Source organism: Rhodosalinus halophilus (assembly GCF_003298775.1).
In the GTDB taxonomy this organism is placed as follows: domain Bacteria; phylum Pseudomonadota; class Alphaproteobacteria; order Rhodobacterales; family Rhodobacteraceae; genus Rhodosalinus; species Rhodosalinus halophilus.
Genome location: NZ_QNTQ01000011.1, coordinates 55,334 through 109,127, shown reverse-complemented (window position 1 = coordinate 109,127; position 53,794 = coordinate 55,334). Strand labels below are relative to the sequence as shown.

Sequence of the window (53,794 nt, the reverse complement as noted above, 5' to 3'; positions counted from 1 at the left end):
CCGACTGGGCCGAGGGCTGGAACCAGCGCGCCTTCGTGCACTACCTGAACCAGAACTTCACCGCCGCGCTCGACGACCTGAACGCGGCGCTGGAGCGGTCCCCGCGCCACCTCGGCGCGCTCTCGGGCAAGGCGCTGACGCTGACGGCGCTGGGCCGCGAGGCGGAGGCGCAGGCAGTGCTGCGCGCGGCGCTGGCGCTCAACCCGTGGCTGCCCGAGCGGAGCCTTCTGAAGGGCGAGGAGCTCTGACTTCCCCGCCGCCGGCGGCCCCGTTATGGTCACCCCCGGCCCGCGTGGTGGAACGGTAGACACAGGGGACTTAAAATCCCCAGGCCGATAGGCCGTGCGAGTTCGAATCTCGCCGCGGGCACCAGCGCCAAACCCTGCCAGGGTGCGTGGAGTTGAGGGCCCATGAAGCTCACCTTTCTCGGCACCCGCGGCGAGATCGAGGCGCGGACGGCGGCGCACTGGATGCACAGCGCGCTTCTGGTCGAGTATTACCACAGGCGTGTGATGATCGATTGCGGCGCGGACTGGCGCGGCCGGATCGAAGACGTCGATCCTCATGCGATCCTGCTCACTCACGCGCACCCCGACCACGCCTGGGGTCTGAAGGACGGCGCGCCGTGCCCCGTGCACGCCACCGATGCGACATGGGAGGACATTGGCGGCTATCCGATCGATCGCCGCGCCGTCGTGACGCCGCACAGGCCGACCGGGATCGAGGGCATCTGCTTCGAGGCCTTCGAGGTGGAGCATTCCACCCGCTGCCCCGCCGTGGGCTATCGCGTCTCGGCCGGGCGGGTCACGATCTTCTACGGTCCCGACCTGGTCTACATCCACGCGCGGGAGGCGGCGCTCGCGGGCTGCCACCTCTATATCGGGGATGGTGCGACGCTCGACCGGTCGATGGTGCGCAAGCGCGGCGCGCACCTGATCGGGCATACGCCGGTGCGCACCCAGCTCACCTGGTGCGAGCAGGAGGGCGTGCCGGAGGCGATCGTCACCCATTGCGGCACGCAGATCGTCGAGGGCGACGCCGCCGCGATCGACGCGCGGCTGCGGGACTGGGGGCGCGCGCGCGGCGTCGCGGTCAGCGTGGCGGTGGACGGGATGACGCGGGTGCTGCGCTGACGCGCGCGGCGCCTGCCTCTCCGACTTGTCCCGCGCGGCGTCGCGGTCTAGCCTCCGCCCGCCGCGATCAGGGAGGGGCGCGTGGCCCGCAACATCCTCTTTGTCATGTACGACCAGCTCCGGTTCGACTACCTGGGCTGCTACGGCCATCCGCATCTGAAGACGCCGAATTTCGACCGCGTGGCGGCGAAGGGGGTGCGCTTCACCGAGGCCTACGCGCAGTCGCCGGTCTGCGGCTCGTCGCGCATGTCCACCTATACCGGCCGCTACGTGCATTCGCACGGCGCGGCCAACAACAACTATCCGCTGCGCGTGGGCGAGATCACCATGGGCGATCACCTGCGCGCGCTCGGCATGGGCTGCTGGCTGATCGGCAAGACGCACATGACCGTGGACGCGGAAGGGATGGCGCGCCTCGGTCTCGCGCCCGACAGCGTGATCGGCGCGCGGCAGGCCGAATGCGGCTTCGACGTCTGGATCCGCGACGACGGGCTGTGGACCAACGGCGCCGAAGGCGCCTACGACACGCGCCGGTCGCCCTACAACGAGTATCTCAAGGCCAGGGGTTATCCGGGCGAGAACCCCTGGGCCGATTTCGCCAACGCCGGGCTCGAGGGCAATCAGGTGGCATCGGGCTGGTTCATGAGGAACGCCGCGAAGCCCGCCAACATCCGCGACGAGGACAGCGAGACGCCGTGGCTCACCGACCGGGCCATCGACTTCATGGAGCAGGCGAGCGGTCCTTGGTGCGCTCATCTGAGCTACATCAAACCGCACTGGCCCTACATCGTTCCCGCGCCGTGGCACGACCTCTACGGGCCGGAGCACGTGTTGCCTGCGGTGCGCTCGGAGGCGGAGCGCGAGCATCCGCACCCCGTCTATGCCGCCTTCATGGAGAACCGTGTGGCCCAGAGCTTTTCCCGCGACGAGGTGCGCGAAACGGTGATCCCCGCCTACATGGGCCTGATCGCGCAGGCCGACGCGCAACTCGGCCGCCTGCTCGACTGGCTGGAGGAGACGGGGAGGGACCGCGACACCGTCATCGTGCTGACCTCGGACCACGGCGACTATCTGGGCGATCACTGGATGGGGGAGAAGGATCTCTTTCACGACTGTTCGGTGAAGGTGCCGCTCATCATTCACGATCCCTCGCCCGAGGCCGACGCCACCCGCGGCACGACCTGCGATGCGCTGGTCGAGGCGATCGACCTGCCGGCCACCTTCATCGAGATGGCCGGCGGAGAGGTGCCGCGCCACATCGTCGAGGGCCGCTCGCTGATGCCCTTCCTGCGCGGCGAGGCGCCCGAGGACTGGCGCGAGGTCGCGGTCAGCGAATACAACTACGCCCACACGCCCGTGCGCGAGAAGCTCGGCGTCTCCGCTCGGGACGCGCGGCTCTTCATGCTGGCCGACCATCGATGGAAGTTCGTGCACGCCGAGGGCGGGTTCCGGCCCATGCTCTTCGACCGGGCGGCCGACCCCCAGGAGCTGACCGACCTCGGCGGCGATCCGGCCCACGCCGGGGTGATTGCGCGGATGTACGAGCATCTTGCGCGCTGGGCGCGACGCGATTCACAGCGCATTACCCAGTCGGACGCGCAACTCGACCGGCGCATGCGCTCGGGCGCGATGCCGAAGGGTATTCTGATCGGCGTCTACGACGAGAGGGAAATCCCCGACGCCTTTGTGGCGCCCTACCGCCACGACATTCCGACCGGCTGACGCCCGGCCCGGAGGCGATCAGCGGCGGCGCAGCCGGATCACGACATCGACCTTCGAGATTTCGGCACCCTCGGGCGCCGACGGAAGGCGGGTGATCTCGAGCTCGTCGTGCGGGGCATCCGAGAGGCGGCCGTCGTCTTCCCAAAAGAAATGCGGGTGATCATGCGTGTTGGTGTCGAAGTAGCTCTTCGACCCGTCCACGGTGATCTCCTTCATCAGTCCCGCGTCGCAGAAGGCGCGCAGCGTGTTGTAGACGGTCGCCAGCGACACCTTTTCGCCGCTGTCCTGAACAGCGGCGAAAAGGCTTTCGGCCGTGACATGCCTGTTGCGGCCGTCACCGACAAGCAGTGCCGCCAGCGTCAACCGCTGCCGCGTCGGGCGCAGCCCGGCGCCGGACAACCATTCCGCCCCGCGGTTCGTCGCCTCGGGTGTCATATGGCCTCGCCTTTCGTCCACACTGACGCAATATAGAGCGCGAAGGCGGCATGTTTCAACGGAAAACGCCGTTCTTTTATGGCCTTCGCGCCATGCCGCACGCACTTGCAGGACCCTTCGGGCCGGTGATAGGGGAAACCAGCCATGCAGACCAGCATCGAGGAGCACGCCCGGATGGCGGACTATCCCACCAGCTTCGACAAGGAGGGTCTGCTGCAATGCGCGCGCGGGGAGCTTTTCGGCCCCGGCAACGCCCAGCTCCCCGAGCCTCCGATGCTGATGATGGACCGGATCACCGATGTCAGCGCCGACGGTGGCGCGCACGGCAAGGGCCATGTCATAGCCGAGCTCGACATCCACCCCGACCTGTGGTTCTTCGCCTGTCATTTCCCCGGCAACCCGGTCATGCCCGGCTGCCTGATGCTCGACGGGCTCTGGCAGCTGACCGGATTCAATCTCGGCTGGCGCGGCTGGCAGGGGCAGGGCTTCGCGCTGGGCGCGGGCGAGGTGAAGCTCACCGGCATGGTGCGCCCGGACCGCCGGCTCGTGCGCTACGTCGTGGACTTCACCCGCGTGATCGAGCGTCGGCTCAAGATGGGCGTCGCCAACGGGCGGGTCGAGGCGGACGGGGAAACCGTCTGCGAGGTCAGGGACATGAAGGTGGGACTCGCCACCGCCGAGGTCTGAACCGCCGCAGAGGAGTGCGCCCATGCGCCGTGTCGTCGTCACCGGGCTCGGCATCGTCTCGTCCATCGGGACCAACGCCGCCGAGGTTCTGCAATCGCTCCGCGAGGGGCGCTCCGGAATCACCGCCAACGCGGAGATGAAGGAGCACGGCTTTCGCAGCCAGATCGCGGGCGCGATCGACCTCGACGTGAGCGCGCATGTCGACAAGCGGACGCTGCGCTTCATGGGGCCGGGGGCGGCCTATGCGCATATCGCGATGCAACAGGCCATCGCCGACGCGGGGCTGGAAGAGGCCGACATCGTGAACGAGCGCACCGGCCTCGTCGCCGGCTCGGGCGGACCGTCCACCTCGGCGATGCTGGCTGCGCATCAGACGGTCCTTGAAAAAGGCAGCCCCAAGCGCATCGGCCCCTTCGCCGTGCCGAAGTGCATGTCGTCGACGATCAGCGCCAACCTCGCCACGGCTTTCCACATCAAGGGGATCAACTACTCGATCACCTCGGCCTGCTCGACCTCGCTGCACTGCATCGGCAACGCCGCCGAACAGATCATGATGGGCAAGCAGGACGTGATGTTCGCCGGCGGCGGCGAGGAGCTCGACTGGACGCTGTCGTGCCTCTTCGACGCGATGGGTGCGATGAGCGCCAAGTTCAACGACAGGCCCGAGCGCGCCAGCCGCGCCTTCGACGCCGATCGCGACGGCTTCGTGATCTCGGGCGGCGGCGGCATCGTCGTGCTGGAGGATCTGGAACGCGCGAAGGCGCGCGGTGCGAAGATCTACGCCGAAGTCACCGGCTACGGCGCCACCTCGGACGGGCACGACATGGTCGCGCCGTCCGGCGAGGGCGGCGAGCGGGCGATGCGCCTCGCGCTTCAGACGCTGCCGGAGGATCGCAAGGTCGGCTACATCAACGCGCATGGCACATCGACGCCGGTGGGCGACGTCGGCGAAGTCGAGTCGGTGCGTCGCATCTGGGGCGAGGGCGCGACGCCACCCATCAGCTCGACCAAGTCGATGACCGGCCACAGCCAGGGTGCGGCCGGGGCGCAGGAGGCGATCTACTGCCTGCTGATGCTCGAGCATGATTTCATCACCCCCTCGATCAACGTCGAGACGCTCGATCCCGGCATCCGGCCGGGTGAGATCGCGACCGTGCGGGTCGACGACGCGGGACTGGACACGGTGATGACCAACAGCTTCGGTTTCGGCGGCACCAACGGGTCGATGCTGCTGAGCAAGTATCACGGGTAGGGGCGGGCGATGGCGGAACAGCTTGCAGGCAAACGCGGTCTGATCATGGGCGTCGCCAACGACCGCTCGATTGCCTGGGGCATCGCACGGGCCATGCACGCCGCCGGGGCCGAGCTCGCCTTCACCTATCAGGGCGAGGCCTTCGGCAAGCGGGTCGAGCCGCTGGCGGCCTCGGTCGGCTCGGACATCCTGCTCGACTGCGACGTGACCGACGACGCGGCGATGGACGCGGCCTTCGAGGCGCTGGCGGCGCGCTGGCCGACGATCGACTTCCTCGTGCACGCCATCGCCTATTCCGACAAGTCGGAACTGACCGGTCGCTTCATCAACACCACCCGCGACAACTTCAAGCATTCGCTCGACATCTCGGCCTATTCCTTCATCGACGTGGCCCGCCGCGCCCAGCCGCTGATGAAGGACAACGGGGGCGCGCTCATCACCCTGACCTATCAGGGCTCGAACAAGGTGGTGCCCAGCTACAACGTGATGGGCGTGGCCAAGGCCGCCCTCGAGGCGGCGACGCGCTATCTCGCCAACGACCTCGGCCCCGAAGGCATCCGCGTCAACGCGATCTCGCCCGGCCCGATGAAGACCCTCGCAGGGGCGGCCATCGGCGGCGCGCGGCGGACCTACAAGCACACCGCGACGAACGCGCCGATGCGGTCGAACGCGACGCTGGAGGCGGTGGGCGGCACGGCCGTCTGGCTCGTTTCCGACGCAGGCGCCTTCACGACCGGAGAGATCGTGCACGTGGACGGCGGCTTTCACGTCCTCGGCATGCCGCAGCTCGAGAACCTCTGACAGGCCGCGCGCCGGCCCCCGAGGCCGGGTTTGGGTATTTGAGAACCATTGAAAGAGGTGCGCGCGTTTCGCGCCTTTCAATGGTCAGCAAATACCCATGCGGCGGTGCCTCCGCGCGCTTCGGTCAGAACCACTGCCCCGGCTCCATCAGCCCGAGGTCCAGCAACTGGCGCGAGTGCCACTCGAAGGGCACGGAGTTGCGCCAGCGGAAGCTCGTGATGTCGTAGCGCGAACCGGGGTTGGCGCGCAGCGCCTTGGCCGTGCGGAACGAGGCGACTGCGGCCGTGAGGTTGTTGTGCCAGGGGCAGGCGTAGGTGTTGTATTCCTCGTCCGAGAATGTGTGATCCGTGCGCAGCCGCAGCCCCGGCTTCGCCCGGAAGATCGAGATGCGGTCGATCTTGCGGCGCTCCGGCGGCACATGCTCCTCGAAGCGCCAGCGCAGCCCGCCGAAGAAGTCGAGCTGCCGTTCCTTCGGGTGGTTGTGGTTGTCCGGGTCGAGCCGGGCGAGCGCGTAGTATCCCGAGCGGTCCAGCATGGCGTGGTCGAGCGAGACGGCGTCGGGCGCGCGCTCCAGATCGGGGGCGTAGAGGTCGATGACGTAGGTGAGCATCGCGTCGCGCCGCTCTTCGGCATGGAAGGCCAGCATCTCGCCGATGGTGCGCGTCTCGCAGAAAGGGTAGAAGAGGTATTCGGCGTTGTAGCAGTAGTAGAACCAGATGCCCGGCGCCGCATCGTTCAGCCGGGCGACGGCCGCCTGCAGCGCGCCCTCGGCGTAGGGGTCGAAGCGGATGCGGTGCACCGCGTCCAGCAGATCGGGCGCCAGCGCGAAGTCGTCGGGCATCAGCGCGAGCAGCGCCCTGAAGCCGAGTTGCTGGTGATGGCGCAGGGTGGTGTCGATCTCGGCCGCGTCCTCGACCACGACGACGGCCACCGGCCCGCGCGTCAGCGCGTCCTGCCCCCGGGCGAGAAAGTCGTCGAGACTGTCGTATCGCATCTTCTGTCCCTGTCCCCGACTCACGCTCCGCAAAGCGGCGCCACATTGCAAGAGCGCGGGGTTTCGCGCTAGAGACGCGCGGGCCGATGAGGAGCCTCCCAGATGACCGAGCCGCGCAAACTCTACGTCCGCACCTATGGCTGTCAGATGAACGTCTACGACAGCGAGCGCATGGCCGAGGCGCTCGCGCCGGCGGGCTACGTCCCGACCGACAGCCCGGACGACGCGGACATGATCCTGCTCAACACCTGCCACATCCGCGAGAAGGCCGCGGAGAAGGTCTATTCCGAGCTCGGCCGCTTCAAGCCGCTCAAGGCCGCCCGGCCCGACCTGAAGATCGGGGTGGCGGGCTGCGTCGCGCAGGCCGAGGGCGAGGAGATGATGCGCCGGCAGCCGATGGTCGATCTGGTGATCGGGCCGCAGAGCTATCACCGCCTGCCCGCGCTCGAGGCGAAGCTGCGCGAGGGCGGCCGCGCCGTCGAGACGGAGTTCCCGGCCGAGGACAAGTTCGACCACCTGCCGCAGCGGCCGAAGGCGACGCGCGGGCCGACGGCTTTTCTCACCGTGCAGGAGGGCTGCGACAAGTTCTGCGCCTTCTGCGTGGTGCCCTACACCCGCGGCGCGGAGGTCAGCCGCCCGGCCGCGCGCGTGCTCGCCGAGGCGCGCGATCTCGTGGCGCGCGGCGTGCGCGAGGTCACGCTTCTGGGCCAGAACGTCAACGCCTACCATGGCGAGGGGCCGGACGGGCGCGAATGGTCGCTCGCTTGGCTCGTGCGCGCGCTGGCGGAGGTCGAGGGGCTCGAGCGGATCCGCTACACCACGTCGCATCCCAACGACATGGACGACGACCTGATCGCGGCGCACGGCGACTGTGACAAGCTGATGCCTTATCTGCACCTGCCCGTGCAGGCGGGCAGCGACCGCATCCTGAAGCGGATGAACCGCAAGCACACCGCCGAGAGCTACATCCGCCTGATCGAACGCATCCGCGCCGCCCGGCCCGACATCCTGATCTCGGGCGATTTCATCGTGGGCTTCCCGGAGGAGACGGAGGCGGATTTCCAGGCGACGCTCGAACTGATCGAGGAGGTGCGCTACGGCTACGCCTTCTCGTTCAAGTATTCGCCGCGGCCGGGCACGCCCGCCGCGGAGCGCGCACAGGTGGACCCGGAGGTGGCGCAGGCGCGGCTCGAGCGGCTTCAGGCGCTGCTCGCGCGCCAGCAGCGCGCGGTGCAGGAGGCGATGGTGGGGCGCGAGGTCTCGGTGCTCTTCGAGAAGCCGGGCAGATTCGCGGGTCAGATGGCCGGCAAATCCGAGTATCTGCATGCCGTGCACGTCACCGATCCTGCGATCTCGGTGGGCGATATCGCGCGGGTCCGCATTACCGAGAGCCATCCGAATTCGCTCTCCGGCGAGCTTGTGGAGGCGTGATCCACATTCACACCGACTGGGAAGCCGCTGAGTCTCTGCCGTTTCCCGGACGATCCACATGACCGTTTCCAAACGGGCGACGATGCGTTTCCCGGGGCCGGGCGGCGTGGCCGGCGCATCTTGTGCGGCGGTTTTCGCTTCACAGGCCGCGCGGCTTTGTTAATCTCTTGATTATAGTGGGTTTGGGGCAGCGCCCTGTCGTGGTCCCGAGCCCGCGCGTGGGGGAAATAGAAACGAAAGGGACAGAAGCCGTGGCGAAAGCATTAGCAGGGGCCCTGCGCGCCGCTGCCGCCGGAGCGGCGCTGACGCTTGCCAGCGTCATCGTCGCAGCCGGGGGGGCGCAGGCGGATCAGCCGGAGCGCGCGCAGGCGCTGGGCGGCACGCCGGTGATCGCGGCGCAGAACCAGCGCGTCGTGCGGGGCGAGCGGTACCGCCCGGGCATCTCGATCACGCCCGATGGCTGCGAGGTCTGGGTGATGGACGACGGCGCCGAGGGGTACGCGGTGGAGCACGTGCGCCGGGACGGCACGCCCGTGTGCCGCGAAATCAACGTCTGTGGCGTGATGAACACCGATCAGTTCTTCGCCACCGACAGCTGGCACATCAGCCACGCCGGCAAGCAGCGGCTGCGCGAGTTCTTCCAGGAGGCGACGGCCTTCGGCTACATCATCGTCGGCCACACGGACGCGCGCGCCTCGGACGAGTACAACATGCGCCTCTCGTATCGCCGGGCGAATTCCGTTGCGGCCGTGGCGCTCGACTCCGGCGCGCGGGTGATCGACGTGCGCGGCTACGGCGAACGCCAGCCGCGGGCGACCAACGCCACCGCCGAGGGCATGGCGCAGAACCGCCGCGTCGAAATCCTGTGCGTGCGTTGAGGGGGGCCGCCATGAAGACGATCAAACTCGCCGTCCTGGCCGCCGCCGCGGCCAGCCTCGCCGCCTGCTCCGTGGGGCCCGACAAGTCGCGCGACCGCGGCATCGACGCCAAGAATCTCTCCGAGCTCGAATGGGGCATCTGGGTCGATCCCACCGGCTGCGACACCTGGATCGCCGACGACGGGGTCGAGGGCTACATGGTCCGTCGGCTCGACCGCTACGGCAAGCCGGTCTGCTCCGGCGTCGCGCCACCCAACGTCGCGACAGGCCCCTACAAGGAAGGCTCGTCGATCCCGGACCTGCTCTGAGCGGCAGGTGCGACGAAATTGCGCGCGGCCGCCCGGGAAGCTTCCGGGCGGCCGCGGCAGTGCGGCCTGTCGAGTTGCAATGTCGCGAAGCGCTTGGCACCCTGTCGCCGAAGCCCCGCCCTAGGAGACATGCGTGAGCACAGGCACCCTGACCGAGGCGCTCGTCGAATTCCCCGACAACCGGCTGCTGATCGACCTTTGCGGCGAACATGACAGGCATCTCGCGGAGATAGAGGCCAAGCTTCACGTCCAGATCATGCGCAGGGGCAACCAGCTCGCCGTGATCGGAGAGGACGCGGCCCGGCAGGAGGCCGTCGAGGTGCTCGAATCGCTCTACCGCCGGCTCGAGCAGGGCCGCAGCGTCGAGCGTGCCGACATCGACCGCGAGTTGCGGCTCGGCCAGGCGCCGGGCGACCAGCTCGAGATGTTCGGCGCGGGTCCGGTCGAGATCAAGACGCGCAAGAAGCTGGTCGAGCCGCGTACCGACGCGCAGCGCGCCTATGTCGCCGCGCTCTTCACGCATGAGCTCGCCTTCGGCATCGGTCCGGCGGGCACCGGCAAGACCTATCTCGCCGTCGCCGTCGGCGTGTCGATGTATCTGGCCGGCAAGGTGGACCGGATCATCCTCTCGCGCCCTGCGGTCGAGGCGGGGGAGCGTCTGGGCTTCCTGCCCGGCGACATGCGCGAGAAGGTCGATCCCTACATGCAGCCGCTCTACGACGCGCTGAACGACTTCCTGCCCGGCAAGCAGGCGGCGCGACTGATGGAGGAGAAGACAATCGAGATCGCGCCGCTCGCCTTCATGCGGGGGCGGACGCTGTCCAACGCCTTCGTGGTGCTGGACGAGGCGCAGAACGCCACCTCGATGCAGATGAAGATGTTCCTCACCCGGCTGGGCGAGGGATCGCGCATGGTCGTCACCGGCGACCGCAGCCAGGTGGACCTGCCGCGCGGCATCACCTCGGGGCTGGCCGACGCGGAGCGTATCCTGCGCGGCATTCCCTCGATTTCCTTCAACTACTTCTCCGCCAGGGACGTGGTCCGCCACCCCCTCGTCGCCGCGATCATCGACGCCTACGACGCCGACTCGCCGGGCTGATGGAGCCTTTGGCCGGGCAGTCGGAGGAGGCGGCGGCGTCGGGGGTGGATGTCCTCGTCGAGGATCCCCGCTGGGAGGCGGCGGGGCTGCCGCGGCTGGCCGGGCGCGCGGTGACGGCGGCGCTCGCGCATCTGGGGCTCGACCCGGCGGCATGGGAGGTCGCGATCCTCGGCTGCGACGATGCGCGCATCGCGGAGCTGAACGCGACGTTCCGGGGCAAGCCCGCGCCCACGAACGTGCTGAGCTGGCCCGCCGAGGATCTCTCGCCCGAGCGGCCCGGCGCGGCGCCTCAGCCGCCGTCCGGGGATGCGCCCGAACTGGGCGACATCGCGATCGCCTACGACACCTGCGCGCGCGAGGCCGCGACCGGCGGAAAGCCGCTGGCGGACCACGCGACGCATCTCGTCGTTCATGGCGTGTTGCACCTTCTCGGCTACGATCACGAAACCGAGGCCGATGCCACACGCATGGAACGCCTCGAGACCGAGATACTTGGCAAAATGGGTATGGCTGACCCATATTCATGACGGGCGGCCCCGAGGCCGCGATCTGGAACGAGAGAAATGGACGGAAGCGACGACTCCTCTAGCGCGGCGCAGGGCGCGCGGGAGGACTCCCCACACCAAGGTGACGGCGGGCTCTGGCGGCGCCTGCTCGATGTCCTGAGCCCTGCTGCGGGCGAGGAGGACGGGGCGGAGGCCCATGCCAACGGCACGCCCGCCGAACGGCCCCAGAAACACGGGCTCATCAATCTCCGCCGCCTGCGGGTTGAGGACGTGGCGATCCCCAAGGCCGAGATCGTGGCGATCCCCGACACGATAAGCCGCGACGAGCTGGTGCAGGTGTTCCGAGAAAGCGGGCTCACGCGCCTGCCGGTCTATCACGGCACGCTGGATACGCCCGTGGGCATGCTCCATCTCAAGGACTTCGCGCTGCGGCATGGCTTCAACGGCGACGGGCAGACGGTGGATCTCGAGGCGCTGCTGCGTCCGCTGCTCTACGTGCCGCCCTCGATGCCGATCGGCGTGCTGCTCACCAAGATGCAGACCGAGCGGCGGCACATGGCGCTGGTCATCGACGAATACGGCGGCGTGGACGGCCTCTTGACCATCGAGGATCTCATCGAACAGGTCGTCGGCGAGATCGAGGACGAGCACGACACCGACGAGGACAGCCTCTGGGTGCGCGAGAAGGCGGGCTGCTACCTCGCGCAGGCGCGCACGCCGGTCGAGGAGTTCGAGCAGGAGCTCGGCATCAGCCTCTCCGAGGCCGAGGAGATCGACCCCGAAGAGGTCGATACCCTGGGCGGGCTGGTCTTCATGCTTTCGGGGCGCGTGCCGGCGCGCGGCGAAGTGGTGCAGCATCCCGCCGGCGTCGAGTTCGAGGTGGTGGACGCCGATCCGCGGCGGATCAAGCGCCTGCGGGTCCGCGTACCCTCGCCCTCGGATGCCTGACGGCGCGGCGCCGGCGCTGACGGCGGGGCTGCCGAGACGGGCCGGTGTGCTCCGGCTCGTGGCGTCGGCAGGCGCGGGCGCCGCGGGCGCGCTCGGCCTCGCGCCCTTCGAAATCTGGCCGCTCACCCTTCTCGGACTGGCCGCGTTCGCGGCGCTCTGGCGCGCGGCGCCAACCGCGCGTGCGGCCGCCATGACGGCCTTCCTCTTCGCAACCGGGTATTTCGGGGTCGCGCTGCACTGGATCGTGGAGCCCTTCTTCGTCGAGCCGGAGCTCTACGGCTGGATGGCGCCCTTCGCGCTGATCTTCCTGGCGATGGGCCTCGCGCTCTTCTGGGCGGCCGCCGGCTGGGCGGCCGCGCGGCTCCGGCTCGGGATGGTCGGCCTCGTCGCCGCGCTCGCGCTGGCGGAACTCGCGCGCGCACATCTCTTCACCGGCTTTCCCTGGGCGATGCCGGCCCATGCCTGGATCGGCACGCCGGTCATGCAATGGGCGGCCTGGGTCGGGCCGCACGGGCTCGGCCTCGTCACCTTCGCGCTGGCGCTTCTGCCCGTCGCGCTCTGGGCGGCGGGGCGGCGGGTCGCCGGGGCGGCGCTTCTGGCAAGCGGTCTGGCCGCGCTCTGGGCCGGGGGGCTCGCGCGCGAGGCGCGCCCGCTGCCCGAGCCGCGGCCCGAAACCGTGCGCCTGATCCAGCCCAACGCCCCGCAGCGCGACAAATGGGATCCCGATCACATCCCCGTCTTCTACGCCCGGCAGGTGAGTTTCACGATGGCCGCGCCGCAGCCGGATCTCGTTCTCTGGCCCGAGACGGCGCTGCCCGGCCTGCTCGAGCGCGCCGATGAGCCGCTCGCCCATATCGCCGAGGCGGCCGGCGGCGCGCCCGTGGTGCTGGGCATCCAGCGCAGCGAGGGCGGTCGCTACTACAACTCTGCCGTCCTGATCGGGCCGGAAGGCGAGGCGCAGGATGTCTACGACAAGCATCACCTGGTGCCCTTCGGAGAGTACATGCCCTTTCCCGCGTTCTGGCGGCGTCTCGGGATAACCGGCCTCGCCGCGCGGGCCGACGCGGGCTACACCCCCGGCCCCGGCCCCCGCACCCTCGATCTCGGCCCGCTGGGCCGGGGGCTGCCGCTCATCTGCTACGAGGCGGTGTTCCCCGAGGACGCAGCCGGCGCACCCGAGCGGCCCGCGATGCTGCTGCATCTGACCAACGACGCCTGGTTCGGCACCTTCTCCGGTCCGTATCAGCATCTGGCGCAGGCGCGCCTGCGCGCCGTCGAGCAGGGACTGCCCGTGCTCCGGGCGGCCAATACCGGCGTCTCCGCCGCGATCGACGCGCATGGGCGGGTGCTCGACTCCATTCCGCTGGGCGAAGCGGGCTATGTCGACACGCCGATCCCGGCGCCGCTGTCGCCCACGCTTTACGCGCGCACCGGTGGCTGGCCCGCCGTGGTCGCCGTGCTGTTGCTTCTGGGCCTGGGCTGGCTGCGGCGCGGGGCGGAAAGCCGTTGACCTTTCCCCGGGGGCCGACTACGCCCCGTCCATCAGTAACAAACGACCGTCACAACGGCTTCCTGGCGTGGCGGGACAACCCCAATGGAGCATCTCCCATGGCGCGCGGCAATTACATCTTCACCTCGGAATCCGTCTCCGAGGGCCACCCCGACAAGGTCTGCGACCGGATTTCGGACGCGATTCTGGACACCCTGCTGGCGGAAGAGCCCAACGCCCGCGTCGCCTGCGAGACCTTCGCGACCACCGGCCTCGTGGTGATCGGCGGCGAGGTTGGGCTGTCAGATCCCGAACTGCTGAAGAACTACATGGGCCGCTTCGGCCAGATCGCCCGCGACTGCATCAAGGAAATCGGCTACGAGCAGGAGAAGTTCCACTGGAACACCTGCCACGTGCTGAACTTCCTGCACGAACAATCCGCCCACATCGCGCAGGGCGTCGACAGGGACGGCGCGGGCGATCAGGGGATCATGTTCGGCTACGCCGTGGACGAGACGCCCGAACTGATGCCGGCGCCCATCCAGTATGCTCACAAGATCCTGCGCCGGCTGGCGGACGCGCGGAAGTCGGGCAAGGAGCCCGAGCTTCGCCCCGACGCCAAGAGCCAGCTGACGATGCGCTACGAGGACGGCAAGCCGGCCGAGGTGCTGCAGGTCGTGCTCTCCACCCAGCATGCCCACGAAGGCCAGACCTCGGACGACATCCGCGCCATCGTCGAGCCTTACATCCGCGAGGTGCTGCCGGCCCAGTGGATCACCGACAAGACCGAGTGGTGGATCAATCCGACCGGAACCTTCGTGATCGGCGGCCCCGACGGGGACGCGGGCCTCACCGGCCGCAAGATCATCGTGGACACCTACGGCGGAGCCGCGCCGCACGGCGGCGGCGCCTTCTCGGGCAAGGATCCGACCAAGGTGGACCGCTCGGCCGCCTATGCAGCGCGCTACATCGCCAAGAACGTGGTCGCCGCCGGGCTGGCCCGGCGCTGCACGCTGCAGCTGTCCTACGCGATCGGCGTGGCCCGGCCGCTGTCCATCTACGTCGACACCCATGGGACAGGAGAGGTGGACGACGCGGCGATCGAGCAGGCCATCCCCAAGGTCATGGACCTGAGCCCCCGCGGCATCCGCGAGCACCTGATGCTCAATCGCCCGATCTATGCGCGCACGGCCGCCTACGGGCATTTCGGGCGCGAGCCCGAGGCGGACGGCGGCTTCTCCTGGGAGCGGACGGATCTTGCAGAGGCGCTGAAGAACGCCGTGTGACGGCCGTCAATGCAGCGGCCTGCGGGTCCGCCCTAGACTGGAGATCTGGAGATCTCGCAGCCAGTCAGGGAGGGTGCCATGCCGCCGCGCGATGCAGATGCCACGGAACTCGCGCGCCTTGCGCACGCTCGGCTGCGGATCGACACGGAGCGTGCGATCGCCGGGATCGGTGACTGGCTGACGGCGCAACGCGCGCGGCAGGGCTCCGGCGGAATCCTTCTCGGCCTCAGCGGCGGGCTCGACTCCTGCGTGCTCGCCGCCCTCGCGGTGCGTGCGCTCGGGCCTGACGCGGTCTTCGCCGTGTATTTGAGCGACCGCGACAGCGACCCGCGCATCGCGCGACATGCGCGGGATGTCGCCGCGGGCCTCGGCATTTCGCTCGAGATCGCCGACATTACCCGCGCGATGCAGGCCCGGCGGGTCTATGCGCCGCTCTTTCTGAAGCTTCTGCGGCTCTCGTCGCTGGTCGCGCCCGCCAGTACCTGGTTCTACCGGACGATCTGCCGCGAGAACCCGTTCAAGTCCGCCCTGCGCGCCGGGGGCGGCGAACGCCTGCGCCCATGGTACAAGCGGCTGATCTTCGATTTCTCGATGCGCCATGTGGACGAGAGCTTCCAGCACAGGCACATCCACCGGCGCGCGCTGCTCGAGCAGATGGCGCGCGAGCGCGGGCTCACGCTGGTGGGCGCGGCGAACCTCTCCGAGTGCCGCGTCGGGTGGTTCGTGAAGGACGGCATCGACGATCTGCCGCTGATGCCGATGGCCGAGCTCTACAAGACGCAGGTTCGCGACCTCGCCGAGGCGCTGGAGCTGCCAGAGTCGGTGCGCGCGCAGCGCCCCTCGCCCGATATGGCGCGCGGCGTCACCGACGAATTCGGGATCGGCCATGACTATGCGGTGATCGACCTGGTGGCGGACGCCCTCGACCGCGGCGACGGCCCCGAGCAGATCGCAGCGCTCGGTGTCGCGCGCGACGAGGCCGAGGATATCCGTGACCTAATGACCCTCTCCGAGTGGAAGCGGCAGTCCCCGCATGAGCCGGCGCCGGTGAGCGGGCGATTCGGTTCGCCGTTGCGGATCGACGACGCCGGGGAGGCCGTTGCGCCGGTGCGCCGCGGCGGATAGATCGCCGCCGATGAGCGACACGAATGCAACCGGCGCGCCCTGGCGCAATTTCTACGGGCGCATCCACGGCAAGCCCCTCAAGCCCAATCAGCGCCGCTGGCTCGAGGAGGATCTGCCGCGTCTCGCGCCCGGCCCGGTCGGCCGGGACGAGAACCCCGGGCGCGAGCCGCTCGATCCGGCGGCGCTTTTCAGCGGGCGACCCGTCTGGCTCGAGGTGGGTTTCGGCGCGGGAGAGCACATGGTGCACCAGGCCATGCGCCACCCCGAAGTGGGCATCATCGGTGCCGAGCCCTTCGTCAACGGCGTGGCGACGGCGCTTGGCAAGATCCGCAAGGCGGCCGTGAGCAACCTGCGCATTCATGCCGGCGACGTGCGCGATCTGCTCGACGTGCTGCCCGCCGGGTCCATCGCGCGGGCCTTCGTGCTCTATCCCGATCCCTGGCCAAAGAAGAAGCACCACCGCCGGCGTTTCGTCACCCCCGAGCATCTCGCGCCGCTCGCGCGGGCGATGGCGCCGGGCGCCGAGCTGCGGATCGCCACGGACATCCCCGACTACGTCCGGCAGACGCTGGAGGAAGTGCCGCGCCACGGCTTCGAATGGCTGGCCCAACGGCCCGCCGACTGGCGCGAGCCCTGGGACGACTGGCTGCCCACCCGCTACGAGCGCAAGGCGCTGCGCGAAGGGCGGCGGCCGCACTATCTCACCTTCCGTCGCCGCTGACGCGAAGAAGTTTTTTCGTACGAAGAATCTTCGGATGCCCCCGCTCCCAAGACTTTTCGCACGAAAAGTCGTGTTCGCTGGACGCCCTTCGCGCCCTCGGCTATCGAAGGCCGCGACCACGACGGAGGCGCCATGTCCGCCACAGGCGAGCCCCAGCCCATGACCGCGCGCGCGGGCGCGCCGCTGCGAGGCGTGGCGCAGGTGCCCGGCGACAAGTCGGTCAGCCACCGTGCGCTGATCCTCGGCGCACTCGCCGTGGGCGAGACCCGGATCGAGGGGCTGCTCGAGGGGCAGGACGTGCTCGACACGGCCGAGGCGATGCGCGCCTTCGGCGCCGAAGCGGTGCGCGAGGGACCGGGCCGCTGGCGCGTGCAGGGCGTGGGGGTCGGCGGCTTCGCCGAGCCCGACCGCGTGATCGACTGCGGCAACTCGGGCACGGGCGTGCGGCTGATCATGGGAGCGATGGCGACGACGCCGATCGCCGCGACCTTCACCGGCGACGCGAGCCTCGTGAAGCGCCCGATGGCGCGGGTCACCGATCCGCTCGCGCTCTTCGGCGCGCGGATGCTGGGCCGCGCGGGCGGGCGGCTCCCGATGACGGTGCTGGGCGCGCGCGATCCCGTCCCGGTGCGCTATGCGCTGCCCGTGGCCTCCGCGCAGGTGAAGTCCGCCGTGCTTCTGGCGGGCCTCAACGCGCCCGGCCAGACCGTCGTGATCGAGCGCGAGGCGACGCGCGATCACACCGAGCGGATGCTGGGCGGCTTCGGCGCGGAGGTCACGGTGACGGACACCGAGGAGGGGCGCGTCGTCACGCTCACGGGCCAGCCGGAACTGCGCCCGCAGACGCTGGTCGTCCCGCGCGACCCGTCGAGCGCGGCCTTTCCCGTCTGCGCCGCGCTGATCGCGGAGGGCTCGGAGGTCCGGGTGCCGGGCATCGGCCTCAACCCAACCCGCGCCGGGCTCTACGAGACGCTGCGCGAGATGGGCGCGGAGCTCGCCTTCGAGGAGGCTCGGGAGGAAGGGGGAGAGCCTGTGGCCGATCTGGTCGCGCGCTTTTCGCCCGCGCTTCGCGGGGTCGAGGTGCCGGCCGGGCGCGCCGCGTCGATGATCGACGAATACCCGGTGCTCGCCGCGGTCGCCGCCTGCGCCGAGGGACCGACGGTGATGCGCGGCGTGGGCGAGCTGCGCGTGAAGGAGAGCGACCGGATCGCCGCCATGGCCGCGGGTCTGCGCGCCTGCGGCGTCGAGGTCGAGGAGGGCGACGACTGGTGGATCGTGCACGGCCGCGGCGCGCGCGGCGTGCCCGGCGGCGCCACGGTGGCCAGCCATCTCGACCACCGCATCGCCATGTCCTTTCTCGTGCTGGGTCTGGCCGCGCGCGCGCCGGTGACGGTGGACGATGCGGGGCCGATCGCGACCTCCTTCCCCGGTTTTCCGGAACTGATGCGCGGGCTCGGTGCGGAGATCGGGGCCGAGGCCTCGGCCGCATGATCCCGCGCGCCGCGCTCTGGGGGCTCGGGCTCGCCGCGGCCGCGGTCTATGCAGCGCTGCTCTGGGTCGGCGTGTTCCGGCTGTTGCCCGAGGCCGGTGGGCTGTGGCCTTTCGATATTCGCATCATGGGGTACGACGGGACGGCCGCGCGCACGTATCTCGCGGCGCTGACCGAGGAGGGCAGGCGCATCTGGTCGGGTCCGGTCGCCAGGCTCGACACCGTCTTTCCGCTTCTTCTGGGCGCGTTCCTGGGCGCGCTGCTCTGGCGGCTCGGCCGCCCCTGGCTGGCGCCGCTGCCCCTGGTCTACAGTCTCGCCGACCTGTGGGAGAACGCGCGCGTGCGGGAGATGATCGCCGCGGGGCCGGAGGGCCTGACGCCGGACATGGTGCAGGGCGCGAGCGCGGTCACGCAGGGCAAGTTCGCGCTGCTGGCGATGTCGGTCGCGCTCGTCTGGATGGTCTGGCGGCGGCGCTGAGGGAGAGCGGTCATGGGGCTGACAATCGCGATCGACGGTCCGGCGGCGAGCGGAAAGGGCACGATCGGCCGGGCGCTGGCGGCGCATTTCGGGCTGGGGTATCTCGATACCGGGCTGCTCTACCGCGCGGTCGGCCGGCGGATGCTCGACGGCGAAGATCCGATCGAGGCGGCGCAGTCCTTGCGCGCCGAGGATCTCGAGGCGGACGGGCTCCGGGGGCCGGAGGCCGCGCAGGCGGCCTCCAAGGTCGCGGCGATCCCGGAGGTGCGGGCGGCGCTCGTCGACTTCCAGCGCGCCTTCGCCGCGCGCGAGGGTGGCGCCGTGCTCGATGGCCGCGACATCGGCACCGTGATCTGTCCCGAGGCGCCGGTGAAGATCTTCGTGACAGCGGACGCCGAGGTCCGTGCCGAGCGGCGCCTGCGCGATCTGGTGGCCGGTGGGCACGCGGTCACGCTCGACGAGGTGCTGGAGGATATCCGCGCCCGCGACGCGCGCGACGCTGGCCGGTCCGACGCGCCGATGCGGGCGGCCGAGGACGCGGTGCGGCTGGACACGACGAGGATCGGCATCGACGAGGCCGTGGCGGCTGCCGTCGCGCTCGTCGAACGCGCCGGCGCCTGACCCGGGCTGGCGCCCGCTACCGGAGCCGCCAGAGCCGCACGGCGAGGGTGACGGCGCTCAGCACGGCGATCAGGCCCAGAAAGTCGCCGATGGCGAAGGAGAGAAATGCGTCCAGGCGTCCAAAAAGGGCGGAGGCGCGCGAGAGGATCAGGTTGAGCAGCAGCGCGCCCAGGATGGACGAAGCCAGCCCGCACAGGATGATCAGCCGCCAGCTCAGATGCGCGTTCGTCTCGCGCCGGTCCTGTCGCAGGATCACGTCCGCGACGGAGAAGCAGGCTGGTGCGATGCTGTAGCTCGCGACGATGGCGAGCCAGGTCGTCGCCTGGTCGAAGGGAAGCTGCCAGAACATGGCGTTGGCGGCGATTGCACCCGGCATCAGAAAGAGCACGCTGCGCCAGCCCTCGAAAAAGGCGGAAATCACCTTGACCCCGAAAGGCAGGAAGAGGAGCGTGCCAGCAAGGGACGCGCCGAGCGCGTAGTGTTGCAGCGGCTGGATGACGTGCCACGTGATCAGCGCAGCCAGCAGCAACGCCATGCTGTGGATGGCCGTCTTGACGAGCAGGTCCATGCGCACTCCGCTGCGCGGCCCTGAACTGGCCGCGACGCAATTGTAACGTCCGTGTGATGGCCGTGGCCACCCTCAGAGCTTGATGCGATAGTGCCCTGGGCCGCGGTCCGACTTGCAGACCAGGTCGCGCTGGATCAGGCGACGGAGGGCGCGGTGGAAGGTCGGTTGCGACATCTTCCGCGCGATCGGATGCTCGCGCGCGGCCTCGGTCCGGCCGATCAGCCCCTCGTCGGTGTCCGTCGCGGTCGCGCAGACGGCCAGCAGAACCGTGCGCTCAGTGGTCGAGAGATCAGACAATCCGAGATCGGACTGCATGGCATCGACCACTTCGATCAGTTGCGCCAGTTGCGCGAGCAGAGCGTGTCGCATGACGGAGCCCTCGGCAAGGTCGCTGGAATCTTCTGATCAGGGCAGTCGCGCCTGTCAATAATGAACGGCCGTCGATAACCGCCGGGCCCGCAGGCTGTCTATCGGCGCGGCCGAGGGGCTTGCCTGCAGCGGCGAGACGGGGTAAGGACGCGCAGTCGAAACGGCGGTCACAGCCGGAGACGAAGGAGACGGGCAGGGTCGGGTGCACCGGCCCTCTTTCGTTTTTGAGCACGCCAGAACCAGCCGAAAGACCGGCGGAGACAACCGCCAGGCCAGAGAAACCGAAGCGAAGGAAACCGACAGCCACATGGCTCAGAACGCAAGCATGGAGGAGTTCGAGGCCCTCCTGAACGAAAGCCTCGAAATGGACACGCCCACCGAGGGCAGTGTCGTCAAGGGCAAGGTCATCGCCATCGAGGCGGGCCAGGCCATCATCGACGTCGGCTACAAGATGGAAGGCCGCGTCGATCTCAAGGAATTCGCAAGCCCCGGCGAGGCGCCCGACATCAGCGTCGGCGACGAGGTCGAGGTCTATCTGCGCTCGCCCGAGAACGCACGGGGCGAGGCGGTGCTGAGCCGTGAAATGGCGCGCCGCGAGGCGGCGTGGGACCGGCTGGAAAAGGCCTATGCGAACGACGAGCGCGTCGAGGGCGCGATCTTCGGCCGCGTCAAGGGCGGCTTCACCGTCGATCTCGGCGGTGCCGTGGCCTTCCTGCCGGGCTCCCAGGTGGACGTGCGTCCGGTGCGCGACGCCGGGCCGCTGATGGGCCTCAAGCAGCCCTTCCAGATCCTCAAGATGGACCGCCGCCGCGGCAACATCGTGGTCTCGCGCCGCGCGATCCTGGAAGAGAGCCGCGCCGAGCAGCGTGCCGAGGTGATCGCCAAGCTGAAGGAAGGCGACGTCGTGGACGGCGTGGTGAAGAACATCACCGAATACGGCGCCTTCGTCGATCTCGGCGGCGTGGACGGCCTGCTGCACGTCACCGACATGGCCTGGCGCCGCGTCAACCACCCCTCCGAGATCGTGTCGATCGGCGAGACGGTGAAGGTCCAGGTCATCAAGATCAACAAGGAGACCCACCGCATCAGCCTCGGCATGAAGCAGCTGCAGGAGGATCCCTGGGATCTGGTGGCCGCGAAGTATCCGCTGGGCTCGGTGCACACCGGCCGCGTCACCAACATCACCGACTACGGCGCCTTCGTGGAGCTGGAGCCGGGGGTCGAGGGCCTCGTCCACGTCTCCGAGATGAGCTGGACCAAGAAGAACGTCCATCCGGGCAAGATCGTCTCCACCTCCCAGGAGGTCGAGGTCATGGTGCTCGAGATCGACCAGGCCAAGCGCCGCGTCTCGCTGGGTCTCAAGCAGACCATGCGCAACCCCTGGGAGGTCTTCGCCGAGACGCACCCGCCGGGCACCGAGGTCGAGGGCGAGGTCAAGAACATCACCGAGTTCGGCCTCTTCGTCGGCCTGCCGGGCGACATCGACGGGATGGTGCACCTCTCCGACCTCAGCTGGGACCAGCGCGGCGAGGAGGCGATCCAGGAGTACAAGAAGGGCGACGTGGTCAAGGCCGTCGTTCAGGAAGTGGACGTCGAGAAGGAGCGCATCTCGCTCTCGATCAAGGCCGTGGGCGGCGACAAGTTCGCCGAGGCCGTGGGCGGTGTAAAGCGCGGCTCGGTCATCACGGTGGTGGTCACCGCGATCGAGGACGGCGGCATCGAGGTGGAATACGAGGGGATGAAGAGCTTCATCCGCCGCTCCGACCTCTCGCGCGACCGCTCCGAGCAGCGCCCCGAGCGGTTCTCGGTGGGCGACAAGGTCGATGTCCGCGTGACCAACGTCGATCCCAAGACGCGCCGCCTGGGCCTGTCGATCAAGGCGCGCGAGATCGCCGAGGAGAAGGAGGCCGTCGAACAGTACGGCAGCTCGGACTCGGGCGCTTCGCTGGGCGACATCCTGGGCGCCGCGCTGAAGGGCGACAACTGAGCCACGCGCGGCGAATCGAACCGAACGAGGCCCCCCGCTTCCCCGCGGGGGGCCTTGTCTTGTGCGGTCCGAACCTCCGACGCCTCGGTCCGTTGCCTTCCCCATCGCCGAATCCCGGCCATTTTCAGCCCTTTCGGGGCGCTTCGTGTTTCCGCAAGCCGTGGTTTGTGCCTATAGTCGGCCCGCGATAATGATAATGGCGAGATCGATCCGCGGGGGACCGGGCCGATGATCCGATCGGAACTGATACAGAAGATCGCCGACGAAAATCCGCATCTCTACCAGCGTGACGTCGAGCGCATCGTGAACACGATCTTCGAGGAGATCACCGAGGCGCTCGCCCATGGGGACCGGGTCGAGCTGCGTGGCTTCGGCGCCTTTTCGGTGAAGCGGCGTGATGCGCGCATCGGTCGCAACCCGCGCACCGGCGAGGCGGTGCAGGTCGAGGAGAAGCACGTGCCGTTCTTTAAGTGCGGCAAGCTCCTTCGGGAACGTCTGAACGGGAAAGAGACCTGAATGCGCTACATCCGTTACGCCATCCTCGCGATCATCGCGGTGGTTCTCGTCTCTGTGGCCCTGGCCAATCGCGGCTTCGTCACGCTGACGCTTCTGCCCGAGGCACTGGAGACGCTCTTCGGCTGGAACGTCTCGATCGGGATGCCGCTCTTTCTCGTGATGCTGGGCGGCGTCGCGATCGGTCTGTTCATCGGATTCGTCTGGGAATGGATCCGCGAACACAAGCATCGCGCCGAGATGGCCCGCAAGGCCGAGGAGGTGAAGCGCCTCCACCGCGAGCTGCGCCGCGCGAAGGTCAAGAGCGAAGAGGCCGACGAGGTGCTCGCGCTCGTCGACAAGAAGGCGAGCTGATCCGCAGGTGGCCCCCTCCGCTGTCAGGGTGAAGATCTGCGGGCTGACGCGGCCGGCAGACGTCGAGGCGGCGGTCGCCGCGGGGGCGGCCTATGTGGGCTTCGTCTTCTTCCCGCCGAGTCCCCGCAGCGTGTTCCCCGAGGCGGCGCGCGCTCTGGCCGTGGAGGTGCCGGCCGGGGTGGCCAAGGTCGCGCTCACCGTCGACGCCGACGATGCGGAGCTGGGCGCGGTCCTGGACCGGGTGCCCGTCGACATGCTTCAGCTGCATGGGGGGGAAAGTCCCGCGCGGGTCACCGAGATTCGCGCGCGTTTCGGCCTGCCGGTAATGAAGGCCGTGGGGCTGCGCGAGGCCGCCGATCTGCCCGCGCTCGACGCCTACGCGGCCGTGGCCGATCAGCTTCTCGTGGACGCCAAGCCGCCCGCGGGGGCCGAGCTGCCCGGGGGAAACGGGCTGGCCTTCGACTGGCGGTTGCTCGCGGGGCGCCGCTGGACGCGGCCCTGGATGCTGGCAGGCGGCCTGTCCGCGGAGAACGTGGCCGAGGCCGTCCGGCTGACCGGCGCGCGGCAGGTGGACGTGTCCTCGGGCGTCGAGCGCGCGCCGGGCGAGAAGGATCCCGTGCGCATCCGCGCCTTCCTCGACGCGGTGGCGGAGGTTGCCGCTTAATCCTTTCTCAACCGCGATGCGCGACACCCCGGGCATGCCGCAGCTGCCCGCGCATCTCACCCCCGATCGCTGGCTCGCGCAATTGCTCGATTCGGGCGAAGCGCGGCGCGGCGGCGTGGTCAAGCGTCAGATCCGCGACGTGGAGCGCATCGCCGGCCGCGCCGCCTTCCTCGCCGAGGTCGAGCGCCGCGGCTTTCAGGCGGTGGAGAACGGCCGCCACTTCGTGGTCTTCTGCAACGCCCGCCCAATCCGGCGCCTGCGGTGAGCGCCGCCGAAGCCGCTTGCAAGCGGCTTCGGCCAAGCGGTTTCGAAACCGCTTGGCGCAAGGCGTTTCGAAACGCCTTGCGCTTGTTGCCACCCGGTCGCGGCGCTAGAACGTCACGGGTAATCGGGAGAGCGCGCCATGCCAGAGGATCGGATCAACAGCTTCAGGAGCGGACCGGACGCGCAGGGTCGCTTCGGCGACTTCGGCGGGCGCTTCGTCTCCGAGACGCTGATGCCGCTCATCCTCGAACTCGAGGCGGAATACGAGCGCGCCAAGACCGACGCGGATTTCTGGGCGGAGATGGACGATCTCTGGACCCATTATGTCGGTCGTCCCAGCCCGCTCTACTTCGCCGAACGGCTGACCAAGCATCTGGGCGGCGCCAAGGTCTACATGAAGCGCGACGAGCTCAACCACACCGGCGCGCACAAGATCAACAACGTCCTGGGTCAGATCCTGCTCGCCCGTCGCATGGGCAAGACGCGCATCATCGCCGAGACAGGCGCCGGGCAGCATGGCGTGGCGACCGCGACGGTCTGCGCCAAGTTCGGCCTGAAATGCATCGTCTACATGGGCGCGCACGACGTCGAGCGGCAGGCGCCGAACGTCTTCCGCATGAAGCTGCTGGGGGCCGAGGTCGTGCCGGTCACCTCGGGGCGCGGCACGCTCAAGGACGCGATGAACGACGCGCTGCGCGACTGGGTCACCAACGTGCGAGACACTTTCTATTGCATCGGAACGGTGGCCGGCCCGCACCCCTATCCGGCGATGGTGCGCGACTTCCAGTCCATCATCGGGCAGGAGGTGCGGCGCCAGATGACCGAGGCCGAGGGCCGGCTGCCCGACACCCTGGTGGCCGCGATCGGCGGCGGCTCGAACGCGATGGGGCTCTTCCATCCCTTCCTCGACGACCCCGAGGTGGCCATCGTCGGCGTCGAGGCGGGGGGCCGCGGCGTGAACGAGAAGATGGAGCATTGCGCCTCGCTCACCGGCGGGCGGCCCGGCGTGCTGCACGGCAACCGGACCTACCTGTTGCAGGACGACGACGGGCAGATCCTCGAGGGCTACTCGATCTCGGCGGGCCTCGACTATCCGGGTATCGGGCCGGAACACGCCTGGCTGCACGAGAGCGGGCGCGCGCAGTATGTCTCCGTCACCGACGACGAGGCGCTCGACGCCTTCAAGCTCTGCTGCGAGATGGAGGGGATCATTCCCGCGCTCGAACCGAGCCATGCGCTCGCGCATGTGACGAAGGTCGCGCCGGATCTGCCCTCGGACCACATCATCTGCATGAACATGTGCGGCCGTGGCGACAAGGACATCTTCACCGTCGCGCGCGCGCTGGGCGTCGATATTTCGGGCTGACGCGTAAACTCCGGTTTATGCCGCGTGGCTTCGCCGGCGCGCGGCATAAACCCGCGAGTGCATGCGGCCGGCGCTGAACCTCAGGCCGATGGTCCCGCCCGCATCGTGCGGGCCCCACTCCGGATCATGTCCGGCATTCCGCCGGGCACGACACGGAGGACCGTCACCATGAAGAACTCCCGCATCCTGACCATATCGCTGCTCCTGGGCGGCACGATCCTGTCCACAGGCGCGGCCCTGGCCCAGGGCGTGCCCTTCTCGCAGATCGATCGCAACGACGACGGCCAGCTCGACCGCGGCGAGCTGGCGCGATCCTTCGGCGCCCCATCGGCGGCGGCGCTGCTCGACCAGGCCGACCGCGACGGCAGCGGCGGCATCGGCCTGTCCGAGGCGCGCGGCTATGCAGAGGCCCGTGGCGGCGGCGGCGATGACGACGACTATGACGACGGCGACGATGATGACGATGATGACGATGACGACGGATGGTCGTCACGTGGTGACGACGGCAGCCGGGACGACGACGATGACGGCCGGGGCGACGACGACGGAGACGACGACAGCGGCCGGGACGACGACGGCGGAGACGACGACAGCGGCCGGGACGACGACGGCGGAGACGACGGTGGGGACGACGGCGGCGATGATGGCGAGGGCGGCGACGACGGGGAGGGCGGCGATGACTGATCGCCGTGCAGAGCCCCGTTGACCGGCCGTGCCGCCATCCTCGGCATCCTCGTGCGGCAGGGCGTCTCGGCCTTGGTCTTCGTCGCCACGCTCCTGATCCCGGTGCTCGGCGTGCCGGTCACCTATGACTGGCGCGTGCAAGAAGCGATCGAGATCGGCGCTGCGGTCGGGCTCGTGGCAGGCGTCGCGATTGGCGGCGTCGCCCTTCGGCGCACGCAGGTGGCGCATGCGCAGGCGCAGGACCGGTTACGCATGGTCTCGGGCGCCTTCGCCGATCTCATGGAAGAGCGGTTCGAGAGCTGGGGTCTGACGCCGGCGGAGCGCGATGTCGCCCTGTTCTCGATCAAGGGCCTGACCACCGCAGAAATCGCCAGCGTCCGCAACACCAGCGAGGGTACCGTCAAGGCGCAGACCAACGCGATCTACCGCAAGGCCGGAGTCAACGGGCGCGCGCAGCTTCTGAGCCTCTTCATCGAGGATCTGCTCGACGACCGGCTGAGCGGATCGGCCGCGCAGACGGCGGGCTGACGGTTCCGCGCGCGGGCGCTACTCGGGCGCTTCGAGCGCGTGCGCCTCCAGCACGTCGAGCGGCACGATCTCGAGCGCGCGGGCATGCGTCGCAGCGAGGTTGACCTTCGGCGCGCAGCCCTCGTCATGCGCCTGCAGAAAGCGTCCGGCGCAGAGACACCATTGATCGCCCGGCTTGAGGCCGGGAAAGCGGAACTCGGGCCGCGGCGTGGACAGGTCGTTGCCCACGTATTTCGAATAGGCGAGGAACTCCGCCGTCATCACCGCGCAGACGGTGTGGCTGCCGTGATCCGAGGCGCAGGTGTTGCAGTGGCCGTCGCGGAAGAAACCGGTCAGCGGGCGCGCCGAGCAGGGCTCGAGCTGTGCGCCCAGCACGTTCTCGGAGGGGTCCATCTCCATCGGGTCGCTCCTTTTGCGTCACGCCCCAGTCTAGCGGTCAGGGATTGCACGGCAACCCGGCCTCAGAGCGCCGCGGCGATCTTGCGGAACATCTCGATGTTGCCGGCATGCACCCCCGGCGCGCGGAAATCCCGATCGGCGGCATTGACCGCGATCACCACGCCGCTCGGCCGATGCACCCAGACATACTGGCCATAGACGCCGCGGGCCATGAATTCGCCCGCCTCCGCACCTGCGGGGATCCACCACTGAAAGCCGTAGCCGGGCCGGCCCGGCGCGGTCGGCGCCGTGGGCGCCGTCGCCGCGCGCACCCAGTCCTTCGGAACGATCCGGCGTCCGTCCAGACGACCGTCCTGCGCGAACATGAGCCCCAGCCGGGCATAGTCGCGCGTGGTCATCGCCAGCCCGCCAAGCACGAAGGCCGTGCCCTCGCCGTCGGTAAGGTAATACGGCCGCGCCTCGAGCCCCATCGGCCGCACGATGTGGTCCGACAGAAGCTCGGGGATGCTGCGCCCCGTCGCGCCGCGGATGACCATGCCGATCACATGGGTGTCGATCGAGACGTAGCGCCATGTCTCGCCGGGCGGGGCGAAGGTCTCCTCCAGGTTGGCCGCGAAGCCGTCCATGGAGCCGCCCAGCGCCAGGATCCGCCCCATCCGGTTGATATCGGAATTCGGGTCCAGATAGTCCTCGTCGAAGACCACGCCCGAGGTCATGCGCAGCACGTCGATCAGACGGGCGCCGTCATAGGCGCTGCCGACGAGCAGGGGCGCGTGGCGCGTCACCGGATCCTCGAGCGCGAGCCGGCCCTGCTCGACCAGCACGCCCAGAAGCGCGGAGAGGAAGCTCTTGGCGATGGACCAGCTCACGCGGCGGTCGTCACGATCCGTGCCGAGATGATAGCTCTCGTGCACGATCGCGCCGTCCTTCAGCACCACGATCCCGGTGACGGCGCGCGACGCCAGCCAGTCCTCGAAACCCTCGGGCATTTCTGCCTGCGTGCCCCGGGGCAGGGGGGCCGGCGGTCCGTCGCCGCGCGGCACCGGCGTCGTGAGAAACGCGCGATCCATCGCCGAGAAGTTCTCGACGATCCGCCCTTCGTCGAAGAGGGTGTTGACCGTCCACAGACGCGCGATCTCTTCGCGGTTCCACAGACCGACGACAAGGGCCGCGAGCGCGAGGGCCACCAGCAGCCGCAGGCTCCAGCGCAACAGGCTCCGCATTCCTTCCAGTCCTCCTTTGGCTCAGGCAAGCCTCCGTTCCGCATCCAGGCAAGCCGGCGGTCAGGGCAGATGCCGCGGCCCCTCCCAGGCGATCCACCGACCGTGGAAATCGGCGCGGCCCAGCGGGACGCAGCGACCGCCCGGCCAGAGCCGCAGCGCGAGCGCGGCGCTCTCGGGCTGGCCGTCCGCCTCCATGGACAGCCAGGCGAGCGGCGCGTCCCCGGTCGCCCGTTCCCCGGCCCGCTCGAGTGCGGTGCGCGCACGGGCCTGCGTCGCTTCGGGAAAATACTGCCAGGCGATCGTGTGATAGACGAGGTGCAACCGGCCGGGGCGCGGCGTGTCCAGCCGTGTCTCGAGCCATGCCGCCGCGTCGGCGGCATCGACCGCAGCATCATGGGCAGCGAGCGCCGCGCGGGTGCGCGCCAGCCGGTCGGGCTGATCCGCCCAGAGATAGGCGAGCAGGCGCAGCCGGCCCTCCTCGCTGCCCGCGTCGATGGGCGCGATGTCCGCGCCGCGACGCTCTGAAACCGTGATGGCGCCGCCCGGCGGGTGCGGACCCGTCCACTCGGGCGCAAGGGTGAGCACCGCCTCCGGGGGGCCGTAGCGGCGGTCCCCGATCTGCAGCGCGAAGCGGTCGAAGCCGAGATTGAGCCCCCCGCTCGCGCCCAGCTCGGACAGGACGATCGGCCGCGGATGGCGTTCGGCCAGCCAATGCGCGGCCGAAACGAGCACGGCGGCGCGGCGAACCTCGTTGGTCTGCGGGGCCTGCTCCGTGAAGCGGAGCAGAAACCCGGCGTGGCGCGTCAGCGCCGCGGCGACGGCCTCGCGCAGGTCCGAATCCGAACTCTCCGCCGGGGGATAAACCGCCGAGAGCCCCGCATCGCACCCGCGCAGATGCAGTGCATGCAGCCCGCCCGCCACGCGCAGCGGCAGCGAGGCGCCCCCCGGCCCCAGATCGCCCGGATAACCCGCCCAGCGCCGGCCCAGCGCGCTGTCGTCGTCCCAGAGGCCGGCCAGCACCTCCATCAGCCGCGCCATGAAGGGCGAGCCGAGGCGCGCGCAGGCCCGTCCCTGCGCGCGGAAGGCGCCGGGGACGCTCACCGGAAGCGGTCCACCAGCTTCTGCAGCGGCGTGCGCGTGTCGGGCGCCTGCTGCGCGCGCTCGGGCGTCGCGTCCCCGGGCGCCGGTTCTGCGGGCGCGGCCTGCTGACGCGCGGGCGCCATGCGTTGCGCCACGGCGTTCTGGAAACGGCTCTGGTCGCCTTCGGCCAGATGCGGCGCCCCGTCCGAGACCCCGCGCATCAGATCGTCGAGCCAGTCCTCGTCGGCCTTGGCGAAGTCGTGCAGCACATAGGCCGAGACCAGATCCTTGTGCCCCGGATGGCCGATGCCGAGGCGCACGCGCCTGTAGGCCTCGCCGATATGCGCGTGGATCGAGCGCAGACCGTTGTGCCCGGCATGCCCACCGCCCTGCTTGACGCGGACCTTGCCGGGCGCGAGGTCGAGCTCGTCGTGAAAGACGGTCACGTCCTCCGCGGCGAGCTTGTAGAAGCGCATGGCCTCGCCCACCGACTGGCCCGAGAGGTTCATGTAGGTCTGCGGCTTGAGCAGGATCACCTTCTCGCCGCCGAGCCGCCCCTCGGCCACCTCGGCCCGGAACTTCGACCGCCAAGGCCCGAAACCATGATCCTCCGCGATCCGGTCCACCGCCATGAAGCCGATGTTGTGCCGGTTCCTCGCATATTTCGCCCCCGGGTTGCCGAGGCCCACGAAGAGCTGCATCGCGCCCCTCCTTGCTGGCCGCTGTTGCAAAGTCTAGATGCCGGGAAACTGCGGAAAAGGCCAGATCGGGGAGACGCGCGATGTATCTGACGATGAACCGCTTCAAGGTGAAGCTGGGCGAGGAGGCCGCCTTCGAGGAGGTCTGGACGAAGCGCGACAGCCACCTGCGGAGCGTGCCGGGCTTCAAGGCCTTTCACCTGCTCAAGGGGCCGGAAAAGGACGGCTATCGCCTCTACGCCTCGCACACGGCCTGGGAGAGCGAGGCGCATTTCCTCGACTGGACGCGGTCCGAGGCCTTCCGCGAGGCGCACAAGGGTGCGGGCGGGCACAAGGAGCTCTATCTCGAGCCGCCCGAGCTCGAGGTCTTCGAAACCGTGCAGAAGCTCGATTGAGACGAGAAAGGGCGGGGCCCGGCGGCCCCGCCCGGATACGTCCGGCCGAGATCGGGGATCAGGCCTCTTCGCCCTCGCCCTCTTCCTCGCCGCCTTCGGCTTCGGCGGCCTCGGCTTCCTCGGCGCGCAGACCGGAGGGCGCCGAGATGTTGGCGATCACGAAGTCGCGGTCGATCGTGGGCTTCGCGCCCGCCGGAAGCTCGACCGACGAGATCGTGGCCGTATCGCCGATGTCGAGGCCCGAGAGATCCACGGTGATGTGATCGGGGATGTCGCCGGCCGTCACCAGAAGCTCGACCTCGGGGCGCACCACGGTCAGCACGCCGCCGCGCTTCAGCCCCGGCGCGGTCTCGCGCCCGACGAATTCGACCGGGATGAAGAGGTTGATCTTCGTGGTGCGCCGCAGCCGCAGGAAGTCCACATGCGTGGGCAGATCCTTGACCACGTCGCGCTGCACCGCACGGCAGATCACGCGCACGTCCTCATGCCCCTCGACCTTCAGGTTGAAGAGCGTGGACAGGAAACGGCCCTTCTTGAGCCGCTTCATCAGCTCGTTGAAGGGCATCTGGATCGGCAGGGGATCGGCCCCGCCGCCGTAGACGATTCCAGGAACGTGGCCCTCGCGGCGCGCCTGGCGAGCGGCGCCCTTGCCCGACCTCGCCCGTTCCTGGACAACAAGATCCGGAATTTCTCCAGCCATGATGTCACTCCGACAGGATTGGCGCGGGGTGCCTCCAAGGCTGTCACCCCGCATGAAGCCGCGCCGATAGACCGGATCGCCCGGCTTGGCAAGCGGAAATGCGGGCTCTTGCCGGCCGCAGGGCCCCGTGCAAAGTGCCGGTCATGCAGATGCTGGCCGATCTTCGCCTCACCCGCGCGCCCTCCGCGGCCTTCGCCGCGATGGCGCTGTTCTGGGGCACGCTGGCAGCGACGGTGCCCGCGCTCAAGACGCGCGCGGGCATGTCGGACGTCGAACTGGGCCTCGCCATCCTGATGGCCACGATGGGGGCGGCGGTCGCGCTCTTCGCGGCCGGCTGGGCCGACCGCGTGGCGGGGCTGCGCGCGACGCGGGGCGCGGCGCTCGTGCTGGTGGCCGCCATCGCCGGGCTGGCCCTCGCCCGCGACCCGCTGGCGCTCGCCGCGGCGCTCTTCCTCGCCGGGATCGGCTCCGGGCTGATGGACGTCTCCGTCAACCTGCGGATCGCGCGCATCGAGGCGGCCGAGGGGCGGGGGCTGATGAGCCTCGCGCATGCGGTCTACGCGCTGGTCTACGCCGGCGCCGCGCTCTGCGCGGGGCTCGCGCGGCAGGCGGGCGTGCCGCTCGAGATCACGCTTGGCGCCGCCGCGCTCGCGGCCCTCGCCATGTCGCAGCTCGTCACCGGCACCACCGGCGACGCCGAGGCGCGCGATGCGCCCGCCGGCGGCGATGGGCCGCGCCCGGTCGCGCTGATCGCGGCAGGCGGTGCGGTCCTCTTCGTGGGGTTCTTGGCCGAAGGCGCGGCGGACGGCTGGTCGGCGCTCCACCTGGAACGCTCCGCAGGCGCGAGCGCGCTCGCCGGGGCGATGGGGCCCGTCGTGCTGGGCCTCACGCTGGGGCTGGGGCGCATCGCGGCGCAGGCGGCCCTGCGCTACGCGGACGAGGCGCGGCTGCTCGCGCTCGCCGGCACGCTCGCCGCCGCGGGCACGGCGCTCGCCGCCTGGGCGCCGGGGCTCGCGGCCACCTACCTGGGCTTCGCCTGCATGGGCCTCGGGGCCTCGGTCATCCTGCCCCTGGGTCTCGCGCTCATCGGCCGCGGCGCCGCGCCCGCGGCGCGCGCGAGCGCCATCGCCACGGCCTCCTTCATCGGCTACGGCGCCTTCATGCTGGGCCCGCCCGTGATGGGCGCGCTCGCCGACTGGCAGGGCCTGTGGCTCTCCTTCGCCTGGATCGCGGCCTCGATCGCGCTGGTCCCGCTGGTGCTCGCGCCCTGGCTCGCCCGTGCCGCCGCGCGTGGCTGAACGCGCGGTCCCCCGGTCCTTCCTCTTGCCCGAAATACCCCGCGGGAGTCGGCCGAAGGCCGACGGCGGCGGAGCGCCCGGGCGGGCGCGGGATGCGCGCCGCCTCAGCCGGTCTGCCAGGTGCCCTCGAAGTCGCGCGGGATCAGCAGCACGTCGCGGTCGAGCTCCCCGATCCGGCGCCGTCCGCAAAGCGCCATCGAGACGTCGAGTTCCTTGTGGAGAAGCTCGAGCGCGCGGGTCACCCCCTGCTGGCCCATGGCGCCCAGGCCATAGATGTAGGCGCGGCCGATCCAGGTGCCCTTCGCGCCCATCGCCACGGCCTTGAGGATGTCCTGACCCGAGCGGATTCCGCTGTCGAGATGCACCTCGATCCGGTCGCCCACCGCGTCGAGGATCGAGGGCAGCGCGCGGATCGAGCTCAGCGCGCCGTCGAGTTGCCGGCCGCCGTGGTTCGACACGACGATCGCATCGGCGCCAACCTTCAGCGCCGCCTTCGCGTCCTCGGCGTCGAGGATGCCCTTCAGGATTACCGGGCCGTCCCACTGGTCGCGGATCTTCTTCACCTTTTCCCAGTCGAGCGAGGGGTCGAACTGCTCGTTCGTCCAGGCCATCAGCGAGGAAGGGTCCGAGATACCGTCGACATGGCCCACGATGTTTCCGAACTGGCGCCGCCGGGTCGAGAGCATCTCGAGCCCCCAGCCCCACTTGGTGGCGAGGTTCAGGATCGTCTTCGGCGTGAGCTTCGGCGGCGCCGACAGACCGTTCTTTATGTCCTTGTGCCGCTGGCCGAGGATCTGCAGGTCGAGCGTGATGACGAGCGCCGAGCATTTCGCGTCCCTTGCCCGCGCGATCAGGCGGCGGACGTAGTCCTCGTCCTTCATCGTGTAGAGCTGGAACCAGAAGGGCCGCTCGGTATGCGCGGCCACGTCCTCGATCGAACAGATGGACATGGTGGAGAGCGTGAAGGGCACGCCGAAGCGCTCGGCCGCGCGGGCGGCCTTGATCTCGCCGTCGGCGTGCTGCATGCCCGTCAGCCCCACCGGCGCCAGCGCCACGGGCATCGCCACCTCCTGGCCCACCATGCTGGTCGCGGTGGAGCGGCCCTGCATGTCGACCGCCACGCGCTGGCGCAGGCGGATCTGCTCGAAGTCGGTGGTGTTCTCGCGGAAGGTCTGCTCGGTCCAGCTGCCGGATTCCGTGTAGTCGTAGAACATGCGCGGCACGCGGCGCGCGTAGAGCCGGCGAAGATCGTCGATGTTGGTGATCACGGGCATGGGGGCAGCTTCCTCCTCCGGGCTCGATCGCGCTTAGCAAGCAGCCCCGCGCGAGGCAAGCGCGGCGCCCGTGGCGCCCGGCCGTTGCGGGTGCTAGCCTGCGCCGGTCGTGCCGCGAGGGGGAGCCCGATGACGCTCTGGTTCGAAGATCTGACGCCGGGATATCGCTTCGAGACCGCCACCCGTGCGCTCGGCGAGGACGAGATCCTCGCCTTCGCCGGTCAGTGGGATCCGCAGCTCTTCCACCTCGATCCCGAGGCGGCGGCGCAGACGCTCTACGGCGGCCTGATCGCCAGCGGGTTCCACACGCTTCTTACGGCCTTCAACCTGACGCTGGAGACCGGGCTGTGGCGCGAGGCGTCGCTGGGCGCGGCGGGGTTCGATTACCTGAACTGGCGCGCGCCGGTCCGGCCGGGCGACCGGCTTAGCGTGCGCGCGGAGGTCGTCGACTCCACGCCGTCGCGCCGCCATCCCGACCGGGGGCGCACGGTGATCCGCTACGAGGTCTTCAACCAGGAGGACGTGCTGGTGATGGACTACCAGGCCACGCATCTTCTGCGGCGTCGACCACGGGCCTGAGCGGGCGCTGCGCCGCCGCGCCGGGGGCGCTGCCCCCGGACCCCCGGGATATTTCTCCCAAGAAGAAGGAGCGGACGAAGCCCGTGCGGTGGAGCCGGTTCGCGTCGCGCGTCAGGCCGCGGGCTCTGCCGCTGCGCGCTCAGGCGCGGTGCGCGCCCTCGGCCAGGCCGCGGACGTAGTCGAGCACCTCGGCGACCGGCTTCCCGGCGGCGATTTCCGAGACGATGGCGCTGCCCACGACGCAACCGTCCGCCACGCCGGCGATCGCCTCCGCCGATTGCGGCGAGCGGATGCCGAAGCCGACGAGCACGGGCAGGTCCGTGCGGGCCTTGATGCGGGCGACTTCGGGCCCGACCACCTCGGCCTGCGCCTCGGCAGCGCCGGTGATCCCGGTGATCGAGACATAGTAGACGAAGCCGCTGGTGTTCTCGAGCACCTTGGGCAGGCGCCTGTCGTCGGTCGTCGGCGTGGCCAGACGGATGAAATCGATCCCCGCCGCCAGCGCGGGCAGGCAGAGCTCGTCGTCCTCCTCCGGCGGCAGATCGACGACGATCAGCCCGTCGACGCCCGCGGTCGCCGCATCCTCGAGAAAACGGGCGACACCCCGGCTGTAGATGGGGTTGTAGTAGCCCATCAGCACCAGGGGCGTCTCGGCATCGCCCTCGCGGAAGGCGCGGACCATGGCCAGCGTCCGCTCCAGCGTCTGCCCGCCGGCGAGGGCACGCTGCCCGGCGGCCTGGATCGTCGGCCCGTCGGCCATCGGGTCGGTGAAGGGGACGCCGAGCTCGACGATATCGACACCCGCACGGGGCAGGCCCTTCAGGATCTCCAGCGAGGTGGCGTGATCCGGATCGCCCGCCATGACGTAGGAGACGAAGGCCTTGCGGCCCTCGGCGCGCAGCTTCTCGAATCGGGCGGCGATACGGCTCATCCGGGCGCTCCATTTTCCTGGCCCGGCTCCTGTGCCGCAGGCCTGCCCGGAAATCAATAACCGGCGGCTTCCGGGCGCGCCCGGAGGCCGCCGGGTGCGCCCGCCCGTGCCGCAAGCGTCAGCGGTAGCGCGCCAGCGCCTGATCGAAGGCGGACTGGATCTCGCTCCAGGCCTTGTCGAAGCCGCTCTTCATGTCGTCCCAGGCCCGGTCGCTGGCCTGCCGCATCTCGTCGAGCTGCGACTGCGCCTCGTCACGCTGCTGGCGCATCTCCTCGAGCTGCTTCTCGTACTCGATCTTCGCATCGGCCTGGGCCTCTTCGGCCCTGGCCTTGATGCGGTCGATCTCGGCGTTCCACTGGTCCAGTTTCGCCTTGGTCTTCTCGATGTAGGTGTCACGATCGGTCATCCGGCCCTCCATTCGCGGTGCGTGAATCTCCACCCACCAATGCAGGGCGCCGCCCACGGTTCCCGCGATGCCGCTACTCGAGCGCCTCCTGTCCGATGTCCCCGCAATCCGAGAGGTCGGAGCCGCCCTTGTCCGGCAGTTCCCTGGAAACGGCCCGCAAGGCGCCGCGCAGACCCTCCTCGATCACCGGGTGGTAGAACGGCATCGCGAGCACGTCCGCGACCGTCATTTCCTGCTCCACCGCAAGTGCGAGAAGATGCGCCAGATGCTCGGCGGCCGGCACGCACATCTCGGCGCCGAGCAGGCGGCCGGTCTTCCGGTCGGCGAAGACGCGCAGGAGCCCCGCCGCTTCGCCGGCCATGCGGGCGCGGGCCTGGCGCGAGAAGTCGGCCTCGGCGCAGACGAGGCGGTCTTCGGGCAGCTCCGACCGCGGCGGCCCCACGCGCGCGACCTGCGGCGCGGCGAAGACGATGGAGAGCGGCGTGCGGCGGCAATGCCCCGCGCGGGCGGCGTCGGGCGCCGCGCCACGCCCGGCGATGTGTCCGTCGTCGGCCGCCTCGTGCAGCAGCGGGCGGTCGCCGTTGCCGTCGCCGGCCAGGAACACGGGCAGCTCGCCGATCCGCTGCGTCTCGGGGTCGATCTCGGGCAGTCCGTCCGGCCCGAGCGGCACGCCCAGCGTCTCCAGCCCGAGATCCTCGACATTGGGTTGCCTGCCCATCGCGGCGAGCACCGCGTCCGCGACGAAACGGCCCTCGCCGCCGCGGACCTCGATCCCGTCCTCGGTCTCGCGCAACGCGGCCTCGGCGCCCAGGTGCACGGCCAGTTCGCGTTCCAGCAGCGGGCGGAAGGCGGCCAGAACCTCCGCGTCGTCGATGCCAGCCAGCGTCTCTGCGGCATCGAAGCCCGCAACCTCGAGGCCCAGCCGCGCCAGCGCCTGCGCGAGTTCCACGCCGATCGCGCCGAGGCCCACGACGGCGATGCGCGGCGGCAGGTCGGCGCGCTCGAAGAGCGTGTCCGAGGTCAGGATGCGCGCGCCGAAGGCGCGCCACGGCCGGGGCACGATGGGGCGGCTGCCCGGCGCCAGGATGATCGCGCGGGCCTCGACGGACTCGCCCTCGATCTCGACGCGCCCCGGGCCGGCGAGGCGCGCGCGCCCCGACACCGCCCGCGCGCCCAGATCCTCGGGCACGGAGCGCGGCCCCGCGGCGAAGCCGTCGCGCAGATCGCGCACATGCGCGAGCACCGCCGGGATCTCGGCGCGCAGGGCGGAAGCGCCGCGGATGCCCATCTCCTCGAAGGCATGCCGGCGGTGAAAGGCGTTCGCCGCCTCGATCAGCGCCTTGGAAGGCATGCAGCCGACGGTGGCGCAGGTGGTGCCCCAGTCGCCCTCGTTGACGATCAGGAAATCCTCGGTGTAGCGGCGCACCTCGCGCAGCGCCGAGAGCCCTGCCGTTCCCGCGCCGACGATGACGGTATCGACCTTCATCGGGTCAGGCCCCGGGTCGCGGGACGCCGGCTGCATGTTGGGGTTCGGTCGGACGGCATGGCGCACTCCCTCGCTGCGGCGCGCGGCCCTGCGCGGGACCGCGCGAACGTCTCGGCGTCCATAGCGCAGAATTCGTTCGGCTGCCATCGCCGGTCCGTGCAGATTGCCCGGGCGCCGCCCGTGCGGAGGCCGCCTTGCCCCCCGCGGTGCCTTCGGCTAGACCCCGCCGCGACCCGATCCCGAGGGACCCGCGCGCATGGCCAAGCCCAGGAAGACACCGCGCCCGAAGGCCGAGACGCCCAAGGGCTTCCGCGACTATTTCGGCGCGGAAGTGACCGAGCGCGCCGAGATGCTGGAGACCATCGCCGGCGTCTATCGCCGCTACGGCTTCGAGGCGCTGGAAAGCCCGGCGGTGGAGACGCTGGAGGCGCTGGGCAAGTATCTGCCCGACGTGGACCGCCCGCATGCCGGCGTCTTCGCCTGGGCCGAGGACGAGGAGGAGGGCAAGGGCGACTGGCTCGCGCTGCGCTATGACCTGACCGCGCCATTGGCCCGCGTCTATGCCCAGCACCGGCAGGAACTGCCCACCCCCTACCGCCGCTACGCCATGGGCCCCGTCTGGCGCAACGAGAAGCCGGGGCCGGGCCGCTACCGGCAGTTCTACCAGTGCGACGCCGACACCGTTGGGGCGGGCAGCGTGGCCGCCGACGCCGAGATTTGCGCCATGCTCGCCGACACGCTGGAGGCCGTGGGCATTCCGCGCGGGGACTACGTGGTGCGGGTGAACAACCGGAAGGTGCTGAACGGCGTGCTGGAGGTCATGGGGCTCGCCGACGAGGAGCAGCGGGCGGCCGTCCTGCGCACCATCGACAAGTTCGACAAGGTGGGCGAGGCCGGGGTGCGCGAGCTCCTGGGCAAGGGCCGGCTGGACGCCTCGGGGGCCTACATCGACGGCGTCGGGCTCAGCCCCGAGCAGGCCGATCCCGTGGTCGCCTTCCTCACCTCGCGGGGCGAGACGGCGGAGGCGACGCTCGCCAATCTCGCCGCGGCGGTGGGCGAAAGCGCCGTCGGCGCCGAGGGCGTCGACGAGTTGCACCAGATCGCGGAGCTTCTCGAGGCGCAGGGCTACGGCCCCGACCGCATCGTGATCGACCCCTCCGTCGTGCGCGGCCTCGGCTACTACACCGGCCCGGTCTACGAGGCCGAGCTGACCTTCGAGATCCTCGACGACAAGGGCCGCAAGCGGCAGTTCGGCTCGGTCGCGGGGGGCGGGCGCTACGACGACCTGGTGAAACGCTTCACCGGGCAGGCGGTGCCGGCCACCGGCGTCTCGATCGGGGTGGACCGCCTGCTCGCCGCGCTGCGCGATAAGGGCCGGATCGGACAGGGTGCGGCCGCCGGTCCGGTCGTCGTCACCGTGATGGACCGCGACCGGATGGCCGACTACCTGAGCATGGCGTCGGAGCTGCGCGCCGCCGGCGTCCGCGCGGAGGTCTATCTCGGCAATCCGAAGAACTTCGGCAACCAGATGAAATACGCCGACCGCCGCGGCGCGCCGGTCGCCGTCATCGAGGGCGAGGACGAGCGCGCGCGCGGCGTCGTCCAGCTCAAGGACCTGATCCTCGGCGCCCAGATCGCCGAAAGCGCCACGCTCGAGGAGTGGAAGGAACGCCCGAGCCAGGTCGAGGTGCCGCGCGGCGACCTGGTGGCGAAGGTCCGCGAGATGCTCTCCGCGCACGGCCTCGGCCCCGCCGAATGAGACCGCCGCGCGCCGAGACCCGCGCCGAGGCCGCCCGCCTCGTGGCGCGCTTCGAGGCGGCGGGCGCACGAGGCGTCGATTGCGGCATCCTGCAGCCCGCCGACACGCTGCTGGACCTTTACGGGGAGGATATCCGCGCCCGCGTCTACACCACGCACGATCCCCTCCGCGGCGAGCAGATGCTGCGCCCGGACTTCACCGTGCCGGTGGTGCAGATGCATATGGCCGAGGGCGCGGAGCCCGCGCGCTACACCTACGCCGGCGAGGTCTTTCGCCGGCAGGAGGACGACCCCGAGCGCGCCAGCGAATACATCCAGGTGGGCTACGAGGTCTTCGACCGCGCCGATCCGGCGGGGGCGGAGGCGGAGGTCTTCGCCCTCTTCTCCGAGGCGCTGGCGCCGCTTTCGCTGCGCGCCGCGACCGGCGACATCGGCATCCTGACCGCGGCCGTGCAGGGGCTGAAGACGACCGAGCGGCGCAAGGCCGCGCTCCTGCGCCACATCTGGCGTCCGCGGCGCTTCCGCCAGCTGATCGAGCGGTTCGCCGGCCGCGCGCCGGTGCCGCCCGCCCGGCTCGCCCTGCTCAACGACCCCGACCCGATGGCGCATGCCGGCCCGATGATCGGCCTGCGCTCGGAGGAGGAGATCCTCGCGCGCATTGCCGCGCTGAAGGAGGACGCGGCCGCGCCGCCGCTCGCGCCCGAAGAGGTCGAGGGGCTCGACGCCGTGCTCGCGGTGCGCGACGCCTGTCCCGCGGCCGAGGAGAGGCTGCGCGCGATCGCTCGCGACCTGCCGGCGATCGCGCCGGCGGTGGAGCGCCTCGCGGCGCGGCTCGAGGCGCTCGCGCGCCGCGGGGTCGACGTGGCGCGGCTGGACTTCGAGGCGAGCTACGGCCGCACCTCGATGGAATACTACGACGGCTTCGTCTTCGGCTTCTACGCCGAGGGGCGCGACCTGCCGCCCGTCGCCTCCGGCGGGCGCTACGACGCGCTGACGCGGCAACTGGGGCAGGGGGCGGAGATCCCCGCCGTGGGCGGCGTGATCCGCCCCGGCCTGACGCTGGCGCTCGGGGGGGCGGCATGACGCTGAAGCTCGCGGTGCCCTCCAAGGGCCGGATGATGGAGCAATGCGCCGAGTGGTTCGCCGCCCGCGGCGTGACGCTCACCCGCACCGGGGCGGAGCGCGAATACTCCGGCGCCGTCGAGGGGGCCGAGGGCGTGGACCTCGTGCTCCTCTCGGCGGGCGAGATCCCGCGCGAACTGGCCGCGGGGCGCGTGCATCTCGGCGTCACCGGGACCGATCTCGTGCGCGAGACCCTCGCGCGCTGGGAGAGCCGGGTCGAGCCGCTCGCCGGGCTCGGCTTCGGGCAGGCCGACCTCGTGATCGCCGTGCCCGACGCCTGGGTGGACGTGGAGACCCTCGACGATCTCGACATGGTCGCGGCGGATTTCCGCGCCGCGCATGGCCACCGGCTGCGGATCGCCACGAAGTATCACCGCCTCGTGCGCGAGTTCCTGCGCGAGCACGGCGTCGCGGACTACCGCCTCGTCGACAGCCAGGGCGCGACCGAGGGCACGGTCCGCAACCTCACCGCCGAGGCGATCGCCGACATCACCTCGACCGGCGAGACGCTGCGCGCCAACCACCTGAAGGTGCTCGCCGACGGGCTGGTGCTGAAGAGCGAAGCGACGCTCTACCGCGCGCGCAACGCCCCGCTGGAGCCGGCGGACGACCGCGCGATGGCGGGGCTTCTGGACACGCTCGGCGTGGGGTGAGTGCTCTTCCGCCCTGACGGGCGTCATCGCGCGCAGCGCCCGGCAAGCGAGGACAGCTGCGAGGCTGGACGAGCGGCGCTCAGATCACCCCGATCTCGGCCAGCGCGGCGCTCATGCCCGGCGGCAGCGCCTCTTCCTCGGCGCGGCCGGCTGGCAGGTCGGCGGGGCTGTCGGCGGGGGCGAGGTAGCGCCACCCCTGGAAGGCGCGGCGGGGCGCGGGGCGCGTGCGCACCAGCTCCGGCTCCAGCACCAGCGCACAGCGGCGGATGCCGTCCGACCCTTGCACCGGGTCGAGGCGGAGGATGCGCTGCCGGCACTGGATCAGCCCCTTGATGACCCAGTAGATCGACCCGCCCGCGAGGATCTCAGCCTCGCGCTTGGGCCACATCCGCGTGACGTGCCGCGGCAGACCGTCCGCCCCTTGCGCGCGCCGGCTCGCCTGCCAGGCCGTCAGCTCCTCGACGCTGTCGGTCCCGGCGCTGAGTTTCACAAGGTTTATGTGCGCCAACCCATGACTCCCCCAAGTCTTGACGCTATACTATCTGAGTAAGTGATCGCCACAAGGTGGTCATGGGCGGGAAGGCTGCTCCCACAGCCTTCCCCACGCACATGGAGTAGCTCAAGCGGAAGAGCGCCCCGAGTACGATCACCCCATCCGGCTTAGGAAGGGTATGGCGGGGTAGATGCGGGTTCAAGTCCCGCCTCCATGCTCCATCCAAATTCGAGGCAAATGCAAAGATGAGCCGCTTCGCCGCCCCCATCGCCGAGTCCATCTGGGACATGAAGTACCGCTTCAAGCAGGCCGACGGCACCCCCATCGACCGCACGGTGGAGGACAGCTGGCGTCGCGTCGCCCGGGCCCTCGCCGGGGTGGAGGCCGAGTCGGACCGCTGGGAGGAGCGCTTCTACGCTGCGCTGGAGGATTTCCGCTTTCTCCCCGCCGGCCGCATCCTCGCCGGGGCGGGGACGGCGCGGAAGGTCACGCTCTTCAACTGCTTCGTCATGGGCACGATCCCCGACAGCATGGGCGGCATCTTCGACAATCTGAAGGAAGCGGCACTGACGATGCAGCAGGGCGGGGGGATCGGCTACGACTTCTCCACCATCCGGCCGAGGGGCGCGCCGGTCGACGGGGTGGCGGCCGACGCCTCCGGCCCGCTCAGCTTCATGGACGTCTGGGACGCGATGTGCCGCACCATCATGTCGGCGGGCAGCCGCCGCGGCGCGATGATGGCGACGCTGCGCTGCGACCACCCCGACATCGAGGATTTCATCGCGGCCAAGTCCGACCCCGCGCGGCTCAGGAACTTCAACGTCTCGGTGCTGGTGACCGACGCCTTCATGGAGGCGGTGAAGGCCGACGGCCCGTGGGAGCTGACCTTCGGCGGCAAGGTCTATCACACGGTCGAGGCGCGCGACCTCTGGAACCGGATCATGCGCGCGACCTACGACTACGCCGAGCCGGGGGTGATCTTCATCGACCGCATCAACGCGATGAACAATCTCGCCTACGCGGAGGAGATCGCGGCCACCAACCCCTGCGGCGAGCAGCCCCTGCCGCCCTACGGCGCCTGCCTGCTGGGGTCGGTCAACCTCGCCCGCCTCGTGCGCGATCCCTTCACGGCGCAGGCGCATCTGGACCAGGCGGAGCTCGAAGAGCTCGTCGCCACCGCCGTGCGCATGATGGACAACGTGGTGGACGCCTCGAACTTCCCGCTGCCCGAGCAGCGCGCCGAGGCGCAGGCCAAGCGCCGGATCGGCCTCGGCGTCACGGGGCTCGCCGATGCGCTGCTGATGCTGGGGCTGCGCTACGGCTCCGACAAAGCGGCGGCGCAGACGGAGGATTGGCTCCACCGCGTGCAGAGGGCGGCCTACCTCGCCTCCGTGGAGCTCGCGAAGGAGAAGGGGCCGTTCCCCCTGTTCGAGGCCGACGCCTTCCTCGCCTCCGGCACGATGCAGGCGATGGACGCCGACGTGCGCGCGGCCGTGGCCGCCCACGGCATCCGCAACGCGCTCCTGACCTCCATCGCGCCGACGGGGACGATCTCGCTTTACGCCGGGAACGTCAGCTCGGGGATCGAGCCGGTCTTCGCCTATGCCTACACCCGCAAGGTGCTGCAGAAGGACGGCTCGCGCACCGAGGAGGAGGTGGTGGACTATGCCGTCCAGCTCTACCGCGAGAAGTTCGGAGAGGACGCGGAGCTGCCCGAGCATTTCGTGAACGCCCAAACGCTCGCGCCCGAGGAGCACGTGAAGATGCAGGCGGCGGCGCAGAAATGGGTGGATTCGTCCATCTCCAAGACGATCAACGTGCCCGCCGACATCGCCTTCGAGGACTTCAAGGAGGTCTACCTGCAGGCCTACGAGACCGGCTGCAAGGGCTGCACGACCTACCGCCCGAACGATGTGACGGGGAGCGTGCTGAGCGTGGCGGAGGAGAAGAGCCTGAGCTTACCGGAGCGGCTTGAAGCTGCCATGAAAGCCAAGGGCACGAACTCCAAGCGGCTTGCGGAGGCGGCCGGTCTGAACGCCACGGCGGTCTATGATATCCTGAAGGGCAAATCGAAAAGCCCAAGGCTCGATACAATCGCGGCCCTGGCAGCGGCCTTGGACGTATCGGTCGGCCATCTGACGGCCGGGGAAGAGGACGCCCCCACCGTCGTCGCCCACACCGACGCCGAGCCGCAGGCGCCGCATGGCGACGTCATCTACATGTCCGAGCCGCTCGACCGGCCGCAAGCGCTCGAAGGGGCGACCTACAAGCTCAAGTGGCCCGACAGCGAGCACGCCATTTACCTCACCATCAACGACATCGTCGTGGGCGGCCGCCGCCGCCCCTTCGAGGTCTTCATCAACTCCAAGAACATGGAGCATTTCGCCTGGACCGTCGCGCTCACCCGCATGATCTCGGCCGTCTTCCGCCGCGGCGGGGACGTCTCCTTCGTGGTCGAGGAACTCAAGGCCGTCTTCGATCCGCGCGGAGGCGCCTGGCAGAACGGGAAATACATCCCCTCCATCCTCGCCGCGATCGGCGGCGTGATCGAGCGGCACATGATCGCCATCGGCTTCCTCGAGGGCGAGGGCAAGGGCCTGAAGTCCGACCCCACGGCGCAGGTCGTGGGCCTCGACGAACGCCCCCGCGGCCCTGCCTGCCCCGCCTGCGGGCAATACGCCATGGCCATGATCGAGGGCTGCATGACCTGCACCGCCTGCGGCTTCTCGAAGTGCAGCTAGCCGGACATCAGTACGTCGGCATGATGAAGACCTCGCGCACCTCGGCGCGCTGATCCTGATTGAGCGCGAACATCACCGCGCCCGCCACGTCCTCGGGCTGAAGCTTGTCGGGCTTCGCCTCGTCGAAGAAGGGCGTGTCCACCATGCCCGGCGAGATCACCGTGCAGCGCCCGCCCCATTCGCGCATCTCCTCGGACATGTTGCCGCCGTAGCCGTGCACGAACCACTTGGTCGCCGAGTAGACCGAGCCCTTCACATGCCGCCGCCCCGCGGCGGAGCCGGTCAGAAGCAGATGCCCCCTGGTCTTGCGCAGCTCGGGAAGGGCGGCCTTCGCGGTGTGCAGCACGCCCATCACGTTGGTGTCCACGACCCGGCGCCATTCCTCGGGATCGCCCCCCTCGGTCCCCGGCCGGTCCACGCCGAGGCCGGCATTGGCGAAGGCCGCGTGCAGGCCGCCGAAGCGATCCACGGTGCGGGCGACGGCCGTCTCAAGCGTGCCGAAGTCGGCGACATCCGCGGTCAGGGGCAGGGCGGCCTCGCCAAGCTCTTCGGCCAGCGCCGCGAGCTTGTCCTGCGAGCGCGCCAGCAGGGCGACGTTCCACCCCTCGGCGGCCGCGGCCCGCGCGGTCGCCGCGCCGATGCCCGAAGAGGCGCCCGTGATGAGCAAAGTCCTGGCCATTCCGTTCTCCTGTCCATTCGTCTTCTGCCATGAGGTGAGCCCGGCACGCGCCGAAGGCAAGGTGACGCGCGCAGGCAGGGGCCCGGCGCCACAGGAGCCTGAGGGCCAAGGCGCCGGCCGCCCGGCAGATCGCAGGGCCGGGCAGGGCCCTATTCGGCGCCCCGCGCCGCGTCGAGGATGGTCCTGAGATAGTCGAGCGAGTCCGCCGTCGCCTCTTCCAGGTCGCCGGCCGCGCGGCCCGTGACATACCAGTAGCCGCGCTGGTCGCGATCGATCCAGCCGCGGGCGCGGAGCGCAAGCAGCTTGCGCCGCACCGTCTCGCGCGGGATGCCCGAGTAATCGGCGATGGACTCGGTGTTGATCGGGCGTTGCCGCCCCCGCGCGACATGCCCGACGGAGAGCCTGTCGGGGCTTTCAAGCCGGGCCTGCCAGCTGTCGGGCCGCGTGCGCTCGCCCACGACCGCCAGAACGAGCGCAAGGTCGAGGTCGCCGTCGAAATGCGCGCGCAGACGCACGAGCAGACGGGTGAAGCCGGCCAGATGCGCGGGCCAGATCCGCCCGAACCGCGCGCGCACCGGGTCGGCGTCGGAGGAGGTGCTGCGCGTCATGTGCCCTCCGGATCAGACCGCCCAGAATGGGCGACAATGCCACCTCATTTGAGCGAGTTCCGGATAGTCTCGTCAACGAAAGGATGGTCCGGGGCTCTTCGCAGGATGCTTGGCATGACGAATCGACGGCGCGCGGCGCTCCCCGGCTCGGCCGGTTCGATCCGGTCTGTTGCGAGGGCGCGGCGAGCGCCCGGGCCAACGGGTCCAGGTCCTCGAAGGTCTTCACCAATTCGGACGGGCAGGCGCACGGCCGGACAGGCCACGCGGGTGGAGACTGTCGGCGGCACCGCGAACGCGGTCAGCGGCGTGACCGACCGCATCTCTCGGACGATCGCATCATCAACCGCACCACGTTTCTCACCGCCGGTTTCAGCGTCTCTGTGCCGGGCGAGGGGATCGCCGGCGCCTTCGCCGGCGGGGTGCCGAACTGGACCGGAGGTTTCATCAATGTCGTCGTCAATTTCTAGCTTCGCCCTGGCGCTCGCCGTGGTTCTGGCGGGAACGGGCTCGCTCTCCGCACAGTCCGCGCCGCTCACGGCGCAGGACTCCGATCCGCGTGTCATGGGCTGGATGCAGGGCTTTCCGCCGCCGCCAGACAGGCTGATCACGCAGCCCGATTCCAACTACTTCAGCTTTCCCAAGCTGCGCTGGTCTGTCTGCCACCTGCGCGAGTTCCTGCCCACCGAGCGGATCAGCCGCGGCCTCGGCGCGCCGAAACCGCTCGATTATGTCGCGCCGCATGTCTTCGCCGACATGCGCGCGGAGATCGACGCGCTGACCTTCACGCCGATGGATGACGAAGAGGAGATGACCTGGGAGGAGTCGCTTTACGCCAACTACACCGACGGGATGCTGATCCTGCACGAGGGCAAGGTGGTCTACGAGCGGTATTTCGGGTGCCTCGAGGAGGACGGCCAGCACGCCGCCATGTCGATGACCAAGTCGGTGACGGGGCTTCTGGCGGAGATCCTCGTGGTCGAGGGCGCGCTCGACGACACGGCGCTCGTGCGCGACATCATACCGGAGATCGGGGACAGCGCCTTCGCCACCGCCACCGTCCGGCAGGTGATGGACATGACGACAGGCGTGAAATACTCCGAGGACTACGCTGATCCCAACGCCGATATCTGGCTCTATTCGGCCGCTGCCAGCCCCCTGCCGAAACCCGAGGATTACGACGGGCCGGACGGCTACTGGGAGTATCTCCAGCAGGTCGAGCCCGAGGGCGCGCACGGCGAGGCCTTTCACTACAAGACGATCAATTCGGACATGCTGGGCTGGATCATCAGCCGCACCACCGGCACGGCGGTGACCGAGATGGCCTCGGAGCGGCTCTGGCGGCCGATGGGGGCCGAGCAGGACGCCTATCAGACCGTGGACGGCAAGGGCGTGCCCTTCGCCGGCGGTGGGATCAGCGCGGGCCTGCGCGATCTGGGGCGGCTGGGGCTTCTGATGCTGAACGGGGGCGAGATCTTCGGCCAAAGGCTCTTTCCGGCGGAGGTGGTCGAGAAGATCCGCGCCGGCGGCGATCCTGCGAAGTTCGCGGGCTTTCCCACGATCCCCGGCGGCAGTTACACGAGCCAGTGGTGGGTGTTCCACAACGCCCATGGTGCCTTCGCGGCGCGCGGCGTGCACGGCCAGACGATCTATGTCGATCCCGCGGCCGAAATGGTGCTCGTGCGCTTCGCGTCGTTTCCGCAGGCCAAGAACGGATACATCGACCCGACATCGCTGCCCGCCTATCAGGCCGTGGCGGAATATCTGATGGACCGCTAGGCGTCGGGCCCGTCAGGCCATCTGCGGGCGGGGCGCATCCGGCCCCGCCCGGGCTTGCCGCGTCACTGCGGCATCTGCTCCTCGATCCGCGCGACGATGCGCGCGTTGAGCTCCTCGTCTTCCGAGGCCGCGCGCCCGATCTGGCTGTATTCCGCGAGCGAAATCCCTTCCGCCGATTCGACGGCGCTGCGGATCTCGGCGTTGCCTTCCTGCACGAGGCGCTCGCGTTCGGCGTCGCTCTCGGCCTGCTGGATGCGCTGCGAATAGCTGTCGCGCAGTTGCACGACGTCGAGCGCCGCGCCGACGAAGGCCGCGATCTTTTCCTCCGAGAACGGCCGTTCGAGCGGCGCATTCTCCTGTGCCCCGGCCGCGAGCGGAACGGCGACGGCGGCGAAGGCCGCGACAGTCATCGTGGCGAGGCGGGTTCTCAAAGCCATGTGTCCTCCTGGTCTTGTGGCTGACAGGAGGATGGGGCCGCGGGCGCGCGACGGCAAACAATTCGGCAAGTTCCCGCCGCCTGAGCGGCGGGTCAGTCCATCGGGCGGCGCTTGCGGATGAGCTGGCTGATCGAGACCGCGATCACGAGGCCGCCGCCATAGAACAGGTTCTGCACGAAGCTCGGCACGCCGAGGAAGTTCAGCCCCATGATGCCTGTGGACAGGAAATAGACCGCGACGAAGGCGCCCGGCGCGTTGAAGCGGCCGGGGTAGAGCGTGGTGGAGCCCAGGAAGGCCGCCGCGAAGGCCGGCAGCAGGAAGGCGAGCGCCGAGGACGGGTCGGACGAGCCGCGCATGCCGGTGTAGAGGACGCCGGCGAGCGCCGCGATGGTGCTCGAGGCGATGAGCGCGCCCGCCCGCGCGCGGTTGACGTTGACGCCGGACAGCCGCGCCACCTCGCGCCCGCGGCCCACGAAGAGCAGCCGTCGGCCCAGCGCGGTGTGCTGGAACACGTACCACAGCGCGGCCGTCAGGAGGACCGCATACCAGAAGGCGAGCGGGATGCCGAGAAAGCGCGTCATGATCACCACGCGGACGAGGTCCATCGACACGCCCGAGATGACAGCCGAGCTGGAGATCCACAGCACCACGCCGTTTATGAAATAGCCCGTGCCCAGGGTGACGATCAGGGAATGGATCCTGAACCAAAGGATGAAGAGCGCGTTGATCGCGCCCACCGCCACGCCGGCCGCGAGCGCCATGAAGATCGCGCCCTCGATGCTCCAGTCCATGCGCACGTTGAGCACCGCGACCATCATCGACGACAGCGCCATGGTGGAGGCGACCGATAGGTCGAAATCGCCCGTCGTCAGCGGGATGATCAGCCCGAGCGTGAGGACCACGATCATCGCGTTGGAGCCGAACATCGCGGCGTAGCTGTTCCAGGAGAACATCTGGTCGGGACGGAAACTGCCCAGGATCAGGATCAGCAGGATCCATGCCGCGAGCAGGCCGAAGCGTTCGGCCCACTCCGTTCCGGGCCGGCGCGAGGGCGGAGGCGCGAGGCGGCCCTCGAAGGCGCGCAGCTTTTCCTCCAGCGCGGCGATGCGCTCTTCGTAGACCTCGATGCGATTGTCGGTCATGTCCCTCGTGTCCGTCATTCCGCCGCGGCGGTCAGCGTGGTGGAGCGGAAGCAGGCCTCGGCGATCGCGTCCTTGTCCAGCCGCTCGCCCGTCAGTTCCTCGACGATCCGGCCGCGCGCGAAGACCAGCACCCGGTGGCAGAGCTGGGCGAGCTGTTCGTAGTCGGTCGAGCCGATCAGGATCGCCGCGCCACCCTCGGCCGCACCGTCGAGCGCATCCCAGATGTCCTGCCGCGCGCCGACGTCGACGCCCTGCGTCGGCTCGTCGAGCAGCATCAGCCGCGGCTCGACCTGCAGCCATTTCGCCAGCAGCGCCTTCTGCGCGTTGCCCCCCGAGAGCGCCGACAGAGGCAGTTCGGGCGCATTGGGCTTCACGCCCGCGCGCGCGCCAAGGCTGCCGGCGTGCTGGCGGATGTCGCGGTCGAAGAGGCCGGCGGCGCGGCGCAGCCGCTCCAGCACCGGCAGGCCGATGTTGTCGGATACCGGCAGAGAGCCCACGCCCGCCGCGCCCATGCGGTCGGCAGGCAGGTAGACGATGCCGCGCGCCAGCGCCTCGGGCGGCTCCATCGTGTCGAGGCGGATGGACTGCCCCGCCAGCCGCAGCCGTCCGCCGGTGGCGTTGCGCGCCCCGTAAAGCAGCGCAGGTACGGCGTCGTAGCCCGCGCCGATCAGACCGGTGAGGCCCAGGATCTCGCCCTCCGCCACCTCCAGCGAGACGGGGCCAAGGCCGGGGCCGGTCAGCTCCACCACCTCTGCCAGCGGTTCGGCATTGGGCCGGGCCTTGCCCGCGCCGCCGTAGGCGGTCATCGCGCGGCCGATGATGCGCTCGACGAAGGCGTCGTGCGAGGTGTCCGCCGTCACCACCGTGTCGATCAGCTTGCCGTCGCGCAGGATGGTGGCGCGGTCGGTGATCTCGCGCACCTCGTCCACGTCGTGGCTGACGAAGATGACGCTCGCGCCCTCGTCCTTGGCCGCGCGAACGAGGCGGAAAAGCTGTTCGACGCCCGCGCGCGGCAGGAACGGCGTGGGCTCGTCGAGGACCAGCACGCCGGGCTCCTTGGAGGCTGTGCGCAGATCCTCGACAGCCCGCACGATGGCCAGCAGCGCCTGCTCGACAGGCGAGAGGGTGAAGACCTCGCGCCGGGGGTCCAGCGCGAGGTCGTAGCGGGCGAAGACCTCTGCCGCGCGGGCCTCTTCCGCGCGCCAGCTGATCCCCCAGTTGTGAGTGGTGGCCAGATCGCCCAGCGCGAGGTTTTCCATCACGGTGAGCGAGGGGATCAGCCCGAGGTGCTGGTGCACGAAGGCGAGGCCCATCTCCCGCACCCGTGCGCCCGGCACCGGCAGCGGCACCTTCCGCCCGTAGAGCCGCACCTCCCCGCCGGGTTCGGGGTCGTGGAACCCGGCGAGGATCTTGATCAGCGTGGACTTGCCCGAGCCGTTGGAGCCCAGCAGCCCGTGCACCTCGCCGCGCCGGACCTCCAGCGCGACGTGGTCGAGCGCCAGCGCGCCCCCGAACCTCTTGGACAGGTTCGTGACGGAGAGCGCCGGCGCGTCGGTCACTCGAGGCCCCAGAGCTTGCGGAAGCCGGGGATGTGGCTGTCGCCGTAGCCGTCGTCGTAGGTGGCCGGCACGCCCGCGGTCTCCACGTTCTCGTCGGTGAAGATGTAGGCGGGGGTGTTCAGCGTATCGACCGGCGGCAACCCGCAGAGCAGCCGCATGTTGGCGTCCACGCCGGCCATGCCGACCCAGCCCAGGCTCTCGCCCGCCACCATCTCGACGATGTCGCCCTCGCGCATCATGTCGAGCACGAAGGGCGTGCCGTTGTAGCTGACGATCTTGGCGTCCGAGCCGGCGATCTGGATGGCGGGCGCGATGAACTGCGCCATCGAGTCGTAGACCGGCAGGACATAGTTGATCGAGGGATCGGCGAGCAGCGCGTTCTGCACCTCGGACTGGCCCTTGGTGGCCCAGTCGTTGAAGGGGACGTTGATGTAGCGCGCGGTGCAGTCGGGGCAGTTGTCCTCGAGATAGCCGAGGATCGCGTCGCGGATCGGCGCCGTGGGCGTGATCTCGTCAGGGCCCAGGACCAATGCGTTCACGTTGCCGTCGGTCTGCACCATCGCCCAGGCTGCGATGATCTCGCCGAACATGACGTAGTCGGTGTTCGCGGCGCCGTCCATGAAGTCCGGCACCTCCTGGGTGGTGGCGTCCCAGTTGTGGGTCGCCGTCACCTTCAGCCCGGCCTCGCGCGCCTCGGCGATCTGCGGCGCGACGAGCTCCGGCGGCAGCCCGCCCTGGAAGTCGATCAGGTCGAAGCCTTCGGCCATCGCGGTGTTGATTCCCTGCACCCACTGGGTCGGGTCGAGCTGCGTCTCCCAGTTGCGCAGCTCGAAGCCCACCATCTCGGCCGCCTGCGCCATGCCCTCGCCGATGGCGACGTTGAAGGGGTTGGCATTCGTCAGCGGGATCACGAACATCTTCTTGTCGGCCATGCAGGCCTGCGCGTCGAAGGGCTCTCCCGGCGCCTCGAAGGTCGGCAGTTGGCTGTATTGTTCGATCAGTGCGCGTGCGGCGTCCATGTCCGCCGCGGCGGGCACCGCTAGGGCGGCCAGCGCCGCCGAGGTCAGAAGGGGTCTCATCTTCATTGCTCCCTTTGGATGGTCTGGAGGTAGTCGACCGCCTCGCTTGTGGTCACGAGGTCGGCGTATTTCGCGCTCATGTCGAAGAGGTTGGCCTCATGCGGCCCCTCGGCGCGGTCGCCCACGGCGTCCGACACGACCAGCGTGACGAATCCGTGGCTCATGGCATCGACACAGGTGGCGCGGATGCAGCCCGAGGTGGTGAGCCCCGTGAGCAGCACGGTGTCCACGCCCATCGAGGTCAGCGTGGCGGCCAGCGAGGTGCCGAAGAAGGCGCTGGGATACTGCTTGGTCACCATGATTTCTTCGGGGCGCCGCTCCAGCCCCTCGACCAGGTCGCCCAGCGGGCTGCCCCACTCCATGACCTTGAGCGGCGGCGCCTTCTTGAAGAACACGCCGCCGTCGGCGCCGCCCTTGATGTAGCGGACCTCGGTGAAGATCACCGGCGTCCCGGTCTGGCGGGCGGTGTCCAGCAGCCGCGCGGCGTGGTCGCGTGCGGTCACGCAGCCCTCGCCGCCATAGAGTGGGCTGTCGGGCTCGAAGTAGGCGCGCGCGAAGTCCACCAGCAACAGGGCAGGGCGGCTCCCCCACTCCTGCCGCGCGTGATAGCCCGCGCGGGCGTAGTTCTCGTCGAGGCTCTCGGTCATTCAGCGGCCTGCTTCATCGCGAAGAATTCCGGGTCCTTCGGCGGCTCGAAGCCGGTTTCGGCCTTCGCGCGTGCCTTGAGTTCGTGCAGGTTCTCGAACCCGCGGTCGAAGAGCTTGGTGTCGCCGCGCTTGCGGGCCATCTCGGCGCGCAGCTTCTCGGTCTCCTTCTCGTCCACCTTGTTCTTGTGGATGACGACGCCGTAGCGCCGCGCCCCCTCGACCGTCACCAGCCCGCGCTGCACGTCGTCCCAGACCTTTTCCGCCGGGCGCTGGAGCGGATCGCCCCAGCCGCCGCCGCCCCAGGTGTTGAAGTGCAGGATGTCGCCCGGCTCCACCTTGATGCGGTCGCACTTGGAGGGGATGTTCTCCTTCGTGCCGTCCGTCCGCTCCAGCGTCTTGGTCGAGCGCATCCCCGGCTCGCCGCCGTTCACGCCCCAGGGATAGGTGAGCCAGCGGTCGTCGTGGATCGAGATCTCGCCCGCCTCCAGCATCTCGTAGGCGATGGTGATGCCGTTGCCGCCGCGGTGCAGACCCGCGCCCCCCGAATCCGGGATCGTGGCATAGGTGCGGATGCGCAGCGGGAAGTAGGCCTCGAGAAACTCGTTGGGCACGTTGGTGAAGGCGGGCCAGAGCGAATGCCCGTCCGGCCCGTCGCCCACAGGCCGGCCCGGAACGCCGCCGAAGCCGATCTGGAAGAGCTGAAACCACTCGCCGTTCCGGTCGAAGCCGGAATACATGAAGTGCGGCGAATCCGAGAAGCCTGCGGCGTTGAGCGCGTCGGGCGCCCCCTGTCCCAGCAGCCCGCCCATCAGGTCGAAGATCCGGCCCAGCATGTGGGTCCGGCACGACAGCGCCGCGGGCTTCTTTGGCTTCAGGATGCAGCCCGGCGGGATACGCACGTCGACGAGGTCGTAGAAGCCGTCGTTGAACAGGATCTGCGGGTCGAAGAGGTTGATCGTGAATGCCCCGAAGAACATCTTGAACATCTCTTCGTTGAGCAGGAAGTTGATCGACGACAGCGACTGCGGATCCGATCCCGTGAAATCGAAGATCGCCACGTCCCCCTCGCGCCAGAGCGAGCAGGCGATCTTGAAGGGACCGTTGCCCTGCCCGTCGTCGTCGATCCAGTCCTCGAAATAGGCCTTGTGGTCGCCCTCGGGGATGAACATCTTGATGATCGCGCCCATCGCCAGCTTGTTGCGATCGAGCATGTCCTGCATCGCCGAGATGTAGGTATCCACCCCGAAGCGCTGGATGTTCTCGCGCACCCGCCGCTCGGCCAGCCGGAGCGAGGCGAGGATCGCGTAGAAGTCGGACTTGTTCCACTCCGGCATCCGGGTGTTGGCGAGCATCAGCGCCAGAAGCTCGTCGTTGAGCTCACCCTTCCTGAAGATCTTCGAGGGCGGAATGATCAGCCCCTCCTCGTAGATCATCTTGGCGTCGGTCGGCAGCGAGCCGGGCACCTTGCCGCCCACGTCGGTCATGTGGCCGAACATCGCCGCCCAGCTCACGAGCCGCCCGTCGTGGAAGATCGGCATCATCAGCAGCCAGTCGTTGAGGTGGCTCACCGCCCCGTCGCAGGAATAGGGGTCGTTGGTAATGAAGATGTCGCCCTCTTCGATGGTCCCCTCGTAGCCCTGCATGAAGCCGTAGAGGAAGCTGCCGAACTGGCCGACGACCATCTTGCCTTCCTCGTTGGCGATCATCGGGTAGGCGTCGTGCTGTTCGCGGATGCCGGGCGACATGGCGGTGCGGAAGAGCACCGCGTCCATCTCCGTCCGCGCGTTGCGCAGCGCGTTCTCCACGATGTCGAGCGTGATGGGATCGACCGGGACCCGGTGAAAGGGGGTGTCGTTCGTCTGGATGATCTTTGCGGGCATGTCTTCTCTCCCCCTCAGCGGGCCTTCTCGTGGTCCTCGGGCCAGATCAGG

Annotated in this window: 59 protein-coding genes, 2 tRNA genes and 1 riboswitch (2 of these 62 cut by a window edge); of the genes, 38 read left to right on the top strand and 23 right to left on the bottom strand. The window is 69.7% G+C overall.

What is annotated here, in order from left to right; translation table 11 throughout:
* The 4 genes from DRV85_RS12885 to DRV85_RS12870 all read left to right on the top strand — a co-directional run.
* Positions 1-248, top strand: partial view of a tetratricopeptide repeat protein gene (locus DRV85_RS12885; RefSeq protein ID WP_113289883.1) — the 3' end only. 280 nt of this gene lie to the left of the window's left edge; 248 of the gene's 528 nt are visible here — the last part of the coding sequence; its start codon lies beyond the left edge, outside the window; its stop codon occupies positions 246-248.
* A gap of 38 nt (positions 249-286) precedes the next feature.
* A tRNA-Leu gene (locus tag DRV85_RS12880) sits at positions 287-372 on the top strand.
* Between the two features lie 38 nt (positions 373-410).
* Complete coding sequence (locus DRV85_RS12875) at positions 411-1,133, top strand: MBL fold metallo-hydrolase (protein ID WP_113289882.1); 723 nt, start codon at positions 411-413, stop codon at positions 1,131-1,133.
* A gap of 81 nt (positions 1,134-1,214) precedes the next feature.
* Positions 1,215-2,855 carry a sulfatase-like hydrolase/transferase gene (locus tag DRV85_RS12870; protein ID WP_275401723.1) on the top strand — a complete coding sequence of 547 codons (1,641 nt, stop codon included), beginning with the start codon at positions 1,215-1,217 and terminating at the stop codon, positions 2,853-2,855.
* 18 nt (positions 2,856-2,873) lie between these two features.
* On the opposite strand, the gene irrA is transcribed toward DRV85_RS12870, so the two are convergent.
* Positions 2,874-3,290, bottom strand: a complete 417-nt coding sequence (gene irrA, locus DRV85_RS12865; RefSeq protein WP_113289881.1) for an iron response transcriptional regulator IrrA — start codon at positions 3,288-3,290, stop codon at positions 2,874-2,876.
* Positions 3,291-3,464: 174 nt separating this feature from the next.
* On the opposite strand from irrA, the gene fabA reads away from it, so the two are divergent.
* The 3 genes from fabA to DRV85_RS12850 are packed head-to-tail and all read left to right on the top strand — an operon-like array spanning position 3,465 to position 6,030.
* Positions 3,465-3,977: a bifunctional 3-hydroxydecanoyl-ACP dehydratase/trans-2-decenoyl-ACP isomerase gene (gene fabA, locus DRV85_RS12860; RefSeq protein WP_113289959.1), complete on the top strand. Its 513-nt coding sequence runs from the start codon at positions 3,465-3,467 to the stop codon at positions 3,975-3,977.
* A gap of 22 nt (positions 3,978-3,999) precedes the next feature.
* The gene (gene fabB / locus DRV85_RS12855) at positions 4,000-5,229 is read left to right on the top strand and encodes a beta-ketoacyl-ACP synthase I (RefSeq protein ID WP_113289880.1); all 1,230 of its coding nucleotides are present in this window, start codon (positions 4,000-4,002) and stop codon (positions 5,227-5,229) included.
* A 9-nt stretch (positions 5,230-5,238) separates the two neighbouring features.
* Positions 5,239-6,030: an enoyl-ACP reductase FabI gene (locus tag DRV85_RS12850; protein WP_113289879.1), complete on the top strand. Its 792-nt coding sequence runs from the start codon at positions 5,239-5,241 to the stop codon at positions 6,028-6,030.
* A gap of 124 nt (positions 6,031-6,154) precedes the next feature.
* On the opposite strand, the gene DRV85_RS12845 is transcribed toward DRV85_RS12850, so the two are convergent.
* The gene (locus DRV85_RS12845; protein ID WP_113289878.1) at positions 6,155-7,024 is read right to left on the bottom strand and encodes a glycosyltransferase family protein; all 870 of its coding nucleotides are present in this window, start codon (positions 7,022-7,024) and stop codon (positions 6,155-6,157) included.
* A gap of 102 nt (positions 7,025-7,126) precedes the next feature.
* Here DRV85_RS12845 and miaB point away from each other — a divergent pair, with 102 nt between their 5' ends.
* The 13 genes from miaB to DRV85_RS12780 all read left to right on the top strand — a co-directional run bounded on the left by miaB (position 7,127) and on the right by DRV85_RS12780 (position 19,403).
* Positions 7,127-8,455 (top strand): tRNA (N6-isopentenyl adenosine(37)-C2)-methylthiotransferase MiaB, encoded by a 1,329-nt coding sequence (miaB, locus tag DRV85_RS12840; protein ID WP_113289877.1) that lies wholly within the window; start codon positions 7,127-7,129, stop codon positions 8,453-8,455.
* A 251-nt stretch (positions 8,456-8,706) separates the two neighbouring features.
* Positions 8,707-9,333 (top strand): OmpA family protein, encoded by a 627-nt coding sequence (locus DRV85_RS12835; RefSeq protein ID WP_420820920.1) that lies wholly within the window; start codon positions 8,707-8,709, stop codon positions 9,331-9,333.
* An 11-nt stretch (positions 9,334-9,344) separates the two neighbouring features.
* Positions 9,345-9,641, top strand: coding sequence for a hypothetical protein (locus DRV85_RS12830; protein WP_113289876.1), 297 nt, complete (start codon positions 9,345-9,347; stop codon positions 9,639-9,641).
* 133 nt (positions 9,642-9,774) lie between these two features.
* Entirely contained in the window at positions 9,775-10,740 is a 966-nt protein-coding gene (locus DRV85_RS12825; RefSeq protein WP_113289875.1) for a PhoH family protein, read from the top strand.
* A complete protein-coding gene (gene ybeY / locus DRV85_RS12820; protein ID WP_113289874.1) occupies positions 10,740-11,267 on the top strand; it encodes an rRNA maturation RNase YbeY in 528 nt (175 codons plus the stop codon). The genes DRV85_RS12825 and ybeY overlap by 1 nt, the downstream gene beginning before the upstream one ends.
* Before the next feature lie 36 nt (positions 11,268-11,303).
* Positions 11,304-12,194 (top strand): hemolysin family protein, encoded by an 891-nt coding sequence (locus DRV85_RS12815; protein WP_113289873.1) that lies wholly within the window; start codon positions 11,304-11,306, stop codon positions 12,192-12,194.
* Complete coding sequence (gene lnt, locus DRV85_RS12810) at positions 12,187-13,704, top strand: apolipoprotein N-acyltransferase (protein WP_113289872.1); 1,518 nt, start codon at positions 12,187-12,189, stop codon at positions 13,702-13,704. The genes DRV85_RS12815 and lnt overlap by 8 nt, the downstream gene beginning before the upstream one ends.
* Before the next feature lie 43 nt (positions 13,705-13,747).
* A riboswitch (SAM-SAH riboswitch) is annotated at positions 13,748-13,796 on the top strand.
* A gap of 6 nt (positions 13,797-13,802) precedes the next feature.
* On the top strand, positions 13,803-14,969 hold the full coding sequence (metK, locus tag DRV85_RS12805; protein ID WP_113289871.1) for a methionine adenosyltransferase: 1,167 nt from the start codon (positions 13,803-13,805) through the stop codon (positions 14,967-14,969).
* 78 nt (positions 14,970-15,047) lie between these two features.
* Positions 15,048-16,094, top strand: coding sequence for an NAD(+) synthase (gene nadE, locus DRV85_RS12800; protein WP_113289870.1), 1,047 nt, complete (start codon positions 15,048-15,050; stop codon positions 16,092-16,094).
* Positions 16,095-16,104: 10 nt separating this feature from the next.
* Positions 16,105-16,815, top strand: coding sequence for a tRNA (guanine(46)-N(7))-methyltransferase TrmB (trmB, locus tag DRV85_RS12795; protein WP_113289869.1), 711 nt, complete (start codon positions 16,105-16,107; stop codon positions 16,813-16,815).
* A 132-nt stretch (positions 16,816-16,947) separates the two neighbouring features.
* The gene (gene aroA / locus DRV85_RS12790; RefSeq protein WP_113289868.1) at positions 16,948-18,306 is read left to right on the top strand and encodes a 3-phosphoshikimate 1-carboxyvinyltransferase; all 1,359 of its coding nucleotides are present in this window, start codon (positions 16,948-16,950) and stop codon (positions 18,304-18,306) included.
* Positions 18,303-18,782, top strand: a complete 480-nt coding sequence (locus DRV85_RS12785) for a hypothetical protein (protein WP_113289867.1) — start codon at positions 18,303-18,305, stop codon at positions 18,780-18,782. Before aroA ends, DRV85_RS12785 begins: the two co-directional genes overlap by 4 nt.
* 12 nt (positions 18,783-18,794) lie before the next feature.
* Complete coding sequence (locus DRV85_RS12780) at positions 18,795-19,403, top strand: (d)CMP kinase (protein WP_113289866.1); 609 nt, start codon at positions 18,795-18,797, stop codon at positions 19,401-19,403.
* Between the two features lie 16 nt (positions 19,404-19,419).
* Here DRV85_RS12780 and DRV85_RS12775 read toward each other — a convergent pair whose 3' ends face one another.
* Both DRV85_RS12775 and DRV85_RS12770 read right to left on the bottom strand, forming a co-directional pair.
* Positions 19,420-19,971, bottom strand: coding sequence for a hypothetical protein (locus tag DRV85_RS12775; protein WP_113289865.1), 552 nt, complete (start codon positions 19,969-19,971; stop codon positions 19,420-19,422).
* A gap of 72 nt (positions 19,972-20,043) precedes the next feature.
* Positions 20,044-20,340, bottom strand: a complete 297-nt coding sequence (locus tag DRV85_RS12770; RefSeq protein ID WP_113289864.1) for a hypothetical protein — start codon at positions 20,338-20,340, stop codon at positions 20,044-20,046.
* 202 nt (positions 20,341-20,542) lie between these two features.
* Between DRV85_RS12770 and rpsA the strand changes: the two genes are divergently transcribed.
* The 8 genes from rpsA to DRV85_RS12725 all read left to right on the top strand — a co-directional run bounded on the left by rpsA (position 20,543) and on the right by DRV85_RS12725 (position 26,700).
* A complete protein-coding gene (gene rpsA / locus DRV85_RS12765; RefSeq protein WP_275401722.1) occupies positions 20,543-22,327 on the top strand; it encodes a 30S ribosomal protein S1 in 1,785 nt (594 codons plus the stop codon).
* A 228-nt stretch (positions 22,328-22,555) separates the two neighbouring features.
* Positions 22,556-22,843: an integration host factor subunit beta gene (gene ihfB, locus DRV85_RS12760; RefSeq protein WP_113289862.1), complete on the top strand. Its 288-nt coding sequence runs from the start codon at positions 22,556-22,558 to the stop codon at positions 22,841-22,843.
* Positions 22,844-23,194, top strand: coding sequence for a lipopolysaccharide assembly protein LapA domain-containing protein (locus DRV85_RS12755; protein WP_113289861.1), 351 nt, complete (start codon positions 22,844-22,846; stop codon positions 23,192-23,194).
* A 7-nt stretch (positions 23,195-23,201) separates the two neighbouring features.
* A complete protein-coding gene (locus DRV85_RS12750; RefSeq protein WP_113289860.1) occupies positions 23,202-23,858 on the top strand; it encodes a phosphoribosylanthranilate isomerase in 657 nt (218 codons plus the stop codon).
* A gap of 16 nt (positions 23,859-23,874) precedes the next feature.
* Entirely contained in the window at positions 23,875-24,123 is a 249-nt protein-coding gene (locus DRV85_RS12745; protein WP_233495507.1) for an N-(5'-phosphoribosyl)anthranilate isomerase, read from the top strand.
* 138 nt (positions 24,124-24,261) lie between these two features.
* On the top strand, positions 24,262-25,488 hold the full coding sequence (gene trpB / locus DRV85_RS12740; protein ID WP_113289859.1) for a tryptophan synthase subunit beta: 1,227 nt from the start codon (positions 24,262-24,264) through the stop codon (positions 25,486-25,488).
* Between the two features lie 168 nt (positions 25,489-25,656).
* Entirely contained in the window at positions 25,657-26,172 is a 516-nt protein-coding gene (locus DRV85_RS19400) for an EF-hand domain-containing protein (protein WP_199525927.1), read from the top strand.
* An 18-nt stretch (positions 26,173-26,190) separates the two neighbouring features.
* Complete coding sequence (locus DRV85_RS12725) at positions 26,191-26,700, top strand: helix-turn-helix transcriptional regulator (RefSeq protein ID WP_113289856.1); 510 nt, start codon at positions 26,191-26,193, stop codon at positions 26,698-26,700.
* Positions 26,701-26,718: 18 nt separating this feature from the next.
* Here DRV85_RS12725 and DRV85_RS12720 read toward each other — a convergent pair whose 3' ends face one another.
* The 4 genes from DRV85_RS12720 to pth all read right to left on the bottom strand — a co-directional run bounded on the left by DRV85_RS12720 (position 26,719) and on the right by pth (position 30,103).
* The gene (locus tag DRV85_RS12720) at positions 26,719-27,099 is read right to left on the bottom strand and encodes a DUF2237 family protein (RefSeq protein ID WP_113289855.1); all 381 of its coding nucleotides are present in this window, start codon (positions 27,097-27,099) and stop codon (positions 26,719-26,721) included.
* A 62-nt stretch (positions 27,100-27,161) separates the two neighbouring features.
* Positions 27,162-28,322 carry a serine hydrolase domain-containing protein gene (locus DRV85_RS12715; protein ID WP_113289854.1) on the bottom strand — a complete coding sequence of 387 codons (1,161 nt, stop codon included), beginning with the start codon at positions 28,320-28,322 and terminating at the stop codon, positions 27,162-27,164.
* 60 nt (positions 28,323-28,382) lie between these two features.
* Positions 28,383-29,423, bottom strand: a complete 1,041-nt coding sequence (locus DRV85_RS12710) for a DUF2332 domain-containing protein (protein ID WP_113289853.1) — start codon at positions 29,421-29,423, stop codon at positions 28,383-28,385.
* The gene (pth, locus tag DRV85_RS12705; protein WP_113289852.1) at positions 29,420-30,103 is read right to left on the bottom strand and encodes an aminoacyl-tRNA hydrolase; all 684 of its coding nucleotides are present in this window, start codon (positions 30,101-30,103) and stop codon (positions 29,420-29,422) included. Before pth ends, DRV85_RS12710 begins: the two co-directional genes overlap by 4 nt.
* A gap of 80 nt (positions 30,104-30,183) precedes the next feature.
* On the opposite strand from pth, the gene hmuQ reads away from it, so the two are divergent.
* Positions 30,184-30,495 carry a heme-degrading protein HmuQ gene (hmuQ, locus tag DRV85_RS12700; protein ID WP_113289851.1) on the top strand — a complete coding sequence of 104 codons (312 nt, stop codon included), beginning with the start codon at positions 30,184-30,186 and terminating at the stop codon, positions 30,493-30,495.
* A 58-nt stretch (positions 30,496-30,553) separates the two neighbouring features.
* Here hmuQ and DRV85_RS12695 read toward each other — a convergent pair whose 3' ends face one another.
* The gene (locus tag DRV85_RS12695) at positions 30,554-31,195 is read right to left on the bottom strand and encodes a 50S ribosomal protein L25/general stress protein Ctc (protein ID WP_113289850.1); all 642 of its coding nucleotides are present in this window, start codon (positions 31,193-31,195) and stop codon (positions 30,554-30,556) included.
* Positions 31,196-31,338: 143 nt separating this feature from the next.
* On the opposite strand from DRV85_RS12695, the gene DRV85_RS12690 reads away from it, so the two are divergent.
* Positions 31,339-32,493: an MFS transporter gene (locus tag DRV85_RS12690; RefSeq protein ID WP_113289849.1), complete on the top strand. Its 1,155-nt coding sequence runs from the start codon at positions 31,339-31,341 to the stop codon at positions 32,491-32,493.
* 104 nt (positions 32,494-32,597) lie between these two features.
* On the opposite strand, the gene DRV85_RS12685 is transcribed toward DRV85_RS12690, so the two are convergent.
* The gene (locus DRV85_RS12685; RefSeq protein WP_113289848.1) at positions 32,598-33,767 is read right to left on the bottom strand and encodes an alpha-hydroxy acid oxidase; all 1,170 of its coding nucleotides are present in this window, start codon (positions 33,765-33,767) and stop codon (positions 32,598-32,600) included.
* Between the two features lie 129 nt (positions 33,768-33,896).
* On the opposite strand from DRV85_RS12685, the gene DRV85_RS12680 reads away from it, so the two are divergent.
* Positions 33,897-34,346, top strand: coding sequence for a MaoC family dehydratase (locus DRV85_RS12680; RefSeq protein ID WP_113289847.1), 450 nt, complete (start codon positions 33,897-33,899; stop codon positions 34,344-34,346).
* 139 nt (positions 34,347-34,485) lie between these two features.
* Here the strand turns inward: DRV85_RS12680 and trpA are convergent, their stop codons facing one another.
* The 3 genes from trpA to DRV85_RS12665 form a co-directional block, all read right to left on the bottom strand.
* A complete protein-coding gene (gene trpA / locus DRV85_RS12675; protein WP_113289846.1) occupies positions 34,486-35,277 on the bottom strand; it encodes a tryptophan synthase subunit alpha in 792 nt (263 codons plus the stop codon).
* Between the two features lie 118 nt (positions 35,278-35,395).
* Positions 35,396-35,683 (bottom strand): sll1863 family stress response protein, encoded by a 288-nt coding sequence (locus DRV85_RS12670; protein ID WP_113289845.1) that lies wholly within the window; start codon positions 35,681-35,683, stop codon positions 35,396-35,398.
* Between the two features lie 73 nt (positions 35,684-35,756).
* The gene (locus tag DRV85_RS12665) at positions 35,757-37,169 is read right to left on the bottom strand and encodes a dihydrolipoyl dehydrogenase (protein WP_113289844.1); all 1,413 of its coding nucleotides are present in this window, start codon (positions 37,167-37,169) and stop codon (positions 35,757-35,759) included.
* Positions 37,170-37,425: 256 nt separating this feature from the next.
* Between DRV85_RS12665 and hisS the strand changes: the two genes are divergently transcribed.
* The 3 genes from hisS to hisG are packed head-to-tail and all read left to right on the top strand — an operon-like array spanning position 37,426 to position 40,702.
* Positions 37,426-38,928: a histidine--tRNA ligase gene (gene hisS / locus DRV85_RS12660; RefSeq protein ID WP_113289843.1), complete on the top strand. Its 1,503-nt coding sequence runs from the start codon at positions 37,426-37,428 to the stop codon at positions 38,926-38,928.
* Positions 38,925-40,010, top strand: coding sequence for an ATP phosphoribosyltransferase regulatory subunit (locus DRV85_RS12655; protein ID WP_113289842.1), 1,086 nt, complete (start codon positions 38,925-38,927; stop codon positions 40,008-40,010). The genes hisS and DRV85_RS12655 overlap by 4 nt, the downstream gene beginning before the upstream one ends.
* Positions 40,007-40,702: an ATP phosphoribosyltransferase gene (gene hisG, locus DRV85_RS12650; protein WP_113289841.1), complete on the top strand. Its 696-nt coding sequence runs from the start codon at positions 40,007-40,009 to the stop codon at positions 40,700-40,702. Before DRV85_RS12655 ends, hisG begins: the two co-directional genes overlap by 4 nt.
* 79 nt (positions 40,703-40,781) lie before the next feature.
* Here the strand turns inward: hisG and DRV85_RS12645 are convergent, their stop codons facing one another.
* Positions 40,782-41,210 (bottom strand): DUF1489 family protein, encoded by a 429-nt coding sequence (locus DRV85_RS12645; RefSeq protein WP_113289840.1) that lies wholly within the window; start codon positions 41,208-41,210, stop codon positions 40,782-40,784.
* 97 nt (positions 41,211-41,307) lie between these two features.
* On the opposite strand from DRV85_RS12645, the gene DRV85_RS19195 reads away from it, so the two are divergent.
* Positions 41,308-41,416: transfer RNA gene (locus tag DRV85_RS19195), tRNA-OTHER, on the top strand.
* A 24-nt stretch (positions 41,417-41,440) separates the two neighbouring features.
* A complete protein-coding gene (locus DRV85_RS12640; protein ID WP_113289839.1) occupies positions 41,441-43,936 on the top strand; it encodes an adenosylcobalamin-dependent ribonucleoside-diphosphate reductase in 2,496 nt (831 codons plus the stop codon).
* A 7-nt stretch (positions 43,937-43,943) separates the two neighbouring features.
* Here DRV85_RS12640 and DRV85_RS12635 read toward each other — a convergent pair whose 3' ends face one another.
* Together DRV85_RS12635 and DRV85_RS12630 are read right to left on the bottom strand one after the other, a co-directional pair.
* Positions 43,944-44,615 carry an SDR family oxidoreductase gene (locus DRV85_RS12635; RefSeq protein WP_113289838.1) on the bottom strand — a complete coding sequence of 224 codons (672 nt, stop codon included), beginning with the start codon at positions 44,613-44,615 and terminating at the stop codon, positions 43,944-43,946.
* 149 nt (positions 44,616-44,764) lie between these two features.
* Entirely contained in the window at positions 44,765-45,223 is a 459-nt protein-coding gene (locus DRV85_RS12630; protein ID WP_113289837.1) for a helix-turn-helix domain-containing protein, read from the bottom strand.
* 26 nt (positions 45,224-45,249) lie between these two features.
* On the opposite strand from DRV85_RS12630, the gene DRV85_RS12625 reads away from it, so the two are divergent.
* Entirely contained in the window at positions 45,250-45,690 is a 441-nt protein-coding gene (locus DRV85_RS12625; RefSeq protein WP_147238844.1) for a hypothetical protein, read from the top strand.
* Positions 45,671-46,999: a serine hydrolase domain-containing protein gene (locus tag DRV85_RS12620; protein WP_113289835.1), complete on the top strand. Its 1,329-nt coding sequence runs from the start codon at positions 45,671-45,673 to the stop codon at positions 46,997-46,999. Before DRV85_RS12625 ends, DRV85_RS12620 begins: the two co-directional genes overlap by 20 nt.
* 62 nt (positions 47,000-47,061) lie before the next feature.
* Here DRV85_RS12620 and DRV85_RS12615 read toward each other — a convergent pair whose 3' ends face one another.
* The 7 genes from DRV85_RS12615 to DRV85_RS12585 form a co-directional block, all read right to left on the bottom strand.
* Positions 47,062-47,436: a DUF4168 domain-containing protein gene (locus DRV85_RS12615; protein ID WP_113289834.1), complete on the bottom strand. Its 375-nt coding sequence runs from the start codon at positions 47,434-47,436 to the stop codon at positions 47,062-47,064.
* 92 nt (positions 47,437-47,528) lie between these two features.
* Positions 47,529-48,578: an ABC transporter permease gene (locus DRV85_RS12610; RefSeq protein ID WP_113289833.1), complete on the bottom strand. Its 1,050-nt coding sequence runs from the start codon at positions 48,576-48,578 to the stop codon at positions 47,529-47,531.
* 14 nt (positions 48,579-48,592) lie between these two features.
* Positions 48,593-50,137 carry a sugar ABC transporter ATP-binding protein gene (locus tag DRV85_RS12605; protein WP_233495506.1) on the bottom strand — a complete coding sequence of 515 codons (1,545 nt, stop codon included), beginning with the start codon at positions 50,135-50,137 and terminating at the stop codon, positions 48,593-48,595.
* Positions 50,134-51,216: a sugar ABC transporter substrate-binding protein gene (locus tag DRV85_RS12600; protein ID WP_158540154.1), complete on the bottom strand. Its 1,083-nt coding sequence runs from the start codon at positions 51,214-51,216 to the stop codon at positions 50,134-50,136. Before DRV85_RS12600 ends, DRV85_RS12605 begins: the two co-directional genes overlap by 4 nt.
* Positions 51,217-51,218: 2 nt before the next feature.
* A complete protein-coding gene (locus tag DRV85_RS12595; protein WP_113289830.1) occupies positions 51,219-51,863 on the bottom strand; it encodes an isochorismatase family protein in 645 nt (214 codons plus the stop codon).
* A complete protein-coding gene (locus DRV85_RS12590; RefSeq protein ID WP_113289829.1) occupies positions 51,860-53,743 on the bottom strand; it encodes a hydantoinase B/oxoprolinase family protein in 1,884 nt (627 codons plus the stop codon). The genes DRV85_RS12595 and DRV85_RS12590 overlap by 4 nt, the downstream gene beginning before the upstream one ends.
* 14 nt (positions 53,744-53,757) lie before the next feature.
* Positions 53,758-53,794 carry the final stretch of a hydantoinase/oxoprolinase family protein gene (locus tag DRV85_RS12585; protein ID WP_113289828.1) on the bottom strand. Its footprint extends 2,156 nt past the window's final position, so the window shows 37 of its 2,193 coding nt (coding positions 2,157-2,193); the start codon falls outside the window, past its right edge; the stop codon is at positions 53,758-53,760.

Bases quoted from the DNA above. Each gene is read 5' to 3' on its own strand.
- DRV85_RS12875 (WP_113289882.1), top strand. From the start codon at position 411: ATGAAGCTCACCTTTCTCGGCACCCGCGGCGAGATCGAGGCGCGGACG.
- irrA (WP_113289881.1), bottom strand. From the start codon at position 3,290: ATGACACCCGAGGCGACGAACCGCGGGGCGGAATGGTTGTCCGGCGCC.
- fabA (WP_113289959.1), top strand. From the start codon at position 3,465: ATGGCGGACTATCCCACCAGCTTCGACAAGGAGGGTCTGCTGCAATGC.
- fabB (WP_113289880.1), top strand. From the start codon at position 4,000: ATGCGCCGTGTCGTCGTCACCGGGCTCGGCATCGTCTCGTCCATCGGG.
- DRV85_RS12850 (WP_113289879.1), top strand. From the start codon at position 5,239: ATGGCGGAACAGCTTGCAGGCAAACGCGGTCTGATCATGGGCGTCGCC.
- DRV85_RS12845 (WP_113289878.1), bottom strand. From the start codon at position 7,024: ATGCGATACGACAGTCTCGACGACTTTCTCGCCCGGGGGCAGGACGCG.
- miaB (WP_113289877.1), top strand. From the start codon at position 7,127: ATGACCGAGCCGCGCAAACTCTACGTCCGCACCTATGGCTGTCAGATG.
- DRV85_RS12830 (WP_113289876.1), top strand. From the start codon at position 9,345: ATGAAGACGATCAAACTCGCCGTCCTGGCCGCCGCCGCGGCCAGCCTC.
- ybeY (WP_113289874.1), top strand. From the start codon at position 10,740: ATGGAGCCTTTGGCCGGGCAGTCGGAGGAGGCGGCGGCGTCGGGGGTG.
- DRV85_RS12815 (WP_113289873.1), top strand. From the start codon at position 11,304: ATGGACGGAAGCGACGACTCCTCTAGCGCGGCGCAGGGCGCGCGGGAG.
- lnt (WP_113289872.1), top strand. From the start codon at position 12,187: ATGCCTGACGGCGCGGCGCCGGCGCTGACGGCGGGGCTGCCGAGACGG.
- metK (WP_113289871.1), top strand. From the start codon at position 13,803: ATGGCGCGCGGCAATTACATCTTCACCTCGGAATCCGTCTCCGAGGGC.
- nadE (WP_113289870.1), top strand. From the start codon at position 15,048: ATGCCGCCGCGCGATGCAGATGCCACGGAACTCGCGCGCCTTGCGCAC.
- trmB (WP_113289869.1), top strand. From the start codon at position 16,105: ATGAGCGACACGAATGCAACCGGCGCGCCCTGGCGCAATTTCTACGGG.
- aroA (WP_113289868.1), top strand. From the start codon at position 16,948: ATGTCCGCCACAGGCGAGCCCCAGCCCATGACCGCGCGCGCGGGCGCG.
- DRV85_RS12785 (WP_113289867.1), top strand. From the start codon at position 18,303: ATGATCCCGCGCGCCGCGCTCTGGGGGCTCGGGCTCGCCGCGGCCGCG.
- DRV85_RS12780 (WP_113289866.1), top strand. From the start codon at position 18,795: ATGGGGCTGACAATCGCGATCGACGGTCCGGCGGCGAGCGGAAAGGGC.
- DRV85_RS12775 (WP_113289865.1), bottom strand. From the start codon at position 19,971: ATGGACCTGCTCGTCAAGACGGCCATCCACAGCATGGCGTTGCTGCTG.
- DRV85_RS12770 (WP_113289864.1), bottom strand. From the start codon at position 20,340: ATGCGACACGCTCTGCTCGCGCAACTGGCGCAACTGATCGAAGTGGTC.
- ihfB (WP_113289862.1), top strand. From the start codon at position 22,556: ATGATCCGATCGGAACTGATACAGAAGATCGCCGACGAAAATCCGCAT.
- DRV85_RS12755 (WP_113289861.1), top strand. From the start codon at position 22,844: ATGCGCTACATCCGTTACGCCATCCTCGCGATCATCGCGGTGGTTCTC.
- DRV85_RS12745 (WP_233495507.1), top strand. From the start codon at position 23,875: ATGCGCGACACCCCGGGCATGCCGCAGCTGCCCGCGCATCTCACCCCC.
- trpB (WP_113289859.1), top strand. From the start codon at position 24,262: ATGCCAGAGGATCGGATCAACAGCTTCAGGAGCGGACCGGACGCGCAG.
- DRV85_RS19400 (WP_199525927.1), top strand. From the start codon at position 25,657: ATGAAGAACTCCCGCATCCTGACCATATCGCTGCTCCTGGGCGGCACG.
- DRV85_RS12720 (WP_113289855.1), bottom strand. From the start codon at position 27,099: ATGGAGATGGACCCCTCCGAGAACGTGCTGGGCGCACAGCTCGAGCCC.
- DRV85_RS12715 (WP_113289854.1), bottom strand. From the start codon at position 28,322: ATGCGGAGCCTGTTGCGCTGGAGCCTGCGGCTGCTGGTGGCCCTCGCG.
- pth (WP_113289852.1), bottom strand. From the start codon at position 30,103: ATGCAGCTCTTCGTGGGCCTCGGCAACCCGGGGGCGAAATATGCGAGG.
- hmuQ (WP_113289851.1), top strand. From the start codon at position 30,184: ATGTATCTGACGATGAACCGCTTCAAGGTGAAGCTGGGCGAGGAGGCC.
- DRV85_RS12695 (WP_113289850.1), bottom strand. From the start codon at position 31,195: ATGGCTGGAGAAATTCCGGATCTTGTTGTCCAGGAACGGGCGAGGTCG.
- DRV85_RS12690 (WP_113289849.1), top strand. From the start codon at position 31,339: ATGCAGATGCTGGCCGATCTTCGCCTCACCCGCGCGCCCTCCGCGGCC.
- DRV85_RS12685 (WP_113289848.1), bottom strand. From the start codon at position 33,767: ATGCCCGTGATCACCAACATCGACGATCTTCGCCGGCTCTACGCGCGC.
- DRV85_RS12680 (WP_113289847.1), top strand. From the start codon at position 33,897: ATGACGCTCTGGTTCGAAGATCTGACGCCGGGATATCGCTTCGAGACC.
- trpA (WP_113289846.1), bottom strand. From the start codon at position 35,277: ATGAGCCGTATCGCCGCCCGATTCGAGAAGCTGCGCGCCGAGGGCCGC.
- DRV85_RS12670 (WP_113289845.1), bottom strand. From the start codon at position 35,683: ATGACCGATCGTGACACCTACATCGAGAAGACCAAGGCGAAACTGGAC.
- DRV85_RS12665 (WP_113289844.1), bottom strand. From the start codon at position 37,169: ATGAAGGTCGATACCGTCATCGTCGGCGCGGGAACGGCAGGGCTCTCG.
- hisS (WP_113289843.1), top strand. From the start codon at position 37,426: ATGGCCAAGCCCAGGAAGACACCGCGCCCGAAGGCCGAGACGCCCAAG.
- DRV85_RS12655 (WP_113289842.1), top strand. From the start codon at position 38,925: ATGAGACCGCCGCGCGCCGAGACCCGCGCCGAGGCCGCCCGCCTCGTG.
- hisG (WP_113289841.1), top strand. From the start codon at position 40,007: ATGACGCTGAAGCTCGCGGTGCCCTCCAAGGGCCGGATGATGGAGCAA.
- DRV85_RS12640 (WP_113289839.1), top strand. From the start codon at position 41,441: ATGAGCCGCTTCGCCGCCCCCATCGCCGAGTCCATCTGGGACATGAAG.
- DRV85_RS12635 (WP_113289838.1), bottom strand. From the start codon at position 44,615: ATGGCCAGGACTTTGCTCATCACGGGCGCCTCTTCGGGCATCGGCGCG.
- DRV85_RS12630 (WP_113289837.1), bottom strand. From the start codon at position 45,223: ATGACGCGCAGCACCTCCTCCGACGCCGACCCGGTGCGCGCGCGGTTC.
- DRV85_RS12625 (WP_147238844.1), top strand. From the start codon at position 45,250: ATGGGCGACAATGCCACCTCATTTGAGCGAGTTCCGGATAGTCTCGTC.
- DRV85_RS12620 (WP_113289835.1), top strand. From the start codon at position 45,671: ATGTCGTCGTCAATTTCTAGCTTCGCCCTGGCGCTCGCCGTGGTTCTG.
- DRV85_RS12615 (WP_113289834.1), bottom strand. From the start codon at position 47,436: ATGGCTTTGAGAACCCGCCTCGCCACGATGACTGTCGCGGCCTTCGCC.
- DRV85_RS12610 (WP_113289833.1), bottom strand. From the start codon at position 48,578: ATGACCGACAATCGCATCGAGGTCTACGAAGAGCGCATCGCCGCGCTG.
- DRV85_RS12600 (WP_158540154.1), bottom strand. From the start codon at position 51,216: ATGAGACCCCTTCTGACCTCGGCGGCGCTGGCCGCCCTAGCGGTGCCC.
- DRV85_RS12595 (WP_113289830.1), bottom strand. From the start codon at position 51,863: ATGACCGAGAGCCTCGACGAGAACTACGCCCGCGCGGGCTATCACGCG.
- DRV85_RS12590 (WP_113289829.1), bottom strand. From the start codon at position 53,743: ATGCCCGCAAAGATCATCCAGACGAACGACACCCCCTTTCACCGGGTC.